The 54,135-nt window shown below is 66.5% G+C and carries 46 protein-coding genes; 20 read left to right on the top strand and 26 right to left on the bottom strand.

The window, feature by feature from the left end:
* The 5 genes from ACP156_RS24770 to ACP156_RS24750 all read right to left on the bottom strand — a co-directional run.
* Positions 1-1,123: UDP-glucose dehydrogenase family protein (locus ACP156_RS24770; protein ID WP_425054032.1), on the bottom strand; the 1,123-nt coding region annotated here is incomplete at its 3' end.
* A gap of 176 nt (positions 1,124-1,299) precedes the next feature.
* On the bottom strand, positions 1,300-2,178 hold the full coding sequence (locus ACP156_RS24765) for a hypothetical protein (RefSeq protein ID WP_425054031.1): 879 nt from the start codon (positions 2,176-2,178) through the stop codon (positions 1,300-1,302).
* A gap of 65 nt (positions 2,179-2,243) precedes the next feature.
* Positions 2,244-2,837: a hypothetical protein gene (locus ACP156_RS24760; RefSeq protein ID WP_425054030.1), complete on the bottom strand. Its 594-nt coding sequence runs from the start codon at positions 2,835-2,837 to the stop codon at positions 2,244-2,246.
* 16 nt (positions 2,838-2,853) lie between these two features.
* Positions 2,854-3,813, bottom strand: a complete 960-nt coding sequence (locus ACP156_RS24755; RefSeq protein WP_425054029.1) for a hypothetical protein — start codon at positions 3,811-3,813, stop codon at positions 2,854-2,856.
* Positions 3,810-4,721, bottom strand: coding sequence for a hypothetical protein (locus tag ACP156_RS24750; protein WP_425054028.1), 912 nt, complete (start codon positions 4,719-4,721; stop codon positions 3,810-3,812). The genes ACP156_RS24755 and ACP156_RS24750 overlap by 4 nt, the downstream gene beginning before the upstream one ends.
* Before the next feature lie 172 nt (positions 4,722-4,893).
* Between ACP156_RS24750 and ACP156_RS24745 the strand changes: the two genes are divergently transcribed.
* Positions 4,894-7,176, top strand: coding sequence for a tetratricopeptide repeat protein (locus tag ACP156_RS24745; protein ID WP_425054027.1), 2,283 nt, complete (start codon positions 4,894-4,896; stop codon positions 7,174-7,176).
* A gap of 19 nt (positions 7,177-7,195) precedes the next feature.
* Here the strand turns inward: ACP156_RS24745 and ACP156_RS24740 are convergent, their stop codons facing one another.
* The 3 genes from ACP156_RS24740 to ACP156_RS24730 all read right to left on the bottom strand — a co-directional run bounded on the left by ACP156_RS24740 (position 7,196) and on the right by ACP156_RS24730 (position 10,924).
* On the bottom strand, positions 7,196-8,380 hold the full coding sequence (locus ACP156_RS24740) for a hypothetical protein (RefSeq protein ID WP_425054026.1): 1,185 nt from the start codon (positions 8,378-8,380) through the stop codon (positions 7,196-7,198).
* Positions 8,381-8,562: 182 nt separating this feature from the next.
* Positions 8,563-9,711, bottom strand: coding sequence for a hypothetical protein (locus ACP156_RS24735; protein WP_425054025.1), 1,149 nt, complete (start codon positions 9,709-9,711; stop codon positions 8,563-8,565).
* A 169-nt stretch (positions 9,712-9,880) separates the two neighbouring features.
* A complete protein-coding gene (locus tag ACP156_RS24730) occupies positions 9,881-10,924 on the bottom strand; it encodes a replication initiator protein A (protein ID WP_425054024.1) in 1,044 nt (347 codons plus the stop codon).
* Positions 10,925-11,433: 509 nt separating this feature from the next.
* On the opposite strand from ACP156_RS24730, the gene ACP156_RS24725 reads away from it, so the two are divergent.
* Both ACP156_RS24725 and ACP156_RS24720 read left to right on the top strand, forming a co-directional pair.
* Positions 11,434-12,843, top strand: coding sequence for an AAA family ATPase (locus ACP156_RS24725; RefSeq protein WP_425054023.1), 1,410 nt, complete (start codon positions 11,434-11,436; stop codon positions 12,841-12,843).
* A gap of 187 nt (positions 12,844-13,030) precedes the next feature.
* Positions 13,031-14,089: a ParB/RepB/Spo0J family partition protein gene (locus ACP156_RS24720; RefSeq protein WP_425054022.1), complete on the top strand. Its 1,059-nt coding sequence runs from the start codon at positions 13,031-13,033 to the stop codon at positions 14,087-14,089.
* 130 nt (positions 14,090-14,219) lie between these two features.
* On the opposite strand, the gene ACP156_RS24715 is transcribed toward ACP156_RS24720, so the two are convergent.
* Together ACP156_RS24715 and ACP156_RS24710 are read right to left on the bottom strand one after the other, a co-directional pair.
* Positions 14,220-14,663 carry a MucR family transcriptional regulator gene (locus ACP156_RS24715; RefSeq protein WP_425054021.1) on the bottom strand — a complete coding sequence of 148 codons (444 nt, stop codon included), beginning with the start codon at positions 14,661-14,663 and terminating at the stop codon, positions 14,220-14,222.
* A gap of 216 nt (positions 14,664-14,879) precedes the next feature.
* The gene (locus ACP156_RS24710) at positions 14,880-15,614 is read right to left on the bottom strand and encodes a glycosyltransferase family 2 protein (protein ID WP_425054020.1); all 735 of its coding nucleotides are present in this window, start codon (positions 15,612-15,614) and stop codon (positions 14,880-14,882) included.
* A gap of 100 nt (positions 15,615-15,714) precedes the next feature.
* Here ACP156_RS24710 and ACP156_RS24705 point away from each other — a divergent pair, with 100 nt between their 5' ends.
* Positions 15,715-16,647 (top strand): N-acetylneuraminate synthase family protein, encoded by a 933-nt coding sequence (locus tag ACP156_RS24705; RefSeq protein WP_425054019.1) that lies wholly within the window; start codon positions 15,715-15,717, stop codon positions 16,645-16,647.
* A complete protein-coding gene (locus tag ACP156_RS24700) occupies positions 16,637-17,452 on the top strand; it encodes a glycosyltransferase (RefSeq protein ID WP_425054018.1) in 816 nt (271 codons plus the stop codon). Before ACP156_RS24705 ends, ACP156_RS24700 begins: the two co-directional genes overlap by 11 nt.
* 488 nt (positions 17,453-17,940) lie before the next feature.
* Here the strand turns inward: ACP156_RS24700 and ACP156_RS24695 are convergent, their stop codons facing one another.
* On the bottom strand, positions 17,941-18,777 hold the full coding sequence (locus ACP156_RS24695) for a MurR/RpiR family transcriptional regulator (protein WP_425054017.1): 837 nt from the start codon (positions 18,775-18,777) through the stop codon (positions 17,941-17,943).
* Positions 18,778-18,958: 181 nt separating this feature from the next.
* Here ACP156_RS24695 and ACP156_RS24690 point away from each other — a divergent pair, with 181 nt between their 5' ends.
* The 6 genes from ACP156_RS24690 (at position 18,959) to ACP156_RS24665 (ending at position 26,133) form a co-directional block, all read left to right on the top strand.
* Entirely contained in the window at positions 18,959-19,903 is a 945-nt protein-coding gene (locus ACP156_RS24690) for an ABC transporter substrate-binding protein (protein ID WP_425054016.1), read from the top strand.
* 117 nt (positions 19,904-20,020) lie between these two features.
* Positions 20,021-20,905, top strand: coding sequence for a class II fructose-bisphosphate aldolase (locus ACP156_RS24685; protein WP_425054015.1), 885 nt, complete (start codon positions 20,021-20,023; stop codon positions 20,903-20,905).
* A gap of 4 nt (positions 20,906-20,909) precedes the next feature.
* Complete coding sequence (locus ACP156_RS24680) at positions 20,910-22,382, top strand: FGGY-family carbohydrate kinase (RefSeq protein WP_425054014.1); 1,473 nt, start codon at positions 20,910-20,912, stop codon at positions 22,380-22,382.
* 131 nt (positions 22,383-22,513) lie between these two features.
* Positions 22,514-23,440: an ABC transporter permease subunit gene (locus ACP156_RS24675; RefSeq protein ID WP_425054013.1), complete on the top strand. Its 927-nt coding sequence runs from the start codon at positions 22,514-22,516 to the stop codon at positions 23,438-23,440.
* 16 nt (positions 23,441-23,456) lie between these two features.
* Positions 23,457-24,215 carry an ATP-binding cassette domain-containing protein gene (locus ACP156_RS24670; protein ID WP_425054012.1) on the top strand — a complete coding sequence of 253 codons (759 nt, stop codon included), beginning with the start codon at positions 23,457-23,459 and terminating at the stop codon, positions 24,213-24,215.
* Positions 24,216-25,140: 925 nt separating this feature from the next.
* Positions 25,141-26,133 carry a recombinase family protein gene (locus tag ACP156_RS24665; protein ID WP_425054011.1) on the top strand — a complete coding sequence of 331 codons (993 nt, stop codon included), beginning with the start codon at positions 25,141-25,143 and terminating at the stop codon, positions 26,131-26,133.
* Between the two features lie 649 nt (positions 26,134-26,782).
* Here the strand turns inward: ACP156_RS24665 and ACP156_RS24660 are convergent.
* The 8 genes from ACP156_RS24660 to ACP156_RS24625 form a co-directional block, all read right to left on the bottom strand.
* On the bottom strand, positions 26,783-27,598 hold the full coding sequence (locus tag ACP156_RS24660; protein WP_425054010.1) for a recombinase family protein: 816 nt from the start codon (positions 27,596-27,598) through the stop codon (positions 26,783-26,785).
* A 2,129-nt stretch (positions 27,599-29,727) separates the two neighbouring features.
* Positions 29,728-29,922 (bottom strand): hypothetical protein, encoded by a 195-nt coding sequence (locus ACP156_RS24655; protein WP_425054009.1) that lies wholly within the window; start codon positions 29,920-29,922, stop codon positions 29,728-29,730.
* Between the two features lie 15 nt (positions 29,923-29,937).
* Complete coding sequence (locus ACP156_RS24650) at positions 29,938-30,249, bottom strand: hypothetical protein (RefSeq protein ID WP_425054008.1); 312 nt, start codon at positions 30,247-30,249, stop codon at positions 29,938-29,940.
* Positions 30,250-30,333: 84 nt separating this feature from the next.
* Complete coding sequence (locus tag ACP156_RS24645) at positions 30,334-30,738, bottom strand: XRE family transcriptional regulator (protein ID WP_425054007.1); 405 nt, start codon at positions 30,736-30,738, stop codon at positions 30,334-30,336.
* 140 nt (positions 30,739-30,878) lie between these two features.
* Positions 30,879-32,252, bottom strand: a complete 1,374-nt coding sequence (locus ACP156_RS24640) for an NAD-dependent succinate-semialdehyde dehydrogenase (protein ID WP_425054006.1) — start codon at positions 32,250-32,252, stop codon at positions 30,879-30,881.
* A gap of 289 nt (positions 32,253-32,541) precedes the next feature.
* A complete protein-coding gene (locus ACP156_RS24635; protein WP_425054005.1) occupies positions 32,542-33,744 on the bottom strand; it encodes a glycosyltransferase in 1,203 nt (400 codons plus the stop codon).
* 200 nt (positions 33,745-33,944) lie between these two features.
* Entirely contained in the window at positions 33,945-34,205 is a 261-nt protein-coding gene (locus ACP156_RS24630; protein WP_425054033.1) for a methyl-accepting chemotaxis protein, read from the bottom strand.
* Positions 34,206-34,311: 106 nt separating this feature from the next.
* Positions 34,312-36,162, bottom strand: a complete 1,851-nt coding sequence (locus ACP156_RS24625; protein WP_425054004.1) for a polysaccharide biosynthesis protein — start codon at positions 36,160-36,162, stop codon at positions 34,312-34,314.
* 728 nt (positions 36,163-36,890) lie between these two features.
* Here ACP156_RS24625 and ACP156_RS24620 point away from each other — a divergent pair.
* From ACP156_RS24620 to ACP156_RS24605, 4 genes are all read left to right on the top strand, one after another.
* The gene (locus tag ACP156_RS24620; RefSeq protein WP_425054003.1) at positions 36,891-39,035 is read left to right on the top strand and encodes a M10 family metallopeptidase C-terminal domain-containing protein; all 2,145 of its coding nucleotides are present in this window, start codon (positions 36,891-36,893) and stop codon (positions 39,033-39,035) included.
* 142 nt (positions 39,036-39,177) lie between these two features.
* Entirely contained in the window at positions 39,178-39,474 is a 297-nt protein-coding gene (locus ACP156_RS24615; protein ID WP_425054002.1) for a hypothetical protein, read from the top strand.
* Positions 39,475-39,608: 134 nt separating this feature from the next.
* Complete coding sequence (locus tag ACP156_RS24610) at positions 39,609-41,477, top strand: M10 family metallopeptidase C-terminal domain-containing protein (protein ID WP_425054001.1); 1,869 nt, start codon at positions 39,609-39,611, stop codon at positions 41,475-41,477.
* Between the two features lie 39 nt (positions 41,478-41,516).
* Positions 41,517-42,299, top strand: a complete 783-nt coding sequence (locus ACP156_RS24605) for a hypothetical protein (RefSeq protein ID WP_425054000.1) — start codon at positions 41,517-41,519, stop codon at positions 42,297-42,299.
* 12 nt (positions 42,300-42,311) lie between these two features.
* Here ACP156_RS24605 and ACP156_RS24600 read toward each other — a convergent pair whose 3' ends face one another.
* From ACP156_RS24600 to ACP156_RS24590, 3 genes are read right to left on the bottom strand one after another with little or no spacing between them, the layout of a single operon-like run.
* Positions 42,312-43,421 carry an AGE family epimerase/isomerase gene (locus tag ACP156_RS24600; protein ID WP_425053999.1) on the bottom strand — a complete coding sequence of 370 codons (1,110 nt, stop codon included), beginning with the start codon at positions 43,419-43,421 and terminating at the stop codon, positions 42,312-42,314.
* Entirely contained in the window at positions 43,418-44,239 is an 822-nt protein-coding gene (locus tag ACP156_RS24595) for an alpha-2,3-sialyltransferase (protein WP_425053998.1), read from the bottom strand. Before ACP156_RS24595 ends, ACP156_RS24600 begins: the two co-directional genes overlap by 4 nt.
* On the bottom strand, positions 44,236-45,459 hold the full coding sequence (locus ACP156_RS24590) for a cytidylyltransferase domain-containing protein (RefSeq protein ID WP_425053997.1): 1,224 nt from the start codon (positions 45,457-45,459) through the stop codon (positions 44,236-44,238). Before ACP156_RS24590 ends, ACP156_RS24595 begins: the two co-directional genes overlap by 4 nt.
* 132 nt (positions 45,460-45,591) lie before the next feature.
* Here ACP156_RS24590 and ACP156_RS24585 point away from each other — a divergent pair, with 132 nt between their 5' ends.
* Positions 45,592-45,804, top strand: a complete 213-nt coding sequence (locus ACP156_RS24585; protein WP_425053996.1) for a hypothetical protein — start codon at positions 45,592-45,594, stop codon at positions 45,802-45,804.
* Complete coding sequence (locus ACP156_RS24580; RefSeq protein ID WP_425053995.1) at positions 45,801-46,955, top strand: DUF6716 putative glycosyltransferase; 1,155 nt, start codon at positions 45,801-45,803, stop codon at positions 46,953-46,955. The genes ACP156_RS24585 and ACP156_RS24580 overlap by 4 nt, the downstream gene beginning before the upstream one ends.
* A gap of 3 nt (positions 46,956-46,958) precedes the next feature.
* On the opposite strand, the gene ACP156_RS24575 is transcribed toward ACP156_RS24580, so the two are convergent.
* Positions 46,959-47,627 (bottom strand): ABC transporter ATP-binding protein, encoded by a 669-nt coding sequence (locus ACP156_RS24575; RefSeq protein ID WP_425053994.1) that lies wholly within the window; start codon positions 47,625-47,627, stop codon positions 46,959-46,961.
* 32 nt (positions 47,628-47,659) lie between these two features.
* Entirely contained in the window at positions 47,660-49,000 is a 1,341-nt protein-coding gene (locus ACP156_RS24570; RefSeq protein WP_425053993.1) for a sugar transporter, read from the bottom strand.
* A gap of 442 nt (positions 49,001-49,442) precedes the next feature.
* Here ACP156_RS24570 and ACP156_RS24565 point away from each other — a divergent pair, with 442 nt between their 5' ends.
* The 3 genes from ACP156_RS24565 (at position 49,443) to ACP156_RS24555 (ending at position 52,073) form a co-directional block, all read left to right on the top strand.
* Entirely contained in the window at positions 49,443-50,297 is an 855-nt protein-coding gene (locus ACP156_RS24565) for an ABC transporter permease (RefSeq protein ID WP_425053992.1), read from the top strand.
* An 81-nt stretch (positions 50,298-50,378) separates the two neighbouring features.
* Positions 50,379-51,284: an FkbM family methyltransferase gene (locus ACP156_RS24560; protein ID WP_425053991.1), complete on the top strand. Its 906-nt coding sequence runs from the start codon at positions 50,379-50,381 to the stop codon at positions 51,282-51,284.
* 111 nt (positions 51,285-51,395) lie between these two features.
* Positions 51,396-52,073 carry a sulfotransferase family protein gene (locus ACP156_RS24555; protein WP_425053990.1) on the top strand — a complete coding sequence of 226 codons (678 nt, stop codon included), beginning with the start codon at positions 51,396-51,398 and terminating at the stop codon, positions 52,071-52,073.
* Between the two features lie 397 nt (positions 52,074-52,470).
* On the opposite strand, the gene ACP156_RS24550 is transcribed toward ACP156_RS24555, so the two are convergent.
* A complete protein-coding gene (locus ACP156_RS24550; protein ID WP_425053989.1) occupies positions 52,471-53,487 on the bottom strand; it encodes a hypothetical protein in 1,017 nt (338 codons plus the stop codon).
* A 321-nt stretch (positions 53,488-53,808) separates the two neighbouring features.
* On the bottom strand, positions 53,809-54,135 hold a 327-nt coding region (locus tag ACP156_RS24545), incomplete at its 5' end, for a UDP binding domain-containing protein (protein ID WP_425053988.1).

The raw sequence follows: 54,135 nt of genomic DNA, 5'->3' as shown, positions 1-54,135 counted from the left end.
TGTAGGGGTCTTCCTCCCATTGCACGCCCGGCAGCAGCGCCTCGCCCTCGCGCATGCCCTGCGGGTCGACCGCGCGCACCTTGGCGCCGCCGCCCACCAGCGCGGGCACGATGGTCAGCGAGGGCGCGTCGCGCATGTCGTCGGTGTTGGGCTTGAAGGTCACGCCGTAGACCGCGATCGTCTTGCCGTTGAACGACCCGCCCAGCAGGTCCAGCAGCTTGTCGACCATCCGCCGCTTCACCTCGTCGTTGACCTTGATCACGGTCTCGACGATCTGCATCGGCGCGGCATAGTCCTGCCCGGTGCGGGCCAGCGCCATCGTGTCCTTCGGAAAGCACGAGCCGCCATAGCCAGGGCCCGCGTGCAGGAACTTGTTGCCGATCCGGCCGTCCAGCCCCATGCCCTTCGACACCTGCTTGATGTCGGCGCCGACCTTCTCGCACAGGCGCGCGATCTCGTTGATGAAGGTGATCTTCGTCGCAAGGAAGGCGTTGGCGGCGTATTTGATCATCTCGGCCGATTCCAGATCGGTGGTGACGATCGGGAACTCGCGCAGGAACAGCGGGCGGTAGATCTCGGACATGACATCTGCGGCGCGCTCGTTCTGGACGCCGACGACGACGCGGTCGGGCTTCATGAAATCTTCGATCGCCGCGCCTTCGCGCAGGAACTCGGGGTTCGAGGCCACGTCGAACTCGGCGGCGGGGTTGGCCTTGGCCATCACCTGCTTGACCTTGCGGTTGGTGCCCACCGGCACCGTCGACTTGGTGACGATCACCGCGTAGCCGGTGAGGTTCTGCGCGATCTCCTCGGCGGCGGCCATCACATAGGTCAGGTCCGCATGCCCGTCGCCACGCCGGGTGGGGGTGCCCACCGCGATGAACACCGCCTCGGCGCCGTCTACGGCCTTGGCGAGATCGGTGGTGAAGGTCAGCCGCCCGGCTTCCACGTTCTTGACCATCAGCGCATCAAGGCCGGGCTCGTAGATAGGCACCTCGCCGCGTTCCAGCATCTCGATCTTGGCCGGGTTCTTGTCGACACAGACGACGTCATGGCCGAAGTCGGAAAAGCACACGCCCGAGACAAGGCCCACATAGCCGGTTCCGATCATCGCGATACGCATGGTGTCCGTTCCTTTTCACTGCAACCCGCCCCGGCGGAAGGGGTGGTCGGCAATCGCCGTGCTGTCAAGCCGCGGGGGGCGGCGGGCGGCGAATTGCCCGCCGGATGTGTAACGCGGGGCAACGCCAGGCCCAAGTGCCGCAGGTCTGTTCCCGTTTCCGGTCCTGCTGCGGAGGCTTAGTCCTTCGGAGGCACGCGGATCAGCCGGGCAAACTTGCCCAGCTCGGCCAGCCGCATCTTCTCGTTTGCGGCGCTGCGCCCGGCCCAGTCGTCAAGGAAGCTTTGTTCCTCGCCGGTGAAGCCGGTCTTCGGGAACCGGGCCTGCACGAACTTACGCAAGTCCATGTATTCCTTCCGCTCAAGAAAGTCCTTCGCGTGCTCAAGGATCTTGATCCCCTCGGGGCGGATCGACGGGTTGCGGCCGTCTTGTACGTAATCGAACCCCTCGGGCAGCACGACGCCGGATAGCCGGAAGAACTCGGCCGCGAAGCGACGTGGGCGCTCGACGAGGAACTCGAAGTCGATCACGGTAACTTCTGCGCGCTCCGACAGGATGCGCAGCGCCTCGATCACGTGGCGGCTGTCATAGTTTCGCGCGGCAACGGTGTCGGCATAGGCGGCGAAAGTGATCTTATTGCCCTGCTTCTTACGCTGGTTGTAGGCGGACAGCAGGAACCGGTCCAGCGGACGCCAGACGTAGATCACCTGCGCCGCACCGAAGTGGTCGAACAAGGGCAGCATTACGCGCGCCATTGCCGGCGCCTTGGCGAACAATCCGCCGGGGCGCATCGGGTCGCCAAGCGCGTTCTCGTTCGACAGGAACACCGTCTCGTCGCCGCCCTGAGGGGCGTCGCGGTCCAGGAAGGTGTCGAGCGCGGCGTGGAACGGTGCCGGATCGTCGGTCCCCAGCGCCTCAAATGGCAGTTTTCGGAAATCGTGCAGGTAATGGAAATGCTGCTCTGTCAGGACCTCGGGATTGCGGCCGCACAGGTTCTGGATCCATGTGCTGCCCCCCTGCGAGGAGCCGGGATGCAGAAGCAGTTTCGGTTTCGTCATCTCGTTCTTTCTTCTCGGTTTCTCCGCCGTCCACTGCCCGTGCTTGGCCGTGTAGGCTGCGCGGCTCAGGTATCGATCGGGATCAGCGTATTGACCAGCGAGTCCGTCATGAACGCAACCTCTATGCCCAGCTTGTCCTCGATCAGCTTCTTCGCCTTCTGCATGCCGATGATCTGTTTCTCGTGCACGTGCAGGTCCAGGTCCCAGCCGACGCGGGTCTGGTAAAAGCGGTTGGCGCCCAGCGAATAGCTGAAGTCGACGCCGTACAGCTCGACCCGCTTCGGCTTCCACCCCAGCGCCAGCTGCAGCGCGCCGTAGGCGGCGGAATAGCCCTCGAACACGCCGCGATCGGGGTGCAGGGAAAACCCGTCGCGCCCCAGCGAGCGCACGAAGCTGACCTGCTTGTAGGGCACCAACGCGCGGCGGAAGTAGGAACAGACATAGAGATGGCTGTCGTTCAGGTCGACGCCCGCCTCTTTGAACATGTGCCCCTTCTCGTCGATGAAGCGCCAGTCCTGGATCCACAGGTGATCGCAGCGCATGCCGCGCGCCTTGAACAGAAGCGGCGCCGAGTTCACGCCGAGGTAGACACCCTTGAACTTCGGGTCCATGCCGTCCGCCGCGGTGGGCGCGTTGCCGATGATCCGGACGATGGTCATGCTGCTGCCTCCGCCGTCATGCCGCGTAAATGTCGTCGTAGATCGACACGATCCGACGCCAGTTCATGTATTTCTCGAAATAGGCCCGCCCGGCCGCCTTCTGCCGTTCCAGCCGCACGCGGTCGTGGTCCAGCTCGTACAGCAGGTCGAACAGCGTGTCGGAACCGGCTTGCAGGAAGGGCGGCGGCTCGGCGGTCTGCAGCGCGCTGCAGAAGATGTCGGTCGACAGGATGTCGGCGTTGTTGATCACCACGTTGCCGGTGAACAGCCCCTCGTAGGACACCAGATGGAAGCCGCCGGTCACCACCTCGTCGATGGTGACGTCGTGCCGGGTGCGCAGCGCCAGCAGTTCGATCGGGTTGATCCCCTCGGCCAGGGTCAGCGCCAGGAAGGGCGCGCGCTCCATGAAACCGATCAGCTTGTCGAAGGCCTCGTCGCGCTTGGCGCCCCAGCGGGTGCCGGTCCGCGAGCTGGGCGAATACAGTACCCGCAGGCTGCCGCCTTCCGAGGCGGCGTCATGCGGCAAAGACGGAATCGACGGGCGATAGAGACAGTTCGGCACCACGATGAAGTCGTCGTAGGTGCGCGCGAAACCATGCGCGACCACCAGCTTCTTGTCGAATTTCAGCTCGGGCGCGTCGGCCAGGTAGACCGGATGCTCGCGCTGGCCCTGATGCAGCTGCCAGACTAGCTGGGCGCCGGTGGCGGCGAGATGTTCCAGCACCAGGTTCTCGATCTGCCGCGGCAGCCAGTTGTGCACGTGCACCACCTTGGCCCGCGCCAGCATCGCGGTAAAGATCTCGCGCCCCGCCGGGCGGGCAAGGTTCACCGGGACCGCGCCCGGCGAGAACAGCATCATCTCGGGCTTCAGCGCGCCTAACTGCAGGCAGGCGGCCTCGTGCCCGGCGGCGCGCTGCGCCTCGGCCAGCATCGCGGCGGCGCCGGAAATCGCGGAATTGGTCAGGTGCAGGATCATGCGGCGCTCCGGTCGATGAACCGCGCCCGCATGCCGGCCTTCAGCAGCCACGACAGCTTTTGCGTGTCGCTCATGCGGGGGTTCTGCAGCAGGCCCCAGTAGCGGTGCCGCATCGCCAGCGAGATATAGCCCGCCTCGGCCTCGGCGGCGAGCGCCTCACGGATCCGACCCGCCTCGCGCAGCGACGGGTCGCGGCGGCGGCGGCCCATCAGCAGCACCAGCGGCACCGGCTGCACCGGACGGTCGGCCTCAATCTTGCGGCGCAGCAGCGTGACCGCGTCGGGCTTGCCGAACATCGGCACCAGCGACGGGTTGCGGCCGTAGAACCAGCCGTCGATCCAGCCGCGGATCAGCGGCGCGACATCGGCGTTCGCGGCCACCGGGAACAGGTTGCAGCCCGCCACCTGCGCCGGGGCGTCGGCGTCGACCACGATCGCCATGTCGGCGCGGCGCAGCGTTTCGGCGCGGTTGCCCGCGTATTTGTTGCCGCAGACCACGATCAGCAGCACCTCGGGCGCCACCGCGTGAATGAACTCGGCCACCCCGTCCTCGGGCTCGTGCGCCACCAGAAACAGCCGCTGGCTGCCGAAGATCGAATTCTTCGGCCCCGGAATCCGGGTCGCGATCTCGTGGAAGCTTTTCAGCAGGATGCGTTCGGGATTGCTTTGATAGAGACTGAACAGCTTCCAGTGCGGCACCCGCTCGGCGTAATTCGCGATCAAGTCGCGATACAGCGCGACCGCGGGCGCCTTGCGCAGCGCGGGCCGCAGGAACATCATCTGGATGCCGCCACGCGCCTCGGTGAAATCGGTGAACAGGTCGACCCCGATCTTGTTCTGGGAAATCGTGACCGTTCCGGCGCGGTCGCACGACAGGTCCTGTTCCGACTCGGCTGGCTGTGTCGTCATCGTGTCTCCTGCCGCCCATCCGCTGCCCCGACACCCGTTCGATATGCAACGGGCGGCAAAAACGCAAACCCCAAGGACCGGCGGACGCGGATCGCCGCGCTTCATTGCACTTGCCCCCGGACCACGGCAGAACGGTCGGACCTGTCCCGTTCCCGTTTTGCCCAGGGGTCCGATGCCCGCCACCGATTCCCACGACACGACGCCGAAGACCCCGCTTGCGCTGGCGCGGCAGGCGCTGGCCGAGGGCCGGCGGCGGCGGGCCAAGCGCCACCTGCGCGACGCGGCGGCCGCTGCCGGGTCGGATCCCGAGCGGCTGGAGATCGCGCTGCTGATGGCGCGGGCCGACAGCCCCGACGAGGCGCTGGCGACCGCTGGCGCGGCGCTGCACCAGGACCAGCCGGCACTGCGGGTGCAGATGCTGCGGCTGCGGCTGTTCCTTGCGCTTGGGCGGGGCGGCGACGCCGAGACGCTGGCCCGCGCGCTGGTGGCGGCGCATCCGGCCGACCCGCGCCCGGCGCTGGCGCTGGCCGAACTGCTGGAGACCGAGCGCCGCACCGCCGAGGCGCTGGACCTGATGCGCGCCGCCCTGCCCCGGCTGCCCGACCGCCCCGGCCCGCGGCTGCGGCTGGCGCATCTGGAGTTGGCCGAGGGCCGCCCCGACGCCGCCCGCGCCGCGCTGGAGGACCTGACCGGCGCCCCCGGCGCCCCCGCCGAGGTGCTGCAACTGGCGCGGCTGTATGCACGGATGGGCGAAAGCCGGAAGGAAAGCGCGCTGCTGGCCGACCGGCTGGAGACCGGCGACGCCACCGATCCGCGGCTGCTGGCCTACCTGTTCCACCGCACGCTCGGCTATGCCCCCGACGCCGCCCCGATCGAGCGCGCCTGCGCGGCGCTGGCGCCGGTTCTGGGGCCCGAGCGGGTGCGCGCGATCCGGCTGAAGGCCCTGCTTCAGGACGGCGACCCGGCCGGGGCGCTGGCCGTCGCCCGGGACCGGGGCACCCGCACCCCCGAGGACGCGGCCGAGACCGCGCGGGCGCTGTTCGCGTTGCAGCGGGGGCCGCTGGCGCTGCGCTACCTGCGGTTCTGCCTGCGCCGCTGGCCCGCGTCGCTGCAACTACGCAAGACCTTGTTCATCGGCCTGCGCAAGGGCGGCGAGCTGGCCCGCGCCGCGGCGCTGCTGGCCGCGCCCGACGCGCGCGGCCCGGACTTCGACACCTTGCGGCTGCAGGCGCGGATCTTCGCGGCGGACGCCGGACGCGGCGACGGCGCGCCGCTGGATCTCGACGCGGTGCTGACCGAGGTCGAGGCCCAGACCCAGCCCGACGAGCGGACGATGCAGATCCTGATGCAGCACCTGATCGCCCGCGCCGACCTGCCCCGCGCCGAGCGGCTGGACCGGCACATGCGCGCGGTGCAGGCGCTGGGGCCGCGCGCCCGCTGGCGACCCCCGCAAATCGCGCAGCAGTTCACCGAGCTGAAGCTGACCGCCTCGCATTTCGGCGCCGAGCGGCTGCGGACGCTGGCCGATGCCGACGCCGGCACGCTGTCCGCCGAGCTGCGCGCGGCGTCGTGGTCCTTCATCCTCGCGCAGCTGATGGTGGCCGCCGAAGTGGCTGACCCGATGCCGCGCGGCGGGCCCGAGCCGGTCGCGAAACCGGCCCAAAACCCAGCATCAGAGACGAAAGACGACGATATCCCGATCCCCGGGGACGGCACCGGCGCGATCCCGAAGCTGATCCACCAGTACTGGAACAACACCCCCGCGCCCGCGCAGGTGCTGGCTTTCGCCGACAGCTGGCGCGCGGTGCCGGGCTATACCCACCGCCTGTACGACCGCCGCTCTGCGTTGCAGATCCTGCGCGCCGAGTTCGGGCCGAAGTGGGTGCAGGCGTTCCGGATGGCCAAGCGCCCGGCGGAAGAGGCGGATTTCCTGCGGCTGTGCCTGCTGGCGCGTCACGGCGGGGTCTGGGCTGATGCCGACGACGTGCTGACTGGCGATCTGGGCGCGCTGGTGCATGGCGCCGAGGGGCTTTTGGTGTTCCGCGAAAGCGTCAGCGGCGCGCTGGCCAACAACGTGATGGCCGCCGCCCCCGGCCACCCGGCCATCTTGTTCGCGGCGCGGATGGCGCGGCAGGACCTGCTGCGCCGCTCGAACGAGACGATCTGGCTGAAGACCGGCCCCGGCCTGCTGACCCGCGCGGTGGGCCAGTACATCGCCGCCGCCCGGACCCGCGCCGCCGAAGGCAAGCCCGCCCGGCTGCGGCTGACCATCGCGGGCGAGGACGACCTGCGCCGGCAGGCGGCGATCCACAACCCGCTGGGGCACAAGCGCACCGCGGCGCACTGGCACGACCGCGACCGCGGCGAACAGGAATTCGTCGACCTGCTGGCCCGGCTGACCGAAGCCGCAGAAGTAAAGGCTGGGACTGGGGCGGGGACTGGCGCGAAAGCCTGATCCCCCCTCAGCGGCCGCCTCAGCGCGTTGCGAGCAGGCCTTCCAGTTCGTCGACCCGGGCGCGCAGGGCGTGGACCTCGTCCAGCGCCGCCTGCTGTTCAAGCGTGTACAGCGTCAGCTCTTCCACCTTTTCCAGCAGCGCCATCTGCATCGCCGTCATGTCCAGCCCGCCCGCGTTGACGTCGCCCGCCGAGGGCACGCCGGGCAGGTGGCTGTTGGTCTCGATGAAGGCGGCAAGCTCGGTCAGCGGCATCAGGTTGTAATCCGGCGCGAAGACATAGTCGGGCACGTTCAGCGTGGTGCCGTTCACCACCACCGACCCGCCGCCCGACAGCACCAGATCGTGGCCGTTGTTGACCTCGAGATTGCCCAGCCCGACCTCGACCTGGCCGTTCTGCCGGATCGTCAGTTCCGATCCGATGGTGTCAGCGAAGGTGATGAACAGCTTGTCGCCCGACAGGGTGAACAGCACGTCGTCATCGGTCGAGCCGTCGTCCAGCCGCAGGGTCGCGGTGCCGTCGTTGTCATAGACATGCAGGTCGTCCTCGGGGCTGGTCACCCCGCCCACGCCGACATTGCCGTCGCGCACCACCAGCGTGCCGCTGGGGCTGTCCGGGAAGATCCGCAGCGGCAGGGTCGAGCCGTTGGTCACGTCGCGCACGAAGAAGTTGGTCTCGTTGCCGGCCACGTCCCAGGTCTGCGGCGCAAAGCCCGAGGATCCGTCCTGCTGCAGCCGCAGGGTGGGCGTGTCGCCGTCGACCACGTGCAGTTCGACCGAGGGGGTCGAGGTGCCGACGCCAAGCCGGCCGCCGTCGTCCACGTACAGCGAGTGCGACGGCGCCGCCGCCTCAATGGTGAAGGGGGTGCGGTTGCCGCTGACGTCGCGGATCGAGAATTTCGACTGGCCGCCGTTGACGCTGTCGTTGATCAGCAGTTCCCAGTCGTTGCGCGGATACGAGCCGGCGACCGAGGTGTCGTCGAACTTGATCCGCAGGTTGTTCTCTTTCAGGCGGATCGTATCGAAGCTGAAGCTTTCGCCGTTGACGCAGTCAAAGCCGATACAGGCCGAGCCGTCGACGATCAGGTCGTCGTTGATCACGAAATCCGCCTGCGCCGCGGTGGCAAGCGCAAGAAGCGCGCCGGTTGCCGCGACCCTGGCAAACCCCCGGCCGGCTGTCGTCGAATAGTCTCTGTAAAAGGGCATCGCACCGCCTTCCCTGCTGCAATCCGCCCCGCGGGGGACGGGATCCTTCATTTCAATGGGATCGGTATAGCAAAGCAAATGACGCAGCGGAAAGGATTTTCCGGCAAAAGACTATCCAGCAAGCCGACTTGAAACCGACGGGAACCGATGTGCCCGAAACCCGACGGGCCCGCCGTGTCCGGTCAGCGCGCGGCCTGAAGGCTTTCGATCTGGTCCTGCTGGGCGGCCAGCGCCTCTTGCAGCTGCAGGATGTAAAGCGTCTGTTCCTCGACCTTCTCCAGCAGCGCGAACTGCATCTCGGTCAGGTTCAGACCGCCCGCGTTGACCTCGGCGGCCGAGGGCACGCCGGGCAGGTGGCTGTTGGCCTCGATGAAGGCGGCAAGCTCGGGCAGCGGCATCAGGTCGTAATCCGGCGCGAAGACATAGTCGGGGACGTTCAGCGTGGTACCGTTCACCACCACCGAGCCGCCGCCGGCCAGGATCAGGTCGTGGCCGTTGTTGATCTCGAGGTTGCCCAGCCCGATCTCGACGTCGCCGGCCTGGCGGATCAGGAAATGCGCGCCGCCCTGATTGTCGAAGCTGATGAAGAAGCGCTCGCGGTCGAGCTCGATCTTCACATCCTCGCTTTCGGTCTCTTCCATCCGGATCACGGTCTCGCTGTTGCCGTCCACGTCGCGGATGTGCAGGTCGGATTCCGGGCTCGCGGTGCCAAGGCCCACGTTGCCGCTGGCCGACAGGAACAGCGAGTTCTCCGGCGCGCCCGGCTTGATCTTGAACGACAGCTTGCTGCCGTTGGTCACGTCGCGGATGAAGAAGTTGGTCTCGTTGCCCGCCACGTCCCAGATCTGGGGAGTGAAGCCCGAGGACCCGTCCTGCTGCAACCGCAGGGTGGGGCTGTCGCCATCGACCACGTGCAGTTCCACCGCCGGCGACGCGGTGCCAAGGCCGATCCGGCCGCCGTCGTCCACGTACAGCGAATGCGACGGCGCCGCCGCCTCGATGGTGAACGGGGTGCGGGCGTTGGTGACGTCGTCGATCGAGAACTTGTTGGCGCCGCCGTTCGAGGTCTCGTTGATCGTCAGCTGCCAGTCGACATTCGGAAAGCTGCCCGAGTTCGAGGTGTCGTCGAACTTGATGCGGATGTTGTTTTCCTTCAGCCGGATCGTGTCGAAGCCGAAGCTTTCGCCGTTGACGCAGTCAAAGCCGATACAGGCCGAGCCCGAGATGATCAGGTCGTCGTTGAACACCTGGTCGGCCAGCGCCGCGCTGCCCGTCAGCATCGCCGCCGTGGCTACCAATCCCGTGATGGTGCGTGTCGTCGTCCGGCTCATGCCCGTTCTCCCTGTTCGTCCTGCCGCCCGCCCGAGGGCCCCTCGAAAACCTCCCGAAGCCCCCGCGATGCGCCCCGGACTATAGGCGGGCGCCCCGCGCGGACCAAGGGACACTTTCCCCAAGGTTGTGATCCGTTGGGAAATTCGCGGCAATCGTTGCCGCCACCCCTCACTGTTGTCCCAGCCTTTTGCCCAGCCACCCCAGGAAGGCGCGGTCGGGGGCGCGCAGGCGCGGGCGGCCGGTGTCCTCCCACCAGGCGCGCCACTCGGCTTCCAGCCCGTGCACGTCCCAGCCCGGCGCGCGGGCGCGGGCCTCTTCCAGCGTGGCGGAGGACAGCACCGGCCCCCCTGCCCCGGCGGTGTCGCGGCGGCGCGGGCGGACGCACAGGATGTCGCCCGGCTCTTCCTCCAGCCGGTAGCCCGGCAGGTGGTCGCTGGCGATCATCTCGCGCAGCATGGCGCGGAACACCCGGCGCGGGCTGGCCGAGCCGGACTTCTTGTGCAGCACCTCGACCGACACCCGCCACGCGGGCTGGTGGCCGCAATGCTTGCGCGCCAGTTCGTAGATCCGCCGCTCCAGCGGTTTGCGCAGCCGGAAGTAATCGCGCGACAGGGTCAGCACCGACCGCCCGACCACCGCGCGGAACAGCCATTCCGACAGCGTGACGGCGACCGAGACCATGCGGCCCGCGCCCCTGCCCGATCCAGTTCCCGATCCGGGCGCACGGCGCAGGATCTCCCAGCTTTCGATCAGGCCGAAGCCGCTGGTCACCTCGACGCGGGCGCCCTTCGGGCCGGTGGTGATGTTGGTGGTGATGCGGGTGCCCGCCAGCCGCTCGAAGGCCTCGCGCAGGCGGCGGTAGGCGTCTCCGCTGGTCTCGCGGTTGGTGGCGACCAGCAGGTCGTGCGCTTTCAGGTGCAGCGTGCGGCTGACCGTGCGGCCCGCGTTCAGCGCCGCGACCAACTGGCTGACGCAATAGATCAGGATGTCCTTGTCGTGGATCGTCGCCCGGCCCTTCACGCTGGGGGTGATCTCGACCGACGCGCCGTTGTGGGTGTAGGACAACACGCTGCGGTCGGGCCGGGTCGCCAGCGAGAAGATCGGATGTTCCATCGACGCGAGGTCGTCCTTGGGCAGCCCCGCGAACACGTCGCAGACGAAAAAGTCCCCCGTGGGATGCCTGTCCGGTAGCAAGCCGCCTGCGCCGCTCATATGCCTGTCCCTGCGCCGCCCGGGGCGGCTGTTCTGCTCGTGGGTGCCTCTTTGCGCGGGTTGGTCCCGCGACTCGGGCGTATCGTGGTTTCAGTGACACCCACCCTAGAATTATCCACAGGACCCGTCCAGCACCCGGCGCGCCCCGGTTCGGGGGATCGGAGTCGCTGCAACGTGGGTTCGGAGTCGGGCGTTCGGGGGTTCAGAGTCGCCCGGCCCCGATGCAACAGCCCGCCCGCCCCGCAAAACAAGGGCTTTCCACGATCATGCCGGACACCGTAACTAGAAGATAACAGGATTCTAACGGCTGGATTTTTTTCGGGCTCCCCGATCCTGTGCCCCGATCCGGCGGCAGCGCCCGGTCAAACCCTTCGGATTTGCTTAGAAAATCTCGTTTTGTGCGTGATTTCCTTCCATATGCCGCGTTTTTGCGTATACTGGCGAAAACCGCGCACATCGGCGCGGAATGACAAAGACGACAGGCATCTTCCAGAACGGGACAGGATCACATGGCATCGGCAGAGCAGCCTCCGTATTTCAACATCTCCCCCGACGCGGCGCTGGCCGATCTGGGCGCGCCCACCGGCAGCGGCGACTTCGCCGCCATCGCCGAGGCCTGCGCCCGGGGCCGGGCCGATCTTGCCAGCCGCGGGCTGGAAGAGGACGGCCGCAAGCCGCTGCGCCTGTTCTCGACATGGGAGATCACCCGCTACCTGATCCCCGTCGCCACCCCGCATTTCCGCCGGGTGCTGAAAGCCAACCCGAACCTGCCTCAAGGCACCAGCGAGACCGAGGGCGGCGCCAAGTGGTTCACCCTCGACGAGGTGCTGCGCCTGCGCGCCCATTTCGCGACCGAGGGGTCGAAGGCGAAGGAATACCTGCCCTACCGCCCCAAGGGGCAGCCCGCGAAAATGATTGCGGTGGCGAACTTCAAGGGCGGCGTCGGCAAGACCTCGACCTGCGCGCATCTCGCGATGTCGGCGGCGCTCGACGGCTACAAGGTGCTGGTGATCGACCTCGACAGCCAGGGCTCGATGACCTCGATCTTCGGCGGCAGGGTGGCCGATGAATGGGGCACCGTCTTTCCGCTGCTGGCGCGCCACTACGGCACCCACCTGCGGCGCGAGAACCAGACCCGGATCGAGCGCGGCGACCCTCCCCTGCCCCTCGACGAGACGCTGACCGAGGCGATGTCGATGACCGCCGGCCAGCTGATCCAGAACACCCACTGGCCCAACATCGACCTGATCGGCGCACAGCTGAACCTGTACTGGGCCGAGTTCCAGATCCCGGTCTGGCGGATGCAGGCGCGCGGCTGGAAGCTGTGGGACGCGCTGACCGACCGGCTGGAGGCCGACGGGGTGCTGGACCAGTACGATATCGTCTTCCTCGATACCCCCCCTGCCCTCGGCTATCTCACGATCAACGGGCTGGCCGCCGCCGATATCCTGCTGGTGCCGCTGGGCGCGTCCTTCCTGGAATTCGACAGCACCGGCCGGTTCTTCGACATGCTGCATTCGACCTTCTCGTCGATCGAAGAGGGCGAGAACGTCGCCGCCCGGGCGCTGGGGCGGGCGGAGATGGCCTTTGAATGGGACGCGGTGCGCGCGGTGCTGACCCGCTACGACGGCGCGCAGCAGGCGGAACTCGCGGCGCTGATGCAGGCCTATCTGGGCCAGACCCTCTCGCCGCACCGGCAGGATTTCACCGCGCTGATCGGGCAGGCGGGCGAGCAGGTGTCGGGGATCTACGAGGCCGATTACCGCGACTTCAACCGCGAGACCTATGTGCGCGGCCGCGAGGCCTTTGACGAGACATACGCCGCCTTCAAGCGGCTGCTGTTCGGGATCTGGCGGCGCGACGAACTGGCGGCGAAAGGCGCGGTGCAGGGCAGCGATCAGACCGAGGCGGTGGCGTAAATGTTTCGCGCGCGAAACATTTGCGGCCAGAATTTGGGTGGCCAGAACCTGGGTGGGCAGGGGGCTCTGCCCCCGTCGCGCGGCCGCGCGACTCCCCCGAGGTACTTTCAAAGAGAAGAAGCAGCGCGCGCTGCGTTGACCGGGGCTTGGGGCCTGCCGGTGCAGGATGGGGTTTTCGGAGGCTGACATGGCGAAACGTAGACGGCTGAGCCCGGCGCAAAGCGACTATCTCGAGACCCAAACCGCGGCGTTAGAGACGAGATCCATGCCGCTGGGGCGGGCGCCCATCGCGCAGGTAGCGGGCGAGGCCTCGACCACCGCCGCGCTCGAGGAACTGGCGGGCACGCTGCGCGAGGCGCGGGCGCAGGGCCGGATGATCGAGGCGGTGCCGCTGGAGCGGATCGAGGCGGGCTATCTGGTGCGCGACCGGCTGGCGGCGGATGACGAGGAACTGCAGGCGCTGATGGAAAGCCTGCGCGCGCGCGGCCAGCAGACGCCGGTGGAACTGGTCGATCTGGGGCAGGGGCGCTATGGCCTGATCTCGGGCTGGCGGCGGCTGACCGCGCTGGGGCGGCTTCTGGCGGAAACCGGCGACGACCGGTTCGCCACCGCGCTGGCGGTGCTGCGGCGCCCCGAGACCGCGGCCGACGCCTATGTGGCGATGGTAGAGGAAAACGAGATCCGCGTCGGGCTGAGTTACTACGAACGCGCGCGGGTCGCCGCGAAGGCGGTGGAGCAGGGCGTGTTCGAGACTGAGAAGAAGGCGCTGCTGTCGCTTTACGCCTCGGCCAGCCGGGCGAAGCGGTCGAAGATCCGGTCCTTCCTCGAACTCTACCACGCCGCCGACGACCTGCTGCGGTTCCCCTCGGCCATCGGCGAACGGCTGGGCATGGCGCTGGCCAAGGCGCTGGATGGGCGCGGCTCGCGGCAGGAGGCGCTGCGCGCCGCCCTGGACGCCTGCGCGCCGGACAGCGCCGCGGAAGAACAGGCGGTGCTGGAGGGGATGCTGACGGTGTTCGAACAGGACGAGGCCCGCGCCGCCGCGCCGGAGCCAAAGCCTGTGCCGCCCGGGGCGCCCGGGACGGTGGAGGGCGTAAAGCCCGAAGCCGCACCCGCCGCGCCGCGCAACTGGGTCGCGCCGGGGATCTACGCGCGCTGGGACGGCCGCAAGCTGGAACTGGACGGGCAGGGGATGACAGATGCGTTCCACGGCCGGCTGATGGACTGGATCCGCGCCAACACCTGACTGCAAATGTTTCGCGCGCGAAACATTTGGGGCCCGGATCAGGCCCCACGGAACGAGAAAGGCCCCGGCTGACACCGGGGCCTTTTCGCGTGAAAGCGCAGCCGGCGGGACGATCCCCGCCAGTGCAGCGTCACTTCTTGGGCTTGCGGCCGAGGCCGATCTTCTTGGCGGTTTCCGCGCGCTTCGCCGAATAGCTGGGGGCGACCATCGGATAGTCTTTCGAGAGGCCCCAGCGCTCGCGGTATTCCTCGGGCGACATGTCGTAGGCGGTGCGCAGGTGGCGCTTGAGCGTCTTGAACGACTTGCCGTCCTCGAGGCAGATGATCGCGTCCGGGGTGACCGACGCGTCGATCGGCACGGCGGGCACCAGCGGCGCGTCCGCCACGGTTTCTTCTTCTTCGACATCGGGAGCAACGCCCGCCAGGCCGGCCAGAGTGGAGTGAACAGTCTGGATCAGGTCGGGAAGGTCGGCTTGCGCCATCTGGTTGCGCCCGGCGTAGGCGGCCACGATCTCCGAGGTCAGCGCCAGGATCTCGTCGCCGGCGCCAGCCATGTCTTCGATGATTTCTGTCATGTGGGGTCCTTGTCTTGAGTGGTGGCCAAATAATAACAAATTGTCATCACGGCAATAAGGGCTATTTAACCAAGTTAACCCTTTGTTCAACAAAATATTTACGTGATCAGAGCATGATTTCTCGCGACGGGCGAGAATGCGCCGGCGCAATACTTCATTTTGGATATGATCCATGGCAACAGAATACTGTGAGTCGCCGTTCGTGATCCGGTCCGGTCAGTTGAACAGGCGGCGCGACAGATGACGAAAAAGGCAACGTGCGGCCCGAAGGCGCGACAGCTCTTCGACGTCGCGGTACAGACGCCACGTGGCGCGGGTCGCGGCAAGTTTTCCCGCCGACAGGGAACTTGCCCGGACATGATACCAGCCCAGGGGTTCGGGCACCGCGTGGGCGCGGTCGGTCCGGCGCAGAAGCGTCAGCCACAGCCCGTAGTCCTGCCGCATCCGCAGGTCCGGCATCGGCACCCGGCCAAGGGCCGCGCTGTCGTAGACCGCGGTGAGGCAGCCGATCACGTTGCCGTTCAAAAGCTCGGCATGGCTGACAGAGGCGGGGACGGTGACCTGCCGGGTGCGCCCGTCGCGGACGCGCCAGAACCCGGCATAGGTGAACGCCGCGCCGGTCTTCTGCATGAACCCCACCTGCCGCGACAGCTTGTGCGGCACCCATTCGTCGTCGGCGTCGAGAAACGCGATGTAGCGGCCCCGCGCCGCCTCCAGTGCCCGGTTGCGGGCGCGGGCGGCGCCGCCGTTGGTTTCGCAGCGCAACACCCGGATGCGCGGATCGCCGGCCGCCAGCCGGTCTGCCAGCGCGGCGCTGCCGTCGGTGGAAGCATCGTCGCTCAGAAGCAACTCCCAGTCGGCAAAGTCCTGCCCGCGGACCGAGGCGACGGTCCGTTCGAGCGTCTGCAAGGCATTGAAAACCGGAGTGATAACGGTAACGGTGGGGGTCACGGGCGGTCCCGTTGGTCTGGCGTGCCGGTTTGACTTGGACCCCGGCCACGGCTAAGCCCGCACCAAGGCCAATGAGCCCAATTAACGTATGGAGTTGGTTATGACCACGCCTTTCGAACCCGTTCAGGTCATTGCGGAAATCGGCTGCAACCACAAAGGCGACATGGACATCGCCAAAGAGTTGATCCGCGTCGCCGCCGGTGTGTGCAAGGCGGACATCGCCAAGTTCCAGAAGCGGACCAATCGCGAACTGCTGACGCCCGAGGAATACGACCGCCCGCACCCGGTGCCGGAGAATTCCTATGGCGACACCTATGGCGCGCACCGCGAATTCCTTGAATTCGACACCGAACAGCACCGCGAGCTGATCGAGGAGTGCAAGGCCAACGGCATCAAGTACTCGACCTCGGTCTGGGACCTGACCTCGGCCAAGGAAATGTCGGCGCTGAACCCGCCGCTGCTGAAGATTCCCTCGGCCACCAACCAGCATTTCGAGCTGCAGGGCTACCTGTGCGAGAACTACGCGGGCGAGATCCACGTCTCGACCGGCATGTCGACCGGGGACGAGATCAAGAACCTCGTCGAGTTCTACGAGGAACGGGGCCGGGCGCAGGACCTCGTGGTCTATAGCTGCACCTCGGGCTACCCGGTGGCCTTCGAGGACATCTGCCTGTTCGAGATCGCCAAGCTGATGGACATCTACGGCCCCCGCGTGAAGGGCATCGGCTTCTCGGGCCACCACCTTGGCATCGCCGCCGACGTCGCCGCGCTGGCGGTGGGCCAGATGAAGCAGGCGGAAGGCAAGGGCAAGTTCAGCCACATCGAACGGCACTTCACCCTCGACCGCACGTGGAAGGGCACCGACCACGCCGCCAGTCTCGAACCCGACGGGATGCGCCGCCTGTGCCGCGACCTGAAGAACGTGAACCTGGCCCTGACCAACAAGGATCAGGACATTCTGCCGGTCGAGCAGGTGCAGCGCGACAAGCTGAAATGGGTCAAGGAACGGCACGGGGACCTGGTTGCCGAGTGATCCCGGTTTCGCTGCGGGACTGACCGTCGCCATCTCGACGCTGGGCGCGCGGGCCGACGGGATCGTCCTGCCGCCGCCCGAGCCCTCTATTTTCTACGACATCTTGGTGCAGCGCCCTGGCGCTGCATCTTCGTTAGAGGGCCCGAATGCAGGCCCGGATACGCGTCTGGGTGCGGGCCGCGACGACGTGCGCGTGCTGCCGCTGCAGGGGCAGGGGGTCGCCGCCAGCCGCAACGCGGCGCTGGATGCGGCGCGGACCCCGTATCTGCTGTTCGGCGATGACGACGTGACGCTGGATCTGGCCGGGGTGCGCCGGCTGTGGGCGGTGCTGCGCGACGACCCGGCGCTGGCGGTGGTCACCGGGCGGCGCACCGGGCCGGTGCCGGCGCGCTATGCGGGGCAGGGGCATCCGCTGCGGCTGTGGAACGCGGCGAAGACGGCGACGCCCGAGATCCTGCTGCGGGTGGCGCCGGTGCGCGCGGCGGGGGTGCGGTTCGACACCGGCTTCGGCATCGGCGCGCCGCATCCGCTGGGAGACGAGTACGTGTTCCTGGCCGATGCGCTGAAAGTGGGACTGAAAGGGTGGTTCGCGCCGATCGTGATCGGGCACCACCCGGCGGAAAGTACCGGCGCCGACTGGTCCGATCCGGTGCTGCTGCGGGCGCGGATGGCGGTGCTGCGGCGGGTGTTCGGGCCGCTGGCGGGGCCGATGCGGCTGGCCTTCGCGTTAAAAAACCGTCGCCGGCTGCGAGGTGCGCCGGGGGGCGTCCTGGGTTTCGCGCTGGGGCGGGTTCCGGATCGCTGATCATCGTGGTTGTGGTGTGTTGCATGACCGATGCCGACGCTAGCTTTTATGGAGTCAAATGTTGCGTAGTGGCCATCGCGAGTTGGATAAAACAGCATGTCGGCATGTCAGCATGCCAATATTGTCGGGCTGGGACGATCGGTGTTAGCCGCGCGAGAAAGTGGGCAAGGGTGAAGCGAGGCTGAAATGACGAGTGCATGCGTCTCGGAACCTACACCGTGCTAGGTTGGCTTGGACTGCCTTACGCTGTGCCTTCGAAGCGCTGCTGCTTCTGATGATCGCAATCTGTTGTTCGGCTACATTCGAGACCGAGGGTTCGCGATGTGGATAGCTTTAACGCTCGGTCCCGGGATTAATTGCTCAACGGCGAGAGCTTCTGCCCGCTCCGGAAAGCGTGATCCAGATAGATCACAGGCCCGCCATGCATTAACAATCAACCGGGGCCACCCACTGGGGGCAATCAACCTCCTCAGGTTTGGCCCCGGGGGCTATAGTCTGTCCTCGCCAAACAGGTCGTCAACGTGGACTGCCGACTCGAGCATGTCGGGGCGCCTCGCGGCGACGCAGTCGAACAGGATCTGGCCCAGGGCCACGCTGAGGATGCGGTCGTGGATCTCGGAGCTTCCTTGGAATCCTTCGCTGCCGGGCAGGGCGACGTGCAGGTCGGACATCTTGCTGAGCGGTGACGATGTCGCGCTGGAGATCGCGACGACATGGGCGCCCGCATCCTTCGCCGTCCGCGCGGCCCAGACGACGCTTTTGGAGCGGCCCGAGTAGGAGACGATGATCGCCAGGTCCCCGGGGCGCATCATCCCGGCGACGGAGACCTGCGTGTGATGCTCCTGGCTGAACTGGACAGGCAGGCCAAGTCGCATGAGGCGGAGATAGAGCGCCGAGCAGACTGCGGCGGATTCGCCGGCGCCGAAGAAGCCGATGCAGCGTGCGGCCAGAAGCCAGTCAACCAGCTGGTCGAGTAGTCCGGGTTGGGACAGGCTGCGCAGGAAGGGATCAATCCGTTGCCCGAGGTTCGACAGAACGTCCCGGGCCATGCCCGCTGGGGTCGACGCGTCGGCATTGGCCGGGGAGAATCTGCCCCCGGATGTCTTGGCCTCTTCCAGCAGCGAACGCCGCATGTCCTTCAGCCCGCTGTAGCCAAGTTTGCGGGATAGGCGGTCGATGCTGGATCGGCTGGCGCCGGATTTCTCGGACAGGTCAGAAGAGGTCATCGACCCGAGCGTCAGCGGATCGATTGCGATAAGCTGCGTCAGGATCCGGCGTTCGGTCGGGAATAGCTGAACGGTTTCAGCACGTTCCGCCAGCCCCATCCCTGCGGTCCGGGCGTTTTCAGTATCTGCAGACGTCGCCCCATGAGACAAAACGAGCCCTCCCACACAAAATTTACTATTGCGGTACATTACGTCTCGTATAGTGTCCCATCATGGCCTGAAGGAGGCAATGCGTAAAGACTGCGCAGCGCGGCCAGATTCGCATGGAGGAGAAAAAACCATGAAATTTCAATCGCTCACGAGCGTTCTTGCCATCGTGTCCGGATTGGCGATTGCCGGCCCCGCTATGGCACAAAATGGCCCACTGACCATCGGGGTGTCCGTCGTGGACATGGGTAACCCGTTCTTCGGCGCGATTGCCGACGGAATTGACGGGGCCGTCAAGGAGCTGGGCGGGGAGGGTGCGACTGCGACCATCGTGTCTGGCGACTACGACCTGGCCCGTCAGTCGACCCAGTTCGATAACTTCATCCAAGCCGGTGTCGACATGATTATCGTCTCGGCCGTGGACAGCCAAGCCATCGGCGCCGCGGTGAACCGCGCCCAAGAGGCCGGCATCCCGGTCGTCGCCGTCGACAACACTGCCGACGGGGCGGGCGCAACCATTACCACCGACAACGTCACTGCCGGTGAACAGGCGTGCCAGTACATCGCCGACGCGCTTGGCGGCGAGGGCAACGTCATCATCGTCAACGGCCCGCAAGTGTCCGGAGTGATCGACCGGGTGGAGGGCTGCAAGTCCGTCCTCGACGGCTACGACGGCATCACCATTCTGTCCGACAACCAGAACGGCATCGGGACGCGGGATGGCGGTCTCGAGGTGACGACCGGTCTGCTGATCGCCCACGCGGATGTCGACGCGATCTTCACCATCAACGATCCCTCGGCCATCGGTGCCGACCTTGCCGCGAAGCAGCTGGGGCGCGAGGGCATCATCATCACCACCGTCGATGGCTCGCCCGACATCGTAGACGCCCTTGGCGGCGACACCATGATCGAGGCCTCGTCGGCGCAGCTTCCCCGCGACCTGGCCCGCGCCGCTCTCGAGGCGGGCCTGAAGCTGATGAACGGCGAGACCATCGACGAGCCGGTCACGCTCGTCTCGCCCGAGCTGATCACCCGCGAGAACGTCGGGGATTACCAAGGCTGGGACGCCGCCGAGTAGCGCGCGTTCTACGTTTCCCCGCTCGGTCTCTCTCTCCCGGTCGGGCGGGGAATATCCTGTCGGTCGTATCGCGCGACTGGCGCATCTTTCGATCCGAAAACCATCCCAAGGACTGTCATGCCCATTGTGCCGCTGAACCAGATGCTGACCCATGCTTCCGACAACGGCTATGCCGTCGGGGCCTTCGTCAGCATGAACCTCGAAGTCATCCAGGCGGCCATTGCCGCCGCCGAGGCGGAAGATTCGCCCGTCATCATCCGTATCCACCCGGACAGCCGGGAAATCACGCGGTTCGATACGCTGACCACGATCGCCAAGCACCTGGCCGGCATGGCCCGTGTGCCGGTGGGCTTGAGCCTCGACCACGGCGAGACTGTCGGCGACACGATGGACGCTATCCGCGCTGGGTGTACCAGCGTGATGTTGGACGCCGCCGAGGAGCCGCTGGACGACAACATCGCCGCTGTGCGCGAGGTGGTGAACTTCGCCGCGCCGCTCGGTGTCATGGTCGAGGCTGCTATCGGCCACATGGAACACGGCGCGGTGCAGGGAGAGGACGACCTGGCCGACGTCGAACAGGCGGTGCGGCTGGTCAAGGAAAGCGGCGCGACGATCCTTTCGCCGGCGATCGGGAACGTGCACGGGTCGGCCCACGGCGAGGAAAAGGCGACGCCGTCGCTGGCCATCGACCGCATCCGCGCCCTGAGCGAGGCGACGGGCGTGCCGATCTGCCTGCACGGGGGCTCGGGCACCCCGCCCGCGATGATGAACGATGCGGTGACGGCCGGCGTGGCGATGGTCATCCTCTTCTCTGACATGATTACCGCCTTCAACAGGGGCATGAAATCCGTCTACGATGCGAACTCGGACGGCATCGCGATCATCGACGCGCTCGTTCCTGCGCAGAAGGCCGCACAGGCCGTGATCGCCGAAAAAATGTCGGATCTCGGATCCAAGGGGCGGGCAGGCGCTTTCCTCGAATGGCAGAAGGCGCAGGGCTGACCCAATGGCCACGCAGCAGGCGATCCTCGTCGGCATCGACATCGGTACGACGAACGTCAAGGCCGTGGCGATTGACACTGCAGGACGGGTGCTGGGTGTCCATCGCAGGCCGATGGTCATCCGCAGCCCCGCGCCCGGCGCGACGGAGTTCGATCTTGATGCCCTGTCGGCAGCCCTGCTGGACCTTCTGAAGGATACGGTCGCCGGGCTAGAAGCCGCAGGGCACGGCCCGGACCGGATCGCGGCGATCTCGGTCGCCGCGATCGGCGAGAGTTTCGTCGGCCTCGATGAAGACGACCGGCCGGTCCTGCCCTGTCCTACGTGGTACGACCGCCGGACCGCTCCATTCCGGTCCGGGACGGGCCTGTCCGCCGAGGTCTGGTTCGACACGACCGGCATGGTCGACGATGACATCTACACGATATGGCGGATGATTTGGTGGCAGCGCGAGGACCCCGACGCCTTTGCCCGTACGCGCCGCTGGTTTTCGGTGTCGGACTACGCGCTGTTCCGGTTGGGTGGCGCACACGTGGCGAACCCCAGTCTTGCCGCGCGCACCGGGCTGACGGACCGCCACAGGCTGGACTGGTCCGACGATCACCTGCGGATCGCCGGGGTCTCGCGCGACGCGATGCCCCGGATTCTACCCCAGGCGAGTGTTGCGGGGCAGATGTCGGACGAGGTCGCGGCGGCCACCGGGCTGCCGCGCGCCACGGCGCTGGTGAATGCGGGCCATGACCATCCTTGCGCTGGGTTCGGGTCGGGGATGACCACGCCGGGCCGTTTCGTTAACTCGGCCGGCACGGCGGAATCCCTGATCACCCTGGTCGACGCGCCGCTGGACCATGCCGGCACCGGCGGGGGAGAATACGACTGTTATCCCCACGCGGTGCCCGGCCAGTTCCTGCTGTCGGGACACATCCCGACCTCGGGCGCGGCGATTGACTGGATGGCGGCACGTCTTGGCGGGGCAGGGGACGACGCGGCGGCCGCGGCGCCACCCGGGGCGCGGGGCGTGCGTGTCGCGCCGTACCTGCAAGGTTCCGGTTCGCCGTGGAACCGGCGGGACCTGCGCATGCGGATCGACGGCATCGACGTCGGCACTGGCGGCGGCGACCTGATCCGCGCGACCTACGAGGGCCTGTCGGCCTGGCTGTCGATCTCGGTTCAGCGTTTCGTCGACCAGACCGGGCACGACCCGACCGAGCTGCTGCTAACGGGGGGCGGATCGCGCCACGTGACCTACGGCCGCATCAAGGCGGCGCTTCTGGACCGCACGCTCGTCGTCGCGGACGTGCCCGAGGCTGCGGGGGTCGGCGCGGCGCTGGTCGGCGGTCTTGCCATCGGCCTGTGGGACACGGCCTATCAGGTCGTGCCGCAGGGCGCGGCGGACGTGCACCGGATCGACCCCGACCCCGTGTTGCGCGCGGCCTATGCCGACCTGAGGCACGAGCTGCAGGATTTCGTGACACCCTGACATAGCGGCCGCGGGCATCCGTCCGCGCCGGGGAGAGGCGGCCCGAAGGCCGCAGAGGAGGAGATACCATGCCGTCAGACGCCGGCCAAACAGCGCCACCCTCGTCAGGGGCGCCCAGCACAATGGACAGGATGCGCAGCAGCTTAGCGGCCATGGGAATGCTGCCGGTGCTGATCGCGCTGTGCGTCGCCTTCGCCGCCGCGAACGGCCGTTTCGCAAGCTTGCAGAACGCGGTCGTCATCCTGCAACAGGCCTCGATCAACCTCGTGCTGGCCTGCGGTATGACCTTCGTGATCCTGACAGGCGGTATCGACCTGTCGGTGGGCGCGATCCTTGCCGCCGCGGCGATGGCGGGACTGATCGTGTCGCTCGACCCGGGCTTCGGGATGCTTGCGATCCCTGCCGCGCTGCTCGTCGGAACCGGGTTCGGCATCGTCAACGGCGTGTTGATCGCGGGCGTCCGGCTGCCGCCTTTCATCGTGACGCTGGGCGGGCTGACCGCCATTCGTGGCGTTGCCCGCCTGATGGGCGGCGACCGCAGCGTCTACAACTCGGATCTGTCCTACGCGGTGATCGGAAACGGCACGATCTTCGGCATCCCATGGCTTGTCGTTATCGCGTTAACGGTGGTGGTCGTGTCCTGGTTCATTCTGAGGCGGACGGTTTTCGGGCGGTATGTCTACGCGATCGGCGGCAACGCCGAGGCCGCCCGGCTGTCGGGAATCAAGGTCGGAATCATGCTTGTCGTGGTCTATGCGTTGTCGGGTTTTTTCGCGGGGCTTGGCGGCGTGATGGCCTCGGCCCGGCTTTACGCCGCCAACGGCCAGCAACTGGGCCTGATGTACGAACTGGACGCCGTTGCGGCGGTGATCCTGGGCGGGGCGTCGCTGTTCGGCGGCGCCGGGTCAGTCTGGGGCACGCTGATCGGTGCTTTGATTATCGCCGTGCTGACGAACGGGCTGATCCTCGTCGGCGTCTCGGACGTCTGGCAGTACATCACCAAGGGGCTGATCATCATCGGCGCCGTCACGCTCGACCGCGTCCGCAACCGTCGCTGAACCGGGAGGAGACACCATGACCACCACCCCCCTTGTCGAGATGCGCGACATCTCGTTGTCCTTCGGCGGTGTCCACGCGGTCCGCGACGTCTCGGTCGATCTGCACCCCGGCGAGGTCGTGGGTGTGCTTGGCCACAACGGCGCGGGAAAGTCCTGCCTGATGAAGATCCTGTCGGGGGCCTACAGGCGCGACGAGGGCGACATCCTTGTCGACGGAAAGGTGGCCCGGATCACCAACCCGCGCGAGGCGCGCGCCCACAACATCGAGACGATCTACCAGACTCTGGCGCTGGCAGATAACCTCAACGCGGCCGCGAACCTGTTTCTGGGGCGCGAGCTGCGCACTCCGTTCGGCACCCTGCGGAGTGCGGAGATGGAGGAAGAGACCCGGCAAATCATGAACCGGCTCAACCCCAACTTCCGCAAGTTCGGGTCGCCGGTGGCGCACCTATCCGGCGGCCAGCGCCAGTCCGTTGCCATTGCCAGGGCAGTCTATTTCAACGCCCGGGTGCTTATCATGGACGAGCCGACGGCGGCCCTCGGCGTCGAGGAAACCCGCATGGTCGGCGAGCTGATCGAGGAGCTGAAGTCGCGCGGTATTGGCATCTTCCTGATCGACCACGACGTTCATCAGGTCATGCGCCTGTGCGACCGGGCGAGCGTGATGAAGAACGGCAGTCTCGTCGGCACTGTCCGCACGGACGACGTGACCGAGGATGACCTGCTGGAAATGATCATCCTTGGGAAGACTCCAAAGGGCAGGGCGGTCGCGTAGCCAGCGAGGGGCGGTATCGCTAAATCAAGAGACGACGAACCTGCTCATGCCTGGCGCCCCTGCACAAGGCATGAGCACACCCGAAGACCTGTGTCGGAATGAGCATTCCGAGGTTCCTGCGTAGCTGAGCATTGGCCGACCACACTCTCTATACCCGCCCCGTCGAGACTCAAAAAGCGAACTTGGGTACCTCGACGCGTGCAATCTGAGACTCCGCAGCCCGGCGCCCTTAGCTCGCTCATGGCGTCGGTGAGGGCCGCGCTGAAAACGCTCGGGGCATCATTTCTATGGCAGCGCCGTCAAGCCGCGCGTAAGTACGCCCCGGTTCTCTCGGGCTAGGGCTATGACGCTCACCTCCCACCAGTTCCTGGGCCCGTTATGCCGTGGATATTCTTCTGCAGAGCCACGGCCGGGCGTTCGCCGTCTCGTGGTGAAGGAAAATGCCCATTGTGTCGCTTATGGGCGCTCATGGTTGAAGTACTTCGGTCGGGCATGAACATGTCCGGCGGTCGCGCCAGCTTGCTCCCTTCGGAATCCAGGCCGCCTTCTGGTCTTGGCGTCCGCAGTTTAGGCGGCCTTTGGCTCTTTCTGCCCTAACGTAACGTAGGGGTTTGAAAGCCATCATGTTTCACTTGCGCGCGATAGCGAGAAGTATAGGTAGGGCAGGGTCTTGCTAGGATTGCGGGAGCAACGGGAACTCACTGCGTCCGGCTCATCAAAAGCCCGACCGAACTGCGCTAACACCCTGTTCATGCCTATTGGAATGCTCGTTGCGATATCGTAGTCACTCTCATATCCGGCCTCCGATCCGCTTGTGCGTGTGCTGTTCATGCCTTGTGGCTCTGCATAAGGCATGAACAGCCACTGGTCCGGTAATTCGCCGTTCAGGAAAGCCCTGCGACGACGTTCCTTGATATCCACGCATATGGCCGCCGTACCGAAGAAGTACGTTGGCTACGTGCGGGTCTCCACGAGAAGGCAGGCAACCGAAGGGATCAGCATGGAGCTTCAAAAGGAACAGCTTCGCAGATGGACAGATGATGGCAAAGCCGAGCTACTGGATATCATCGAGGACAGCTCTCCTGCGGGCGCCACCCTGTCGCTTCGGCCGAAGTTGCAAGATGCACTGGATCGCGCGCAGGCCGAGGGAGCCCGGATCCTGGTTTCGAAAGTTGACCGGCTGGCCCGGAACGTCGAAGTCGCGGACGAGATCTCCAGCAGGAGCATCCGCGTCTTCAGTGTTGCAGAGGGAAACTGCTGGAAGCGCAGGCTCCGGGAGTTGGTCGATGCGGCCCAGAAAGCGAATGAAGAGAGTAGCCAGCGCCAGAAGGAAGCAAACGCGAGACGCCGCGCCAAAGGCGAGACGCTCGGCAACAAGAACATGGCAGCCGTTTCACCGCTTGGCTCCGCATCGAACCGGCGGCGCGCCGAGGAAAAGTATCGCGAGCTTGCGGATGCGATCGCGGCCAACCCCGAGTTGGAGGACCTGAAGTGGCGCGAGCGTTCCGAACGCTTGAATGATCTCGGCATCATGAACCAGATTTCCCGGCGCAAGCGCGCGGCCTGGACGAAGGGCTCTCTGCGCAAGCCATGGGAAGTGGCGCAGGCGCTGCTGGAAGCGGATCGTGCGTCCCGGGAGGCTGTTGGAAAGCCATCGCCGACGTCTGCGCCCCATCCGACGCCGCGCGTTTCACTGACAGAAGCACGGCCTCTGACTGCTGAAGAAGTGGCCGATCTGGACCACATCATGCGAGTTCGGTCGCTTAAAAAAATCGACGTCAGAGATGAGCTGAAACTCGGGACACACGACATGTCTATCTGGATGTCGGCCAGGCAAGGCTGGAAGATAAAGCCGGAAGTGCTGCAGAAGCTGATCCCGTGGATCGACACGCACAAGAAGGCGATCTCCCGACCCTGATTGTGGACGTCTGAGAGTTCCCGGTGTTTACCAGAAAGGTGCGGAGCGCTGACGTGGTGCATGCGGACGCGCCAGTATGTTATGCCGCTTCCTGACGCGCACCTGATAATGTGTTGGCAGGATTTTTTTGTCGTGAGCGCCTGTGGGAAGACGGGAACACCCTCGACTGGTGCGCATGGGATCTGATGAAAGGCCGACAGACACGGATGAACGTGAGTGTGCTCATGCCCTCATGCCATCCGGAAAATTACACCTGCTCGACGAACATGCCCCAGAGGCAGGATATGTCGCCGGGAAGCTGGTGGGCCCATAAGGCATCCCCATCGCTTGCTAACGGTTTTCCTAGGACTTCGCATCGGGCGCCCCATCCACCGGTCCCGGGACGCGTCGCCATTCCTCACACCACATTCGGAGCTCTGTCGTGTGAACCCGGCGCACGTGACGAGCTCACGACCCGCCGCTACTTTGAAACGACACCGGTAGCAGGCATCTGTGCTGAACCAGACACGACCCTACATGTCGACGCAGACAGGGTCGCCTAACCGACCCCGGAAAGCGCGTCCCGAAAGTATCGCCAACACGCCGTGGAAACGAACAAACAAGAGATCGACGAAGCCCGCTTGGACGTGCGCGCCTACATGGAGCACGGTCACGCGTCGTCCTGATCCATCTCTCGCTCTGCGGCCAGATGGTGGCAGTAGCGGTGCCACATCTTCTTCACGGATTCCTTGGTCCAGGCGACAGGCGGTCCATTCATGCGCGTCTTGTTGAACACACCGAGCGCATTCAAGTGCTCGGCTCTTGCCGCCTGAGTCATCGCAACGACTTCCGGGTGCGTGTCGAAGTACCGGAACATCGACCTGTCGCGGTCCTGTGCGCGCAGGGAATGTGCGATGGCCCCACGCGCCTTGGTCTCGCGACTTCCCAGCACCTGCGTGACCTTCCCGGCTCCCGGTTTCTTGGCACGCCGCAGCTTTCCACTCGCCTGCTTGCTATACAGTTCACGCCGGGCTTTCCGGAGCAGTCTGTCGACTTCGCGGTAGGGAATGCGCCCCTTGCCGACGACATGGACGTGGACGCCCTCAGACTTCAGCAGGCCGAGGACATCGAGACCGCGTGCGAGGCGGTCCACCTGGGTCACGAGGATATCCGCACCCTCAAGCTTTGCGAGACGAATGGCTGCCAGCAGGTCCTGTCGCAACTCCGGCTTCCCGCCGCCGGATGCGACATTGGTATGGATGGCCAGAAGAGCACCATCAACGTCACGGACGTAGCCACGGATGGCGTCTGCCTGCCCCTCGAGACTGAGGCCGCCCCCCGCTTGCGAGGGGGTCGAGACGCGCGTGTAGCCAACAAAGACGTCGCGCAACTGCTCCGTCGGCGCACCGCCACTCCCCCCGATCTGCGTCGAAAAGCGTGCATCGGGTTTTCCTCCCCAGACATACATATCCTTATTATCTTTCATGCGCTTAACCTCTTCTCGGGGGCGGGCCAGAGCTCGTACCACCCGGCCGCTTTCTCAGTTATAGCGGTCTGGTCGTCGCGATGCGTGTGGGACGTGCAGGATCTAGCCTCAGGGCCGCCCGCTCGGCGGTGACATCTTGCAGGTGGCTCGCTGACGCCTTGCCCGCTCACGAGGGGTTCTATCGGTCGTGCAGAATGGCCCCTGCGTCGCCATGGTTGGCGCTCCAGATCCGCGGCTTTCGGTCCGTCCATCGACGACCGGACGTCGGCCACCCCCATTTTCGGCCACTGAGCGCCTTTTGCGCCTTGCCGCACCCAATCCCCTCCGCGAGCGCCAGGAGTCACCTGAAGGCCGCCACAGAGCCTCTGAGGGGCATCCAGCATGCGTTCATAGCCGGACCGGCGGTCAAGCTGACGACACCGGGAGAAAGGAGGAAGGATTGGCCGTCATAACAACGATTTAAGTGCACGACACGAACACATGAGGACCGTCTCGCAAGCGCTCAAGCTCATACGCGGATGTGGGTTGCAGATACTATGCTGAGCCCCGGCGGCGACGCCATCCAGCGCGTGCGATGACGCACACATCGCAACGTGCACCCCGCGCGATGGTTCATGTGGTCTCCTTCAGCGTTTCTATGGCAGCGCTTCATGTCGCTGTATCTGTAGAATCTCACATGACGACGCGGGGTGCGGGCGGCTTAGAGCGGCGACATGCAGGGAGATGTCGGTGACGCCGGGGTGCCCCTCGGTCGGTCCCTGTCCCGGCCCGCACCGCACCGAACCTGTCCATGGAAACGCGTGGAGGCCCGTGGGTTGGCCGGAACCTCTCCTGAGCCTGTCCTGTGCCTGTCCGTGTCCGCACGGGGCTGGAGCTGCACCCGCGTCCACAATCGACCCGGACCGGCTGGCCTAAAAGTGCTGTCCATTCCTCACCCCGGAGGAGGATGGCGCTTAAGGACCCGGAACCTGCCTTCCCTAAGCGCCGTTCACCGTAAGTATAATATACTCTTAGAAGGTATATATACTCTTACGATGGAAGGCGCTTAGCTCGCCTTCTGGTTGTCTCTCCGGGTCCATACTCTCCGGGTGCCAAAAAGACGCCGGGAATCCTGTCTCCAGGTCCCGGCGTTGAAGTGAGAAGCCTCTGGCACGCTTGGCTCCCGACACACATAGAAAGACGCGCCTCAGCGCTGCAACGTCTCGTGCCCACGTCGCTTCATTTTTGAGAATATCACTGGTGCTTCCGGGGAGCGAGCGGCGAGTGGCGGGAAATCGTTCCGTGGGTGGGCATGGGCCGGGGTTGGGGCTCCATGTGTGTCCGTGGGGTGGCGCCGGACTTTCCTGCCGACTTCTCCCGGCCCCTCTCTACGCACCTAGCACCCACCCGTCTCTGGCGTGCGTCTCTCCTAGCGCGTCCCGTCTATGAGCGATCTGTCTCCGGGTACGTCTCTCTCGTCTACGCGTACCCTCTACGGGTGCGTCTCTATCGGTCTATGCTCTGGGGCTCGCTGTGACGCGTCTCTGGTGCGTCCTCTGGGTGTGTGCGCTACCTGTGTTCGTCTGAGTGCTAGGTGCGCTCTACGGGCTTCTTATGCGCTCTGTTGGTCTGCATGGCCTGATTGGTCTGGCCTGGCCGGTATTAGCCTTTGTTTGTTGGTTGATATGCTTGTGCTGGGGGCGGGCCAGTGCTCATACCACCCGAGCGTGTTTTGGGCCTGCGTCTGCTGCTCGACCTGAGTGTCTGGGCTGCGTGTGTTGGTGCGTGCTGGGGCTGGGCCGGGTGCGCGTGTGAGTGCGTCCGTGTGTGCTTGCGCTCTGGGTGTCTGCTAACGAGTTTGGTCGCACTGGTGCGCGTGTGTTTGCGCTGGTCATGTCAACGTGTCGGTGACGATCTTCGGACATATGTCGGCCTGTTTTTCGTCCGCTGGTCGATGTGTCAACTTTCGCCGTTGGAAGCCCTTGTTTTGTTGACATATGGGCGCTGACGTAAACATGGATGTTTACGTTTTCGGGTGGCTATGTTGACACCTAAGTTGACAGTTACCCGGTCTAAGTTGACACCCATGTTGACAGATGTTGACGGATTGCGGGGTCTGTCAACATGGGTGTGGGTGCGGGATCGGCGGCCTAGAGGACGATGGCGAGCTGGTCCCGGTCGCGCTCTTGGTCGCACATGTCCCGGTAGATGTTGGGCGCGGTCTCTTCGACGAGAGTGGTCCTGTCCCATGCCGGCGCGCGGTAGTGGTCGTCGTATCTGCGGACCACGACAAGGGTGTCGCTGGGGTAGGTCTCCAGGTGCTCGATCAGTTCGGCGGTGGTCATGGTGCTCTCCTGTGCTCAAGGTCCGGGGTCGTCGGTGAGGCCGGGCTTCCACATGGGGTCGCGCCAATCGGGGAACTTCTTCGTGTCGCGGCCCAGAAGGATCTCTTCGCCGCCCATCCGGACGGAGATGACGGTGCTTTTCCACTCACCGTCAACCAGCTTGTAGGTGCGTTTGCCTTCGAGGGCGGCAATGACGACCTGTTTGCGGTCTTCGGTGTAGACGACATCCTCGGACCGGGTCATGCCGGCATCGAGGGTCTGGTAGGTCGTGATGACAAGCCGCGCGACAATGCAACGGGTGTTCGGGCGGTTCGGCTTCACTTTCAACGTCGCGAGAAATGACTGTTGGCGCGCCCGAAGACGCGCCAGCTTTGGGTTTCAGATCCGCACAGGGCCCATGTCAGCGCGATCCTACTTGCCGAAGATCCCGCGCAGCGCGGCGCGCGCGCGGTTCGTCATGCGCGGGTCCCTGTTGTCGGAGGCGTCTCGCAGTTCCTCGAGCCATCCGACCTCGTTCTCGCTGACGATGGTGCCGAAGATCGCCTCGATCGCCGCACGGTCGGTTTCCGCGTTCTTCTGTTCGAGCGCCAGCCGGAACAGGTACCGCGCGTCGCAGTCGAGGGCCTTGGCCAGCGCCGGCACGCGGTCGAGCGGCAGGCGCGACCTGCCGGCCTTGACCATCGACATCATGTTCGCGTGCACGAAGCCCGCTTCGACAGCGATCTGTGCCTGAGTCTTCACCGGCCGCATCCTCAGGATCTCGGTCTCGAGGAACTTCGCCAGCCGGCTGTCGGCGTAAGGGGCGGGAGGTTTCATGTGATCATCGCCTTTCGTGTCTGATCGTTACACGTCAGTTGTAGCGATGGCATTCACGGTAAGACGTTGGGATCCCGCCCGAAACTTGATTTCCCAAGGGCAGGGAAACCCCGGCCGGAAGGCCGGCCGGAGCTGGAAGCTTACGCAACGTAGAGCGACTTGGCGTTGACGAATTCCTTCATGCCGAAGCCGCCGTGCTCGCGGCCATAACCGCTGTCCTTTACGCCGCCGAACGGCATGTTCGGGATCGCGACGTTGAACTTGTTGATGCACACCATGCCGGTGTCGAAGTGCGCCGAGGCCAGTTCACGGGCGCGCTTCACATCCTTCGAGAAGATGCCGCCGCCCAGACCGTAGCGACTGTCATTGGCGATCCGCATCGCGTCATCGTCGTCCTTCGCCTTGATGACCGAGGCGACGGGGCCGAACAGCTCGTCGTCATAGGCCGGCTGGCCCGGCGCCACGTCGACCAGCACCGTCGCGGGGTAGTACGCGCCCTTCCGGTCCGGCACCGCGCCGCCACACAGGGCACGGGCGCCCTTGGCGATGCTGTCCTCGACCTGCTTGGCCAGGTCGTCGCGCAGGTCCTCGCGCGACATCGGGCCGAGGCCGGTGCCGTCGGCGGTCGGGTCACCCATCTCGAAGCTTTTCATCTTCTCGGTGAAGCGTTCGACGAAGGCGTCGTAATTCGCCTCGGTCACCACGAACCGCTTGGCGTTCACGCAGGTCTGGCCGTTGTTGTAGATCCGGCCGGTGGCGCAGGCCTCGACCGCGATGTCCAGATCCGCATCGTCCAACACGATGTAGGCGTCGTTCGATCCCAGCTCCATCACCGTCTTCTTCAGGTGCTTGGCGGCTTCTTCGGCTACCTTGCGACCGGCGCCGTCGCTGCCCGTCAGGGTGACGCCGCGCACCAGTTTGTGGGCGATGATGTCGTTCGACTGGTCGTGGTCGATCACCAGTACGGTGAACAGGTTCTTGGGCAGGCCCGCCTTTGCCATCAGGTCACGCAGGAACAGTCCGCTGCCGGTACAGTTGGCCGCGTGCTTCAGCAGCACGCCGTTGCCGGCCATCAGGTTGGCGATGGCATAACGGACCGCTTGGTAGGCGGGGAAGTTCCACGGCTGGATGCCGTAGATCACGCCCACCGGCGAATAGGTGACGACGCCGGTGCCGTCAGGGATGTCGCGTTCCTCGTCGGCCAGCTCTTTCGGGCCGGTGGCGGCTGTGAAGTCGCAGATCGCCGCGCACAGGTCGACCTCGTCACGGCTGTCGCCGATCAGCTTGCCGACCTCGCGGGTCATCAGCTGGGCGAACTCTTCTTTGTTGTCGCGCAAGGTATTGCCGATCGCCTTGATGACCTTGGAACGGTCGTCCAGCGATTTGAGCCGCCACGCTTCGAAGGCGGCGTGGCAGGCCTCGACCGCCTGATTCGCCTCGGCGTCGGACATTAGCGTGTAGGTGGCGATCTGTTCGCCCGTCGCGGGATTCACGGTCTTGATGTCGGTACCCATGGGGAGTTCTCCATTCATTGTATGGTTGCGAGCTCAACACCCGGGGGGCGCCCCGGTTTCATCGGCGACCGATCACGATCGGGCAACCGCGTCAGTAGGTGCCTGGCGGTCAGCCCGCGCACACGGTCGGCCGAGATCTCGCGCTTGCGCAACATCGATCGCAGACCATCAAAAAAGGAGACTTCAGTATCCAAACCTACCGGATCAGGGCGCTCTCCCTCAAATCCGGTAATCAGTCTTATGTTGCTTTCAAACGTTTCGCGCGCGAAACATTTGCGGCCGGGCGGGATCAGCCGCCCTCGACGAAGCGCATCAGTTTCGGCAGGCAGACCGTCTTCAGATCGTAGGTGTCGACCGCGTGCTGTCTCGCGGCGGCGCGGACGGGATTCTGCGCCTCGGGGTCGGACAGCACCTCGATCAGCTTGTCGGACCAGCCCTCGACGTCGAAGAAATCCATCAGATGCCCGGTCACCCCGTCCTCGATCGCTTCTTCCACCGGCGCGGTGCGCGAGCCCACCACGCAAGCGCCCACGGCCATCGCCTCGATCATCGACCAGCCGAGCACGAAGGGATAGCTGAGATAGGCGTGCGCCCGGCCGACCTGCAGGATCTTCAGGAAGTCGTCATAGACCACCCGCCCGGTGAAATGCAGCCGCGACAGGTCCAGCCGGTCCTTCACCTCGTCGAGGAAGATCTGCTTCCACGTCTGCCCGCCCGAGGGCGCGGGGCCATAGCCGGGTTCGTCGCCGCCCACCAGCACCACCTGCAGGTCGGGCCGCGCCTCCATCACCTTGGGCAGCGCCCGCATCAGCGTGTGATAGCCGCGATAGGGTTCGAGGTTGCGGTTCACGAAGGTCAGTACCTCGTCCCCGGCGGTCAGCAGCGGGCCGCCGGGCACCTTCCAGCTGGCGGCGGGATCGGGGGCGATGCGGGCGGTGTCGACCCCGTCGTGGCCGACGGTGATCTTGCGCTGCAAGTCCTCGGGGAAGGTTGAGGCCTGCCAGCGTGTCGGGCACAGCAGCGCGTCGGCGTCCATCGCGGCCATCATCAGGTGGGCGCGGCGGGCCATCGTGGCGATCCGGCCGTTCAGGTCGGGCGTCGAGAACTCGGGGTCGAAGCCGGTGTCGCGCCCCTCGGTCCCGTACAGGAATTCGGCATAGCCAAGGTGGCGGGCGTCGGGCCAGACCTCGCGCAGGAACAGGGTTTCGCCCCAGCTGATTGTGCCGAACACCACGTCGGGCGAGGTCCCCCGCCCCCGCAGTACTTCGGCGGCGCGGGCCACGGTGGCGCCGAGATCCGCGTATTGCGCGAAACTTCCGGCCAGCCCCTTGCCCGGCTGCATCTCGTGCCGATAGCGCGCGGCGGGCAGCTGGTCGGGGTTCTTGTTGCCCTCCCATGTCAGCACGCCGACCTTGTGGCCGGCCTTGATCAGGGCTGGGGCGAGATAGCGGAACTGGCCGGGGAAATTGCGGTGAACGAGAAGGATGCGCATGGGGCCTGCGGGATCGGGACGGGTCAGCGGGTCCTTGATGGCATGGCGCGGCGCGGGGCGGAAGGCGCAGAGCTGTTCGGGCGGCTATTTGGTGAAGGGATGCAAGCGGGGGATTCAGGCGGGGACGGTGGTGCGGGGCCTGACGGGGGTCAGAAGTCCTGAAACCCCTCTTCGTCAAGGATCGGGGCGGCGGTGGTCTCCTACGCCATCGCGGCGTTCTGCTGGGTCACCTGATCCAGCTGGTTGGCAGCGGCGTTGATCTCGGCCAGCGAGGCGGCCTGAGTCTGGGAACTGGCCGGGATGTTGGTGACCAGCCCGGTCACCACGCCGACGTCGGCGACGATCTTCTCCAGCGCGCCGCCGACCTGCCCGACGCGGGACACCCCCGCCTCGATATGGGCGGAACTGGCGCTATTCAGGTCGTCGATCTCTTTCGCGGCCTCGGCCGAGCGGACCGCCAGCGCGCGCCGGCAGAGGCATAGGGGAAGGGTGCAAAGGATTTCTTAATGCGGTCGGGCGCTGCCCGGTGGCGCCTTGCGCCTTTGTTCCGGGCCGGGGGCCGCCCCCCTAGCTGGTGCTGGCCTCGTCGCCGTCCTTGTGGTGGTCGGGGCCGTAGCCTTCGACCCAGCGGGCGACCAGCGCACGGGCGGCGTCGTCGTCGGCGGCGGCCACCGCCGAACGCAGGCCGCGCAGGGCCGAGGCGACCTCGATCTCGGACAGCCGGGCCTCGCGCGCGGCGAAGATCTTTTCGTGCGCGGTGGTCAGGAAGCCTTCGCCGATGATCAGCTCTTCGTGCAGCTTCTCGCCGGGGCGCAGGCCGGTGACCCGGATCTCGATGTCGCCGTCGGGGTGGCGGGTGTCGCGCACGGTGTATCCCGACGCTTCGATCATCTGGCGGGCCAGCTTGGCGATCAGCACCGGCTCGCCCATGTCCAGCACGAAGACCTCGCCGCCGCGGGCGAAGCCGCCCGCCTGCAGCACAAGGCCAACGGCCTCTTGCACAGTCATGAAATAGCGCGTCACCCGCGGGTCGGTCAGCGTCACCGGTCCGCCCCGGGCGATCTGTTCCTGGAACAGCGGGATCACCGAGCCCGACGAGCCCAGCACGTTGCCGAAGCGGACCATCGCGAAGACGGTGCCCTGCGCCCGCGCGGCGAGATCCTGCACCACCAGTTCCGCCAGCCGCTTCGACGCGCCCATCACGTTGGTGGGCCGCACCGCCTTGTCCGACGAGATCAGCACGAAGCGCTCGACCCCGGCCTCCTGCGCCTCGCGCGCAAGGGTGGCGGTGCCCAGCACGTTGTTGGCAAGGCCCGCCAGCGGGTTCGCCTCGACCATCGGGACATGCTTGTAGGCGGCGGCGTGCAGCACCACGTCGACCGCCTGTTCGCCCAGCGTCTTGCGCACCAGCCGGGCGTCGGTGACCGAGCCCAGCACGGGAACGATCTCGGGGACGATCTCGGTCTCCGAGCTTTCGGCGAGAAGCTGAAGCTCCATCTCGATCTGGTACAGCGCCAGTTCCGACAGTTCGTACAGCACCAGCCGCTTCGGCCCGCAGGCCAGCACCTGCCGGCAGAGTTCCGACCCGATCGAGCCGCCCGCGCCCGACACCAGCACGGTACGGCCGGCGTAATGGGTTTCCGACGCCTGCATCTGGTCGTCGAGCTTCTCGCGGCCCAGGAAATGGCCCGGCATGATCGGCGACAGCTTGTCGATCAGTTCCTCTTCGCCGATCAGCTGCGCGAAGGACGGCAGCGCCTGCACCTCGACGCCCAGTTTCTCCATCTCGCGCAGGATCTGGGTCTGTTTCGGCAGGCTGAGGGACGGCATCGCCAGCAGCACCCGGTCGATGCGGCGCTTGCGCACGATCTCGGGGATGCGGGCGGGCTTGTAGACCGGCAGGCCGAGGATCGTCATCCCCTGCAGCCCCGCGTTGTCGTCGGTGAAGGCCACGGGTTCGATCGTCTCGTGCGTGCGCAGGGCCGAGGCAAGCTGTACGCCGGTGGTGCCGGCGCCGTAGATCAGCACCCGGCGGCGCGGCCGGTCGCCGCGGTAGATCGCCCAGAGGATCTGCAGCAGGATCATCCGGCTGGCGGCGGACAGCAGGAAGAACACCAGCCCGAAGACGATGTAGACGCCCGAGGCATAGCCCAGCCCCGCGGCAGAGCCGAGCCCGCCGGCGGCCATCGCCATCGCCATCGCGAAAACGGCGGTGCGGCCGATGCCGGACAGGTCGTAGGCTTTCAGCTGGATCTTCGGGATGCCCATCAACAGCGACAGCACCGTGCCCAGCACCATCAGAAGCCCCAGCATCGGCGCGGCGCGGGCCAGTTCGCCCGACGCGGTGGCGCCCTGCTGCTGCAGCCCGAGCGTCAGGAACAGCGCCGCGGGGACCAGGACCAGGTCGACCCCGAGCATGATCACCTGTTTCTGCCGTCTCGGCATGTTCTTAACGAGATTCAGGATCTTCATGCGGCGGAGGTGCTCATGGTCTGCTCGCGGTTCGGGGCCGCGATGTTTCTTTTTTGCAAGACGTCCGTGGGGTACTTCGCGCGCGCCGTCTGGCCGGGGGGCGGCCGGGGCCGTCGCGCAGCGGGGTCCGAGGACGCCTGTAACGGTACAAGTGACTGTAACAGGACAATTTCTGCATCTGCAAGATAACCGCCCGGAAGGGGCGCGCAAACGGTTTTTGAACCGCATTCAGGCATCGGCGGAAAGCAACCGACGCGGTTTTAGGCAGTTCGTGCATGCCCGGCGTGCGTGTTGCGCCGCGGTCCGGGGCCGAAGGGGGCGGATGCGCGCGCCGGTGCCGGCCTCCACACTGGCCTCCACACTGGCCCCCGCACTGGCCCCCGAAGTTCCCCCGAGGTTCTCCCGGGATCTTCCCGAAAATCGTTCCCAAACTTTCGTCGCCCGCCATCTTGTTGCCGTATCTGGCTGCATAAGGTCACGCCGTTTCCGGGGGTGCGTCCCGCGGTGGCGGCAGGACCCGCGATTTCCGCGCGGCCCGGCGCCCCGACGCGCCCCTTCCGCGATCATATCGCACAGGGCTGAACGATGGGTTAACTTCCGGTAAACCTCCGGCAAGGCCCCGGTCAGGACCCGGCGAGACGACGCGCTGGCGCAATGGCAAGGGAGCCCGCCCCATGAGTTCCTCCCCCGCCCCTTCGGGCAGCTACCTGACCGAGACTTCCGACGCGCTTGCCGGCGTCGGCACCGCCTATGGGCTTCTGCCGGGCGCGTGGTTCCGGGGCTTTCTGAACAGCCCGACCGACAGCGACTGGATCGCCATCGAGGTCGAGGCGGGGCAGACCTATACCATCGGCCTGACCGGTATCGGCGCGCTGGACGACGGGGTGGACGACACCTATCTGCGGCTGCGCGACGCCTCGGGCGCGCTGGTGGACGAGAACGACGACGCGGGCTATCCGGGCTTTCTGTTCTCGAACCTGACCTTCACCGCGACCTATACCGGCATCTATTACGTCGACGCGCAGTCCTGGGAGACCTCGCAGGGGGGCGCCTACGGCGTGTCCTTCGTCGAGGGCGGCCGCGCCAGCTATGACGCCTACATGGCGGCGGGCGTGCTGATGCGCTCGGACACTTCGTGGAGCGGCGCCAGCGGCACCGGGGCCACGATCACCTGGGCGCTGCGCGCCAGCGGCCCGGCGGCCGACGCCAGCGGCAACAGCGTCACCTTCGAGACGCTGTCGGCCGCGCAGGCCGCCGCCGTGGCCGACGTGCTGGCCTCTTTTTCGGCGGTGGCCGACGTGACCTTCGTGCAGGTGAACGCTGGCGGCACCTCGGACGACGCGACCATGCTGTTCGGGGCCTATACCTCGAGCAGCGACGGCGCGGGCGCTTTCGCGTATTACCCGGGTTCGACCGCCTCGGCGGCGGCCGCGGGCGACGTCTGGCTGAACAACACCTCGATCAGCCAGACCGCGCTGCCCACCGGCACCTTCAGCCATTTCGCCATCCTGCACGAGGTGGGCCACGCGATGGGCCTGTCGCATCCGGGCGACTACAACGCGGGGCCCGGCGTCTCGATCACCTATGCCCAGCACGCGCGCTTCACCGAGGACAGCCAGCAGTACACGGTGATGAGCTATTTCGACGAGGCGAACACCACCGAAAGCTTCTCGAGCTATGCCGACGGGCTGCTGCTGTTCGACATCCTCGCGCTGCAGCAGCTGTACGGCGTCAATTCCGACCACGAGTCGGGCGACAGCATCTATGGCTTCAACTGCACCGTCGGCGGCATCTACGACTTCACCGTCAACGACGACCCGGTGCTGTGCATCTGGGACGGCGGCGGCACCGACACGCTGGACCTGTCGGGCTTCTCGATGGATCAGGCGGTCAGCCTGGTGGCGGGCGTGTTCTCGGACGTGGGCGGGCTGGTCGGCAACCTGTCGATCGCCTTCGGCGCGCTGATCGAGAACGCGGTGGGCGGCACCGGCAGCGACGCGATCGGCGGCAACGACGCCGCCAACGAGATCCTGGGCAAGTTCGGCGAGGACACGATCGACGGCGGCGCGGGCGACGACCGGATCTATGGCCAGCGGGGCCATGACACGATCGACGGCGGCCATGGCAACGACGGTCTGTACGGCGGCTATGGCGACGACACGCTGCTGGGCGGCGACGGCAAGGACGTGCTGTATGGCGGCATCGGGGACGACCTGATGCAGGGCGATCAGGGCACCGACCATATCGTCGGCGACGTGGGCGACGACACCGCCACGGGCGGCGGCGGCGCCGACACGATCTATGGCAACGCCGGCAAGGACGACCTGTCGGGCGGCACCGGCGGCGACTGGATCCACGGCGGCGCCGGGACCGACGTGATCGCGGGCGACGCGGGCAATGACACGCTGACCGGCGGCAGCGGCGCGGACGCGGTCACGGGCGGCGACGGCTATGACCTGATCGCGGGCGGCTCGGGCGGCGACACCCTGACCGGCGGCGCGCAGGCCGACACCCTGACGGGGGGCAGCGGCGCGGATGTCTTCGTGTTCGAGACCGTATCGGATTCGGCCATCGGCGCGGGCGAGGACCTGATCACCGATTTCGAGACCGGGCTGGATCATGTCGACCTGTCGGCGCTGGCGGCGGGGCTGACGCTGTCCATCGGCGGCGGGCTGACCGGCACCGGCCCCAGCGCCCGCACCGCCGAGGCGGGCGGCGATACCATGGTCTTCGTCGATGCCGACGGCGACGGCAGTTCCGACCTGCGCGTCACGCTGCAGGACGCCACGGGCGTCACGGCGGGCGATTTCATCCTGTGATGGAAACGCCCTGACCGGGGCTCCGCGTTCGGAGAGACCGGCGCAAAGGCCGTTCACAGATTCGTTAAGATTCGGTTAAAAACTCGCGCCGAAATGCGTTTCGGGGCTCCATTTCCGTTTGGGAACGTTGTATCCGAGCGCCATGAAGCTTACCCCGACCCTGACGGCGGTCCCGGTGATCGCCCTTGTTGCGGCCGCCGCCTTCGCGGGGACGAAGACGGGCGTCGCCGCGGGAACGGAGGCCGCGGCGGGGCAGGACGCCAATACGGCGCGCGACGGCAACATCGCGATCCGCGAGGAATTCGACAGCGCCGAAAAGGCCGGCACGGCAGAGGCCTGGACCCTGTTCCTGGCGCGCCACCCGGATCACCCTCTGGCCGCGCCCGCACGGGACCGGCTGGCGGCGCTGCAGGGCAAGACGGCTCCGCCGCAGGACTAGACCCGGACCGGTTCCAGATCGGTTCCGGGACGACCAGCCGGGCGGCAAGACCCGGCGGGCCCGCGGGGCCGACGCAGAACAGACCGGGGCCGGCGCAGGCCCCGCAGGCATCTTCAGGCAGGACGACGGACGCGATGAGCGGCATCTACAGCAGCACCACCTATACCCCGGCAAGCGGCGACCCCCTGATCGACGGTCTCATCGAGGACACCCAGTGGAGCGGCGCGATCACCTACAGCGCCCCCTCGGACGTGTGGGAATACTATGACACCGCGTCCTACGGCGCCGGCGAGCACACCGGGTTCTTCGCGGTCAGCGGAACGATGGCGACGGCGGTGGCGGCGATCCTCGACACCGCGTGGGGCAGCGCCGCCGCCGACGGCTTCTCGGTCGAGGGGTTCACCAACCTGTCGATCTCTGCGGCCTCCGGCGTCGGCGCGTCGGTCCGCGTCGCGCAGACCACCGACGACCCCTATGGCTACAGCACCGCCTGGAGCTACTTTCCCGGCGGCGGCGCGGCCTCGGGGGACGTGTGGTTCACCTCGGCCGGCGGCTATGACTATACCAACCCGGTCATCGGCAATTACGCCTGGCTGACCCTGGTGCACGAGCTGGGGCATGCGCTGGGGCTGGAGCACGGCCACGAGGCGACCGACTATGGCGCGCTGCCCACCGAGTGGGACGCGATGGAATTCTCGGTGATGACCTACAAGTCCTATGTCGGGGACCCGCTGGTGGGCGGCTACTCGAACGAGACATGGGGCTATGCGCAGACCTACATGATGCTCGACATCGCGGCGCTGCAGTACAAGTACGGGGCGAATTTCAGCACCAACAGCGGCGACACGGTCTATGCGTGGACGCCGGGATCGGGCGACACGCTGATCGACGGCGCGGTGGCGCTGAGCCCCGGCGCCAACCGGATCTTCGCCACGATCTGGGACGGCGGCGGCACCGACACCTACGATCTCAGCGCCTATTCCACCGGGGTGCAGGTCGATCTCGCCCCCGGCGGCGCGTCGCTGTTCAGCGCGGTGCAGCAGGCCAACCTCGGCGACGGCAACTATGCCGCGGGCAACATCTACAACGCGCTGCAGTACCAGGGCGACGCGCGCTCGCTGATCGAGAACGTGATCGGCGGCACCGGCAACGACACGATCGACGGCAATGACGCCGGCAACGAGATCCTTGGCCGGTTCGGCAACGACACCATCAACGGGATCGGCGGCGCCGACACGATCCATGGCCAGCGCGGCAACGACAAGATCGACGGCGGCGCCGGCAACGACGGGCTGTACGGCAGCTATGGCGACGACACCCTGCGCGGCGACGACGACAAGGACGCGCTGTACGGCGGCATCGGGGACGACCTGCTGAAGGGCGGACAGGGCACCGATCTTCTGGTCGGCGACGTGGGCGACGACAAGGCCGAGGGCGGCAGCGGCGCCGACACGATCTATGGCAACGCGGGCAGGGACGACCTGTGGGGCGGCAAGGGCGGCGACTGGATCCACGGCGGCGGCGGCGACGACACGATCACCGGAGAGTCGGGCGGCGACACGCTGCTGGGCGGCAGCGGCGACGACGAGATCTCGGGCGGCGACGGCTATGACGCGGTCCTTGGCGGCTCGGGCGACGACACCCTGTCGGGCGGGGCGCAGAACGACACCCTGACCGGCGGCGCCGGGGCCGACACCCTGACGGGGGGCAGCGGCGCGGATATCTTCGTGTTCGAGACTGTATCGGATTCGGCCATCGGGGCGGACGAGGACGTGATCACCGATTTCGAGACCGGGACGGATCATGTCGACCTGTCGGCGCTGGCGGCGGGGCTGACGCTGTCCATCGGCGGCGCGCTGACCGGCAGCGGCCCCAGCGCCCGCACCGCCGAGACCGGCGGCGGCACGATGGTTTTCGTCGATGCCAACGGCGACGGCAGTTCCGACCTGCGCGTCACGCTGCAGGGCACGACCGGGGTGACGGAGCAGGACTTCCTGCTGTAACCAGTGGCGGGTGAATCCAGCGGCACAGGCGGACCCGGCATGTCGGACGAAGGGGAAATCCCGATCACCCGCGCGAAGGCGCTGGAGGCCTACGGGCTCAGCCTGCCGTCGCTGGACCTGCTGAAGGGCGAACTGGTCTACGAGGAGCCGGTCGCGCTGAAGGTGACGATCATGGGCCGGTGCCGCATCGGCGCCTATACCTACACCGGCGGCAACGGCATGATCCGCAACACGCGGATCGGCCGGTTCTGTTCCATCGGGCAGCGGCTGGAGATCGGTCACACCCAGCACCCGACCGACTGGGTCACCTCGCACCCGATGGCCTATGACGGGTCCAGCCGGTTCGGCTTTCATCCCCCCTACCGCGAGATCGTGTCGAACAACCGCTGGCGGTCGGACCGGATTCAGGGGCTGCGGGTGACCATCGGGCACGACGTGTGGATCGGCGACCGGGTGTCGGTGACCGATACGCTTGAGGTCGGCAGCGGCGCGGTGCTGGCGCTTGGCGCGCTGCTGAACCGGTCGGTGCCGGACTACGAGATCTGGGGCGGGCTGCCCGCGCGGCGGCTGTCGGCGCGGTTCCGCAAGATCGCCGGGGACGACCCGGCAGAGGCCGCCCGGCTTGCGGCGGCGATGCGGCGCACCGAATGGTGGACGCGCTGCCCGGTCGAGATGCGGCGGCAAGAGGCCCCGCTGACCGATCCGAAGGCGTTTATCGCCTGGTTCGAGACGCATGGCGCCGCGTTGCCCGCGTTCCGGCCGCGCACCTGGCGCCTGGCCCGGTCGGGCGAGGCGGCGACCCTGACCGAGGTGACGGCCTAGGCTTTCCCGGCGCTAGTCCTCTGCCGCCGCCAGATAGGCGGTGCAGGCGCCGTGCAGGTGGTAGAAGGTCGAGGACGGCATGTCCGTGGACAGCAGCCGCCCGTCCAGCCCGCGCTTGTCGTACCAGCCGCCGGGGACCTGCGTTTCGAGATATTCCGCGAACATCGGGGCCAGCACCGCGTCGGGGTGCAGAAGCTCGGGCTTGCCCTGCCGGCGGCGGGCGAGACAGGCTTTCAGCAGTTCGGTCTGCGGCCATGTGCGGCGGCTGTCCGAGGCGGGCAGCAGGCTGTCGGGCAGCAGACCCGCGCCGTCGCGGGCCGCGATGGCGGCGCCGAACATCGCGTCAGCGTCGATGCCAGCTTCGGCGCCAGCCCCCTGCCCCGTTGCCAGTTCGTAGCGGTCCAGCAGCCAGACCCATTCCGCCATGTGGCCCGGCTCGACCGCCTGCCCTTCCGTGACCGGGGTCCAGTCCCTGGTGTAGAACTCCAGCACCCGGCCGTCGGGCTGCAGGAAGACCTCGGCGAACAGGCCAAGGCATTCGTCGGCCACCGCGCGCCAGTCGGGATCGCCGGTGACGCGGAACAGCTCGGTCGCGGCCTCGAACAGGTGCATGTGCGGGTTCTGCCGGCGCGGCAGGCTGTGGGCCGCGTCCTCGTACCAGCCACGCGGCGCTTTCAGCTGATTCAGGGACTGTTTCAGCCGCGAAAGCGCGTCCGAGGTATCGATCCCCGCCTCTGTCAGCGCGGCGGCGGCCAGCAGCATGAAGGCAAGATCGTAAAGGTCGTGCGGCGCGTTCAGGATATCGCCGGCGGGGGACAGGCGCGCGGCGAGATGGCCGGTGTCCGGGTCGAAACCGCGGGTCATCGCGAAACCGAACAGGTCGCGCGCAAGGGCAAGGTAATCCCCCTGCCCCGCCATGTGGGCCGAGGCGAAGACGAAGGCCTGCCGGGGCATCACCCGAAGCCGCTTGTCGCGGGACCGCTGCGGGGTGCCGTCATGCTCCAGCGCTTCCCACGCGCCGGCGCCCGACGGGTCGATGCCGGCGGTGGACCACAAGGGCAGGGCGTGATCACAAAGCCAGGTGCGGACACGGTCCGCGTGAACGAGAGGCGTCTGGGTCATCGCGGCAGGTCTCCGGTCAGGGTGCGCTGCCAGCGGCGCAGGCGGCGCAGGATCTTCAGCAGGCCGATCGGATAGGCGCCGGCCCAGCCGGCCCAGTCCTCGATCTGCTCTTTCGGCTCCACGACGATCCGCGCGCCCTCGCGTTCCGGCGCCAGGTCGACGAGGTCGTTCAGCGCGGGCACGTCGGCGGCGCGCCACAGGGTCAGGCCGGGCCGCTCGGCCAGCCAGCCGATCAGGGCGCGGTCGAAGTCGGGATGGTGCAGCCGCAGGTCCCAGGCCCGCTGGCCAAGGTCGTCGCCCAGCAGGTCGCGCTGATGGCGGCCGGGGGTGTAAACATAGCGGTTTTCCGTTGAATAGAGATCGATTCCGGCAAGGACGATCCGCCGCGCGCCCATCGCATGCGCCAGCAGCAGCGCCTGCACCCCGCTGGACGGCTTCACGCCGTAGCGGTCGGTCAGCAGGGCGATCCGGGCCTCGGTTTCGGCGTCGGCGGGGCGCATCGGGCGGTAGGGCAGCGGCCCGAGGTGGCGCCGCGCGATCCGCGTCACCCGGCCGCCGGGGGCGGACCATGCGCGCAGGTCGTACTGGGCGCGCGCCTTCTTCAGCGTGGCGCACAGGAAGGGCACCACGCGCGGGTCGCCCGAGACATAGGCCACGTCCACCCGGCGGCCGAGGTGAAAGCGGTCCTCGAAGAAGAAGTTGTTGACCCGGATGATGCGGTCCGTGGCCAGCACCCGGCCCGGGTCGATGGCGGCAAGCGACGGTCCGCTGCCGGCAACTACCGTGACGGGCACGGTAGCGGGGGCGTCGCCGGTCATTCCCGATCCGTTTCCGAACGCGCGGGGGCGCCGGTTTCGGCGCCATGCACCTCGAGCAGGCGCTCGGCCATCGACCGCAGCGCGCCCTTGCCGCCGGGCAGCGGCAGGATCCAGTCGGCCACCGCCTGAATCGCGGGCTGGGCGTCGGACGGGCACGCGGCCAGCCCCGCCACCGCCATCACCGGCGCGTCGTTCAGGTCGTTGCCGACATACAGCACCTCGGTCTCTGACAGGCCCTTCTTGGCGCACCACTGGGCCAGCGCGGTGGCCTTGTCCTCGACCGCGCCGAAGGCTTCGATCTTCAGCTTGCGCGCCCGCGCCAGCACCACCGGGTTGGTCTCTTTCGACAGGATCATCAGCGTCAGGCCGGTGCGCTTGCGCAGCATCTCCAGCCCCAGCCCGTCGCCGCGCGAGGTGCGCACGCTTTCGGTGCCTTCCTGGTTGGTGTGCACCAGGTCGTCGGTGTGGACCCCGTCGAAATCCATCACCACCGCGCGGATCCCCTTCAGACGGTCCGCGTCGATGCCGCCGGTGCCGCGCTGCACCGCGACGGCGGTGGCCAGCGCAAGGTCGTCGGTGCTGTCGATCTCGAACGGCGGGTGGTCGACCTCGCACATCGCGACCGAGCCGCAGAAACGGCGGCCGACCCGTTCGAAAGCGTCGGTGTTCACGGTGTAGATCGCGCCGGATTCGCGGAACACGGGCTCAAGGTCCTGCCGCCGCTGGCGCTGCTGCGTCTCGTCGTGGTTGGTGCCGCGCGCGAAGCCGTTTTCGTCTCTGCGCCAGAGGAATCCGTGGTCCGGCACCACCGACAGCGCGCAGTCCGCGCCCCGGTCGGCCTGCGCGTACAGCACCGCCTCGATGTCGCCGGCGGTGGTGAAGGGCGAGGTGCATTGCAACAGCACCAGCCGCGCCAGCCCGGGGTGCCGTTTGCGGATCTCGTCCATCGCGTGCAGCCAGCCGGCCTCGGAGGTGGCGGTGTCGCCGGAAATCTCGGCGGGGCGGTCGATCACGTCCGCGCCGTGCAGCCGCGCCTCGGCGGCAATGGCGGCGTCGTCGGTCGAGACCCAGACGCCCGCGTCGACCGAGACCGCGGCCCGCGCCGCGCGCACCGAGCGGCCGACCAGCGACACGCCTCCGACCTTGCGCAGGTTCTTGCCCGGCACCCCTTTGGAGCCGCCGCGTGCGAGGATGACTGCCGCCGTGGAACCCGTGCTCATGCGCCCTGCCCGTCCTTTTGCCTTTTCGGTACGGGATACGGGAATTTACGAGCGTTGGGAACCCGTTGCCCTTTCAACGCGGGGGCCGGATGGGGTAAGTGGACGGGACCCGCATCCATCGCCGGAACCGCCATGAGCCTCGTCCGAAAATTCGCCAAGACCCCCGCCGGGCTGTGGCTGTACCGCCTGAGCAACCGGCCGCTGGTCGCCCCCGTGCTGCAGCCGGCGCGGCGGATGGTGAAGGAGGCCGAGACCTCGGTCCGCCGCCGCAACCCGGCGCACCGGGCGCACGATCAGGCGGCCGAGGCGGCGCTGGCGGCCTTCGAGCGGGAGACCGGCCGATGATCCCCGCGATCACCGGCTCTGCCACCGCCGCCTCTGGCGCGCGGGCGCGGATCCTGCTGCCCTTCGTCGACGATTCCACCCTGTTCTTCGTGCAGCGGATGCGCGCGGTGCTGGCGGACCGGGGGCACGAGCTGGTCACCGGCTGGGTGACCAACGATTCCGACCTGTCCTATCGCCAGATGACCGCGGTGCTGCCGAACGGGCCGGACGTGCTGCTGCACACCGACGCCTTCCGGCAGGCGGCGCCGCTGGCCGAGTTCGACGCGATCGTCACCTCGCGCATGTTCGCGGCGCTGCGCGACATGAGCCGGATGCCCCATGTCCGCTATGGCGCGAACCGCCCGGCGGTGATCGCCTTCCAGGGCGGGCTGGAGTTCGACCCCGAGCGGGGGTTCGCAAACCGCCATGCCGCCGACGCGGTGTTCGTCGTGCCGAAGGGCGACATCGGCCGTTACCGCAAACATGCCGAGACCGCCGACACCGGGCCGCAGTACCTTGGCTTCGGCCATCCGACCTTTCTGGCGCCGGGGGCGCCGCCCGCCGATCTGGCCGAGCGGCGCGACGTGTATTTCTTCGCGCAGGCGATCTCGCCGCCGACGAAACGCGCCCGGCTGCACCTGCTGCGGATGCTGGCCGCCATCGCGCGGGCCGATCCGGACCGCACCGTCTGGCTGAAGCTGCGCCACCTGCCGCACGAGAACACCGGCCACCTGCATCGCGAGGAATACCCCTATCCGGCCCTGATGAAAGAGATGGGCGACCTGCCGGGGAACCTGAAGCTGACCGCCGACCCGATGGACGCGGTGCTGACCCGCGCGGCGGTGGGGATCACCTGCACCTCGACCGCCGCGGTCGATCTTGTGCGCGCGGGGGTGCCGGCGCTGGTGTATCTCGATTACGTCGAAAGCTACCTTGATCCGCTGGTGCCGCCGATGCGGCGGCTGTTCGGCGAAAGCGGGCTGGTCGCCGACACGGCCGAGGTGCTGCGGCTGCAGGCGAAAACGCCCGATCCGGCCTGGACAGAGACGCTTTTCTGCCCCGCCGAACGGCTGGCCGAGCAGGTGGAAGAGGCGATCGGCGCATTCCGCGCCCGTCCCGTCGCGGTGGGGCGGATGATCCCGCCGCCGGACCAGGTGCAGGCGAAGGGGTAAGGCTCAGGCGGCCTGTTCGCCGTCCATGTTGCCCTCGTGCACGGCGATCGCCCGTTCGACATCGTCGTACCAGGTCATCTCGCCCCGCTCGAGCACCACGGCGGCGTCGCACAGCTGCTTGATCTGCCCCATCGAGTGCGACACCACGATGGCGCTGCTGTCGGCCATCCGCGCCTTGAACACCTCGGCGCTGCGTTCGCGGAACGCCTTGTCGCCCACCGCCGTCACCTCGTCCACGAGGTAGGTGTCGAACTGGATTCCCATCGAGGCGCCGAAGGTCAGCCGCGATTTCATCCCCGAGGAATAGCTGCGCACCGGCATGTGGAAATGCGCGCCCAGCTCGGCGAACTCGGCGACGAAGTTCAGCAGCTCGGTGGTGTCGACCCCGTAGACCCGGGCGATGAAGCGGATGTTCTGCGCCCCGGTCATGTTCTTGTTGAAGCTGCCGCCGAAGCCCACCGGCCACGAGATCGTGCCGTCCGAGATCACCCGCCCGCCGGTGGGTTCCACCGCGCCGGCGATGATCTGCAGCAGCGTCGACTTGCCCGCGCCGTTGCGGCCCAGAAGCGCCACCGACCGGCCCGTCGGCAGGGTCAGGTTCACGTCCCGGAACAGCTGTTTATAGCCGCGCCGGGTCCGGAACCCCATCGACAGGTTCTCCAGCCGGATCATCGCGTTATTGCCATCGTGTCACTGGCATCACATCATTGGCGGTCGCGCAGCGAGTAGTAGACCAGCACCATCACGGCCCAGGCCAGCAGCGCGAAGGCGGCGACCAGCGCCAGCACGATCTCGCGCTGGGGGTACTGCGACCGCTCGGCCAGCGTCGGCCGGACATAGGGCGCAAGATAGCGGCTTTGGCGTTCCGCCTCGGCGCGGGCGCCGGAATAGGCGGACAGGGCCGAGGTATAGGCCTGTTCGGCGAATTCGCGTTCCACCGCCAGCCGTTCGAACTCGGCCACCAGCGAGGCATAGTCCTGTCCCTCGCCGTCGATCGCGCCGTCGCCCGAGAACTTGGCGCGTTCCTCCTCGATGCGGCGGCGGATGATGTCGATCTTCAGCTCGGCCTGGGTGCGGCGCGGGTCGTTGACCGTCGAGGTCGAGTTCAGCATGTCCAGTTCGATCAGCGCCTGCGCCAGCTGCTGCTGCAGCGTGGTCAGAAGGCCCATCTGACCCTGCAGGTCGGCGCCGGGATCGACGATCCGGGTGCGCGACCGGAACGAGGTCAGTTCCTCGCGGGCGGTGCGCAGCTCGGACTTGGCCAGCTCCAGCTCCTCGCGGGCATAGCGCATCGCGTCCTCGCGGGCGACGGCGTTCAGCTCGTTGATCACCCGCGAGCTTTCTGCGAGGATCCGGTTGCCGATGTCCTGCGCCATCTGCGGATCGAAGGCCAGTACCTGCAGTTCGATCAGCCCGGTGCCCGGATCGTACGAGATCCGCACGGTGCGCCGCCAATAGGCCGTCAGGTCCTCGATGGTGCCGGCGGGATTGTAGGAAAACACCGGATCAGTGTCGAAATACTGGGAATAGTGACCTCGCAGGTCCAGTTCGGCGTCGATACTCTGGACCAGCTCGGGGCTTTGGATGAACTTGTACAGCACCTCGGTGTCCGAGGCGCCCGAACTGGACATGTTGCTGAGCCCGCCAAGGAAATCGACCGCCGAGGGCGCCTCTTCCTGGCGCACGGTGAAGCCCAGCTCCGAGGCATAGCGGTCCTCGGCGCGGTTCCACAGGTACCAGGCGGCGACGCCGACGGGCAGCGCCACGAACAGCAGGAAGGTCAGCAGGATCGCCCGGTGGCGGGCGCGCGGGCGCGCGGCCATCGCGGGGGGCGGCACCGGCCGCTTCGGGGTCATCTCGGCGTCGGGCTCGGCGACCCGGTCGGGCACCTTCGCCTTGCGGCGCTTGGCCGGCACTTTGTCGCCGTCGGTGCGGGCGGGCAGGTTCGCGTCGCGCCCGGGCTTCTTGCGGCGGGGCGCCTCGACGTCTTGTTCCGGCGCGTCTGCCCCGGGGGCGGCATTCGGACCGCCGGCGCGGCCCTGCACCACCGACAGGCCAGCTTTGCCCGGCCCCTTACCTGGGCCCTTGCCCGGCCCTTTTCCTGGCCCGGTTCCGGGGCCTTTTCCGGGACCCTTGGGTGCGGTCTGACCCTGTTCGGGGCCCGCATTAGAGCCTGTATTGGGTCCGCGCGCGGGGGCGGCGGCCGGATCGCGGGGGGGCGCCTTGGCCTTGGCCGGGGCGTCGGGCGCGCCCGCGGGCTTGGATCCAGTTTCGGGCTCGGCCGAGGGAGGACGGGCGGGGCGTGATACGTGGTCGGGCACGGTGCTCGGGTGTCTCCGGTTCTTGTTCTGTCGCCCCCGGTTCGTTTTCGCCGCGCCGGGTGCCAGTGACTGCGGGCACTGGTGTCTGCGGAATATCCCAATATAATCCGCGAACAACGATTTGCCTATGCATGGCACATCCCGGCCCCGGTTTCCAGCGATCCGCATGACTGACAGCTCCGCCTCGATGGCGCAGACCCTGCCCCCCAGCCCCCCGTCTGGCCCGCCGCCCGCGCTTCTGAAGGCGCGGCCGCAGCGCCGGTTCCAGAACCTGCGCACCATCACCGCGCTGGTCCTGCGCGAGATGGCCTCGACCTACGGCCGCTCGCCGGGCGGCTACATCTGGGCGATCCTCGAACCGCTGGGCATGATCCTCGTGCTGTCGCTGGCCTTCGGGCTGATGTTCCGCACACCGTCGCTGGGCACCGATTTCGTGCTGTTCTACGCCACCGGCTTCCTGCCGTACCGGATGTACACCGACTGCCAGCAGGTTACCTCGAACGCGCTGCGCTATTCGCGGGGGCTGCTGGTCTATCCGGCAGTGTCCTACATGGACGCGCTGCTGGCGCGGCTCATCCTGTCGGTGATGACGCAGCTGCTGGTCAGCTTCCTGATCCTGTCGGGGGTGATCTGGTTCCACGAGATCCGGCTGCTGCTGGACGTGGTGCCGGTGCTGACCGCTTTCGCGCTGGCCGCCTTCCTTGGCTTCGGGATCGGCACGCTGAACTGCCTGCTGTTCGAACTGTACCCGGTGTGGAAATCGGTCTGGGGCATGGTTACCCGGCCGCTGATGATCGTGTCGGCGGTGATCTACATCTACGAGGACCTGCCTGAATTCGCCCGCAACTTTTTGTGGTTCAACCCACTGGCGCATCTGACCGGCCTGTCGCGGACCGGGTTCTTTTCTTATTATCAGGCCACCTATGTCTCGATCCCCTATGTGCTTGCGATCGCGCTGGGGACCACCTTCTTCGGCCTGCTGCTACTGCGCAGATACCACCGCCGTTTGATGACCCTGTGACCCGCCGGGGCGGTCGATGGACTAGGGGCGGGCTTCTTGCTAGAGCCAACCGGGCCATAATCTGACCGGAGATCCCCCAGCATGCGAAGCAACACTGTCGAGGCGCGGAACCGTGAAACGCTGGAGCAGATCGAGAAGGCCGGGCTGACCGACGTCGCGCAGTTGCAAGACTGCCGCAAGCAGTATCCCTATCACGGCTTCATCGACATCCCACTGCCCGGCGGCGAGCCGGTCAGCCTGTTTTGCAACAACGACGACCTGACCGCGCTGGCCTATCTGTGGATCGACGGCTTTCAGGAAGAGCCCTTCAGCCTCGATCTTTGGATGAAGCTGTGCCGCAAGGCTTCGACGATCCTCGACATCGGCTCGCACGTGGGGCTGTTCTCGCTGGCCGCGGCGCGGGCCAACCCCAAGGCGCGGATCCGCGCTTTCGAGGCGGTCGACTTCATTTATGCCCGGCTGATGGTCAACATACAGGCCAACGGCATGAGCGCCGTCATCAAGGGCGAGAACGTCGGCGTGTCGGACCGCTCGGGCTGGAGCGTGATCAACCTGAACCTCGGGCCGCAGATGATGTCAAAGGGCGCTTCGCTGAAGGACAAGAAGCTGCAGAACCGCAAGCCGCGCAAGAAGTGGCTGCAGACCGAGATGATCGACACGCTGTGCGCCAAGGAAAAGGTCGACCTGATCAAGATCGACGTCGAGGGCCACGAGGCGCTGGCGTTGACCGGCGCGGCCGGGACGCTGGCGGCGACGAAACCCACGGTGCTGTGCGAGATCCTACGCCGCGACGTGGGCCGGGGGGAGGTCTTCGTGATCTTCGAGGACCTGGGCTATGACTGTCACCTGCTCCTCGAGGACGAGCAGAGAACCGTACCAGTGGCCGGCGCGGGTGAAGCGAACAATATCCGCAGCGCAGGCAATCGCAACTTCCTGTTCGTTCACCCCGACCGAAAGGCAGAGCTGTCGGCCATCCTGCCAGGCTGACCGCGCCCGGGCCGGAGCGGTCGCGGCTTAAGAAGGAAGGTACTACGCACGATGTCATCCGAACCTCCGACCACTGCCGGCCCTACCCCGGTGCGAGAGCGTCACTATCTGATGCTGCCGCAGCTGGGGCTTGCATACTGCCGGGTGCCCAAGGCGGCTAATTCCTCGGTCCGGTTCCTGCTGGCCAAGCGGTTCAGTATTACCCCGCCCGAGGCCGAACCCAACCTTGTGCCCAACAAGGACAGGTTCTGGGCCGCACAGCCACCCGGGACGGCGCAGTGCCTGACCCCTGTGGAGTTTGCCCTGCTGCAGGCGGGGCCCGACCGGCCTTGGTGCTTCAGCTTCGTCCGCAACCCGGTGGCGCGGCTGTATTCCGCGTGGAACAACAAGATCGTCGAGAACCGCCCGCTGTCGCCTCGCTTCAAGAAGATGGGGGTGACGCCGGGGATGGATTTTGCCAGTTTCGTCGACCGGGTGGCTGAGACCGTTGACGCCGATAGCAACATCCACGTGCGTTCGCAGACATCGATTCTAACGCTAGACGGCCAAGTGCTGCCGGATTTCGTTGGACGTGTCGAGACGATCGTACCCGACTGGAACCACATCCGCTATGAAATGCGGGTGCGGACCGGGCGGCGGGTGCCACCGCTGTGGCCCAAGAACGTGCGCGCCAAAGCGCAACCCGACATCGCCGACAGGCTGCCGCGCTCGGTGCTGGAGAAGATCATCCGGCGTTACCACGACGATTTCGCGCGCTTCTACCCGTACGAGCTGCGCCGACTTGCCTAGCGGCGTCAGAGAAACACGATGCTGCCTGCCAGCGCGCCGAACGAGGTAACGCGGCCCTACCGCAGACTGTCGCTGCCGCCGAAGTCCCGCTCGATCCCGCCGCCTTTGGCATTGGCGCGCCCGTTCACCATCTTCTGCGCCGACAGGGTGCTCTTCCATAGCGCGGGGCCAGCAATAGCTGGTCCTCGCCAGTGCACAAGATTGTAATCCGGTCGCCGTCGGCCCTAGCTCCGATCAGCGAGTCGCGCCCGACAGCGGACCCGCGAGCAGGTCGAACCGCGCCGGTCTCCCGAAGGCGTTTCTAGAAACAGCCGATTTTCCAGCACAGAACGAAAAGGACGGGAATTTTCTAAAATGCAACTTGGCACGGCCTTTCGGCGACGCCGTCGCACGCCCCTCAGAGCCGGGCCCTGATCGCCCTGCGGATCGAGCGCGGCACGGCTTTCTTCATCAGGTGCAGCATAGATGGGGCCACTGCGGCAGCTTTTAGTTTCTGCACTTCCGTTTCGAGTTCCGAGAGCCTCCGACGTAGCCCCTGCTCAATTTTGATCTGGCGCTGTTTATCCTGCTCGAAATCGTTCATCCGAGCGGCCCAAACCTGCGCGAAACGCTCGATCACATTATCGGCACGGACTTCCTTCCAAACTATCTTGTCGGGCAGCTGATCGAGGTCTGACACGTCGAACAACTCGGCGGTGTCAAAGTACGTCTCGGCGATCTTCTGGTTACTCTCGTTGAAATGCGCAAGGCAGTCCTGCGCCTCGGCGCGGGTGACCGGCATCCCGGAGCCAGGGAACAGGTCGCCGAGATACTCGCCAAACTTCCCGCGCATCGCGCCCTCGGGGTAGCGGCGGTTGAATTCTCTCAGAATGTGTAGGCTGATCTCGTCCGGAGACCGGTTAGAGCGCGGCGTTTCAAGGTCAAGCCCCTTAGTACGGGCGGCGATCCCCGAGACCTCAAGAAAATCTTTTACGCTGTCCCCGCCTACAAGCCTGTCTTTCTCGAAGATACGAAGATGGATATTTTCGGCGCCAAAGACTTCGGTCCAAAGCGCTAGCACTCGGGCATAGTCATGGGTAGCGTACTGCTTACTGCCTGGTTCAGGGAACACATTCTCACGAGTTTGGCCGTTCTTGAGGCTCGTCGAGTAGAGACTGCGCAGCGCCCTGTCCTGCCGGCGGATATACAGGAAGATTTCGGTTTTGTCGCAGAACTGGCCCACCAGCGCCTTCAGGGTCCCGACCTCGTCCACGTCGCGAAGCTCGAATAGGTCCTCGCAGCACATTACGATCCAATCGTCCGGACCCGCTCGCCGGATTGATCCTCCAAGCTCACGCTCGAACCGGGCGCGGAACTCCTGCAGACGCCCGGGGCTGTCCACGCCGAACCGTTCACGGTGGTGCGATCCGATCATGTCCTCGCCTTGAGCGTAGCACATCAACTTGAAATGGTTCCGCCCGAAGATCGGCCGAGGATACCACACCCCTTTCTTGCACAGGTCAGGCGCACGACGTGTCAGAATATCCTGCAGAGAAGATGTCCCGGTTTTCTGGGTGCCTATGTGTAGTTTGCATCGCATATGAGACCGATTATTTCCCACATCTAAGTTATGGCTTCATATTATTCAATAAATTAAGAATTTTAATATTTAAAGTATCGAATTTTAAAAATTTTTTTAAATTATTAGAATTCAGAATTCTAAGGGCTTTTTCTTTGCTCGAATTGCCGCACATTCCTATCCGGGCGTCAGTTCCTCACGGCCAACCGAGACATAGGCCTCGAACCCGGCGCGTTTCGCGTCGCGCAGGCTGTAGATGTTGCGCAGGTCGGCCATGCGGGGGGTGTCCATCTTCTTGGCCAGCCGCTTCAGGTCAAGGGCGCGGAATTCGTTCCACTCGGTCAGGATCACCACCGCGTCGGCGCCGCGCGCCGCCTTGTAGGGGTCTTCCTCCCATTGCACGCCCGGCAGCAGCGCCTCGCCCTCGCGCATGCCCTGCGGGTCGACCGCGCGCACCTTGGCGCCGCCGCCCACCAGCGCGGGCACGATGGTCAGCGAGGGCGC

The sequence above is a fragment of the Psychromarinibacter sp. S121 genome, from assembly GCF_049801035.1.
Classification (GTDB): domain Bacteria; phylum Pseudomonadota; class Alphaproteobacteria; order Rhodobacterales; family Rhodobacteraceae; genus Psychromarinibacter.
This window is presented reverse-complemented; position numbering and strand designations above follow the sequence as displayed.

Bases quoted from the DNA above. Each gene is read 5' to 3' on its own strand.
- ACP156_RS24765 (WP_425054031.1), bottom strand. From the start codon at position 2,178: ATGACGAAACCGAAACTGCTTCTGCATCCCGGCTCCTCGCAGGGGGGC.
- ACP156_RS24760 (WP_425054030.1), bottom strand. From the start codon at position 2,837: ATGACCATCGTCCGGATCATCGGCAACGCGCCCACCGCGGCGGACGGC.
- ACP156_RS24755 (WP_425054029.1), bottom strand. From the start codon at position 3,813: ATGATCCTGCACCTGACCAATTCCGCGATTTCCGGCGCCGCCGCGATG.
- ACP156_RS24750 (WP_425054028.1), bottom strand. From the start codon at position 4,721: ATGACGACACAGCCAGCCGAGTCGGAACAGGACCTGTCGTGCGACCGC.
- ACP156_RS24745 (WP_425054027.1), top strand. From the start codon at position 4,894: ATGCCCGCCACCGATTCCCACGACACGACGCCGAAGACCCCGCTTGCG.
- ACP156_RS24740 (WP_425054026.1), bottom strand. From the start codon at position 8,380: ATGCCCTTTTACAGAGACTATTCGACGACAGCCGGCCGGGGGTTTGCC.
- ACP156_RS24735 (WP_425054025.1), bottom strand. From the start codon at position 9,711: ATGAGCCGGACGACGACACGCACCATCACGGGATTGGTAGCCACGGCG.
- ACP156_RS24730 (WP_425054024.1), bottom strand. From the start codon at position 10,924: ATGAGCGGCGCAGGCGGCTTGCTACCGGACAGGCATCCCACGGGGGAC.
- ACP156_RS24725 (WP_425054023.1), top strand. From the start codon at position 11,434: ATGGCATCGGCAGAGCAGCCTCCGTATTTCAACATCTCCCCCGACGCG.
- ACP156_RS24720 (WP_425054022.1), top strand. From the start codon at position 13,031: ATGGCGAAACGTAGACGGCTGAGCCCGGCGCAAAGCGACTATCTCGAG.
- ACP156_RS24715 (WP_425054021.1), bottom strand. From the start codon at position 14,663: ATGACAGAAATCATCGAAGACATGGCTGGCGCCGGCGACGAGATCCTG.
- ACP156_RS24705 (WP_425054019.1), top strand. From the start codon at position 15,715: ATGACCACGCCTTTCGAACCCGTTCAGGTCATTGCGGAAATCGGCTGC.
- ACP156_RS24695 (WP_425054017.1), bottom strand. From the start codon at position 18,777: ATGGGGCTGGCGGAACGTGCTGAAACCGTTCAGCTATTCCCGACCGAA.
- ACP156_RS24690 (WP_425054016.1), top strand. From the start codon at position 18,959: ATGAAATTTCAATCGCTCACGAGCGTTCTTGCCATCGTGTCCGGATTG.
- ACP156_RS24685 (WP_425054015.1), top strand. From the start codon at position 20,021: ATGCCCATTGTGCCGCTGAACCAGATGCTGACCCATGCTTCCGACAAC.
- ACP156_RS24680 (WP_425054014.1), top strand. From the start codon at position 20,910: ATGGCCACGCAGCAGGCGATCCTCGTCGGCATCGACATCGGTACGACG.
- ACP156_RS24675 (WP_425054013.1), top strand. From the start codon at position 22,514: ATGCGCAGCAGCTTAGCGGCCATGGGAATGCTGCCGGTGCTGATCGCG.
- ACP156_RS24670 (WP_425054012.1), top strand. From the start codon at position 23,457: ATGACCACCACCCCCCTTGTCGAGATGCGCGACATCTCGTTGTCCTTC.
- ACP156_RS24665 (WP_425054011.1), top strand. From the start codon at position 25,141: ATGGCCGCCGTACCGAAGAAGTACGTTGGCTACGTGCGGGTCTCCACG.
- ACP156_RS24660 (WP_425054010.1), bottom strand. From the start codon at position 27,598: ATGAAAGATAATAAGGATATGTATGTCTGGGGAGGAAAACCCGATGCA.
- ACP156_RS24655 (WP_425054009.1), bottom strand. From the start codon at position 29,922: ATGACCACCGCCGAACTGATCGAGCACCTGGAGACCTACCCCAGCGAC.
- ACP156_RS24645 (WP_425054007.1), bottom strand. From the start codon at position 30,738: ATGAAACCTCCCGCCCCTTACGCCGACAGCCGGCTGGCGAAGTTCCTC.
- ACP156_RS24640 (WP_425054006.1), bottom strand. From the start codon at position 32,252: ATGGGTACCGACATCAAGACCGTGAATCCCGCGACGGGCGAACAGATC.
- ACP156_RS24635 (WP_425054005.1), bottom strand. From the start codon at position 33,744: ATGCGCATCCTTCTCGTTCACCGCAATTTCCCCGGCCAGTTCCGCTAT.
- ACP156_RS24625 (WP_425054004.1), bottom strand. From the start codon at position 36,162: ATGCTCGGGGTCGACCTGGTCCTGGTCCCCGCGGCGCTGTTCCTGACG.
- ACP156_RS24620 (WP_425054003.1), top strand. From the start codon at position 36,891: ATGAGTTCCTCCCCCGCCCCTTCGGGCAGCTACCTGACCGAGACTTCC.
- ACP156_RS24615 (WP_425054002.1), top strand. From the start codon at position 39,178: ATGAAGCTTACCCCGACCCTGACGGCGGTCCCGGTGATCGCCCTTGTT.
- ACP156_RS24610 (WP_425054001.1), top strand. From the start codon at position 39,609: ATGAGCGGCATCTACAGCAGCACCACCTATACCCCGGCAAGCGGCGAC.
- ACP156_RS24605 (WP_425054000.1), top strand. From the start codon at position 41,517: ATGTCGGACGAAGGGGAAATCCCGATCACCCGCGCGAAGGCGCTGGAG.
- ACP156_RS24600 (WP_425053999.1), bottom strand. From the start codon at position 43,421: ATGACCCAGACGCCTCTCGTTCACGCGGACCGTGTCCGCACCTGGCTT.
- ACP156_RS24595 (WP_425053998.1), bottom strand. From the start codon at position 44,239: ATGACCGGCGACGCCCCCGCTACCGTGCCCGTCACGGTAGTTGCCGGC.
- ACP156_RS24590 (WP_425053997.1), bottom strand. From the start codon at position 45,459: ATGAGCACGGGTTCCACGGCGGCAGTCATCCTCGCACGCGGCGGCTCC.
- ACP156_RS24585 (WP_425053996.1), top strand. From the start codon at position 45,592: ATGAGCCTCGTCCGAAAATTCGCCAAGACCCCCGCCGGGCTGTGGCTG.
- ACP156_RS24580 (WP_425053995.1), top strand. From the start codon at position 45,801: ATGATCCCCGCGATCACCGGCTCTGCCACCGCCGCCTCTGGCGCGCGG.
- ACP156_RS24575 (WP_425053994.1), bottom strand. From the start codon at position 47,627: ATGATCCGGCTGGAGAACCTGTCGATGGGGTTCCGGACCCGGCGCGGC.
- ACP156_RS24565 (WP_425053992.1), top strand. From the start codon at position 49,443: ATGACTGACAGCTCCGCCTCGATGGCGCAGACCCTGCCCCCCAGCCCC.
- ACP156_RS24560 (WP_425053991.1), top strand. From the start codon at position 50,379: ATGCGAAGCAACACTGTCGAGGCGCGGAACCGTGAAACGCTGGAGCAG.
- ACP156_RS24555 (WP_425053990.1), top strand. From the start codon at position 51,396: ATGCTGCCGCAGCTGGGGCTTGCATACTGCCGGGTGCCCAAGGCGGCT.
- ACP156_RS24550 (WP_425053989.1), bottom strand. From the start codon at position 53,487: ATGATCGGATCGCACCACCGTGAACGGTTCGGCGTGGACAGCCCCGGG.